Genomic DNA, 44,777 nt, shown 5'->3' on the forward strand with positions numbered 1-44,777 from the left:
TAGGCATCAGTGGCGGTGATCGCCACGCCGCAGCCATAGCTGTGGGTCAGCGCCACCACATCGTCGACATGGGGATACCTGGGCAGCAGTTCGTCCTTGATGCGCTTGACCGCATGATCGAGCACCCCGGCCACACACTGCACGGTGGTGGTGATTCCCAGAATGTTGCGCGTGCCGACCGTGCCGTCGGCATTGCGATAACCCTCGAAGGTAAAGCCTTCCAGCGGCGCCTGGGCCGCCGGCACTTCAGTGGACAGCGGCAGGCTGTCCAGCGGCGGCGCGCTGGGCATGCGCAACTGCTCTTCCCTGACCCAGCTGCCGCGCAGGATCGGCTGCAAGGCATAACCGATGGTCTGGCCGTAGCGGATCACCGGGCCACCTTCGGCGATATCCTCCAGCGCCACCTTGTGGCTCTGGGGGACGAAGTCCAGTGTCACCAGGCCATCGGCGAACGCTGTGCCTGCCGGTACGCCCTGGTCATTGACCACAACCACCACGTTGTCCCGCTCGTGCAAGCGGATGTAGCGCGGCGAATCGGAATGTTCAATCAACTGCATGACGCCGCCCCTTCAGGAATGCGCTTGGGAAAGTTGGGTCAGCTCGGGGCCGTTGCTCGGTGGATCCTTGAGCACCACGCGCTTGATCGGGCCGACGATCACCAGGTAGCTGAACACTGCCAGCAGCGCGTTGCAGCCGACGAACACCAACGCCCATTTGAACGAGCCGGTGGAACTGATGATGTAGCCGATGACGATCGGCGTGGTGATCGACGCCAGGTTGCCGAAGGTGTTGAACAGGCCGCCGCTCAAGCCGGCGATCTGCTTCGGCGAAGTATCGGACACCACCGCCCAGCCGAGCGCGCCCACGCCTTTGCCGAAGAACGCCAGGGCCATGAAACCCACCACCATCCATTCGATGTCCACATAGTTGCAAGCCACGATGCTGCTGGAGACCAGCAGGCCGGCGATGATCGGCGCCTTGCGGGCGAAGGTCAAAGAATGCCCCTTGCGCAGCAGGTAGTCGGAAATCACCCCGCCAAGCACCCCACCGATAAAGCCGCAGATGGCCGGCAAGGAAGCGATGAAGCCAGCCTTGAGAATGGTCATACCACGCTCCTGCACCAGGTACACCGGGAACCAGGTCAGGAAGAAGTAAGTGATGCCGTTGATGCAGTACTGGCCCAGGTACACGCCAAGCATCATGCGATTGGTCAGCAACTGGCGCAGGTAGTCCCATTTCGGGCCGTCGCTGCGTTTGCCTTTGCCGTCCTGGTCCATGTCGACCATGCCGCCATTGTCGGCGATGTGTTTGAACTCGGCCTCGTTGATCAGCGGGTGCTGGCGTGGGCTGTAGATCACCTTGAGCCAGACCAGCGAGAAGACGATGCCGATCGCGCCCATCACGATGAACACGTGCTGCCAGCCGAAGTGATAGACGATCCAGCCCATCAGCGGGGCGAACAGCACCGTGGCGAAATACTGCGCCGAGTTGAAGATCGCCGAAGCCGTACCGCGCTCGGCGGTGGGGAACCAGGCCGCGACAATCCGCGCGTTGCCGGGGAAGGACGGTGCCTCGGCCAGCCCCACCAGGAAGCGCAGCATGAACAGCGCCACCACCGCGGTGGAAACGCCGAACTCACCGACATAACCCTGCAGCACGGTGAACAGCGACCAGGTGAAGATGCTCAGGGCATAGATTTTTTTCGAGCCGAAACGGTCGAGCAGCCAGCCGCCGGGGATCTGCCCCGCTACATAAGCCCAACCGAATGCGGAGAAGATATAACCGAGGGTGACGGCGTCGATGCCGAGGTCTTTTTGCAGGCTGGAGCCCGCGATGGCGATGGTGGCGCGGTCGGCATAGTTGATCGTGGTCACCAGGAACAGCATGAACAGGATCAGGTAGCGGACGCGAGTCGGCTTGGTCGCTTGCATATGGATGTACTCCCACTAGTTATTTTTATGCGGGTAAAACATGCGTTTCATCGACCCCGCCGGGCCTCAGGCAACGGCCGGCGGGGGTACAGCGGGACTTAGGATCCGATGTAGGAAGTCTTCACCACGGTGTAGAACTCCTGCGCGTAGCGACCTTGCTCGCGGGAACCATAGGATGAACCTTTGCGGCCACCAAAAGGTACGTGGTAATCGACGCCGGCCGTCGGCAGGTTGACCATGACCATCCCGGCCTGGGAATGGCGCTTGAAGTGGTTGGCGTATTTCAGCGACGTGGTGGCGATGCCCGCCGACAGGCCGAACTCGGTGTCGTTGGCCATGGCCAGCGCCGCCTCGTAATCAGCCACCCGTACCACGTTGGCCACCGGGCCGAAGATCTCTTCGCGGCTGATGCGCATCGAAGCCTGGCTGTCGGCAAACAGCGTCGGCGCGAGGAAATACCCCTCGGTATCGCAAGTCACCAGGCCGCCGCCGCTGACCAGCCGCGCCCCTTCGGACTGGCCGATATCGATGTATTTCAAGTCCTGTTCGAGCTGCGCCTGGGACACCACCGGACCGATATCGGTGCCGGCCCACAGCGCGTGGCCGACCTTGATCGAACCCATGCGTTCGGCCATCGCCGCGACGAACCGGTCGTGGATGCCCGCGGTGACGATCAGCCGGCTGGAAGCGGTGCAACGTTGCCCGGTGGAATAGAAGGCACTCTGTACCGCCAGCTCCACCGCCTGCTTGAGGTCGGCATCGTCGAGGATGATCTGCGGGTTCTTGCCGCCCATCTCCAGTTGCACCTTGGCCTGGCGCGAGACGCAGCTGACGGCGATCTGCCGGCCCACGCCCACGGAACCGGTGAAGCTGATGCCGTCGACTTTCGGGCTGTTGACCAGGGCATCGCCGACCAGCCGGCCGCTGCCCATCACCAGGTTGAACACCCCAGCCGGGAAGCCCGCGCGGGAGATGATTTCCGCCAGGGCCCAGGCACAGCCCGGCACCAGCTCGGCGGGCTTGAGCACCACGCAGTTGCCGTAGGCCAGGGCCGGGGCGATCTTCCACGCCGGGATGGCGATCGGGAAGTTCCACGGGGTGATCAGGCCGACCACGCCCAGGGCTTCGCGGGTCACTTCGACGTTGACGCCCGGACGCACCGACGGCAGGTAATCCCCTGACAGGCGCAGGCATTCGCCGGCAAAGAACTTGAAGATGTTGCCGGCGCGGGTCACCTCGCCGATGGCCTCGGGCAGGGTCTTGCCCTCCTCCCGGGCCAGCAGGGTGCCGAGCTCTTCGCGACGGGCGAGGATCTCGCTGCCGACCTTGTCCAGGGCATCGCTGCGCGCCTGGATACCGGAAGTCGACCAGGCCGGGAATGCATCGCGCGCCGCATCGATCGCGGCATGCACCTGAGCCAGGTCGGCCTTGGCGTATTCGCCAATGACATCGGACAACTCGGACGGGTTGATATTGGTCGAGTAGTCGGCACCGGCAAGCCATTGGCCACCGATGTAGTTATCGAAGCGTTTTACCTCTGCCACGCGCCCTCTCCTTACACAAAAGCCTTACGCAAAAGGCCGCTGATTGCTCAGCGGCCCCGGGGATGGATTACTGCGCGCCCTGGGCGTCAATCAACGCCGCCAGCGCTGCATATTCTTCCGGCAACAGGTCGGTCAACGGCGCCCGCACCGGGCCTGCGTCATGGCCGACGATGCGGGCTCCGGCCTTGACGATGCTCACCGCATAACCGGCCTTGCGATTACGGATATCCAGGTAAGGCAGGAAGAAGTCGTCGATGATCTTGCCGACGGTGGCGTGATCTTCCCGGGCAATGGCGTGGTAGAAATCCATCGCGGTTTTCGGGATGAAGTTGAACACCGCCGAGGAGTACACCGGCACGCCGAGGGCCTTGTAGGCCGCGGCGTAGACTTCGGCGGTCGGCAGGCCGCCCAGGTAGCTGAAGCGATCGCCGAGGCGGCGACGGATCGACACCATCAGCTCGATATCGCCCAGGCCGTCCTTGTAGCCGATCAGGTTCGGGCAGCGCTCGGCCAGACGCTCCAGCAGCGGCGCGGTCAGGCGGCAGACGTTGCGGTTGTAGACCACCACACCGATCTTCACCGATTTGCACACCGCTTCCACATGAGCGGCGACCCCATCCTGACTGGCTTCGGTCAGGTAGTGCGGCAGCAGCAACAAGCCCTTGGCACCCAGGCGCTCGGCCTCCTGGGCGTATTCGATGGCCTGGCGGGTCGAGCCGCCGACGCCGGCCAGGATCGGCACGCTGCTGGCGCAGGTGTCGACCGCAGTCTTGATGATTTCCGAATATTCGCTGGCCGCCAGGGAGAAAAACTCACCGGTGCCACCTGCCGCGAACAGCGCCGAGGCGCCGTATGGGGCCAGCCATTCCAGGCGCTTGATATAGCCCGCGCGATGGAAATCGCCCTGGGCGTTGAAATCGGTCACCGGGAAAGACAGCAGGCCGGAGGAGAGGATGGACTTCAGTTCTTGTGGATTCATTATTCGAACACCCTGGGACGCACATTGTGATGAAAAACACATCAGCCTTGGCCGAAGTTGTAAGTCATCGTACAACTTAAAAAACAATCGTCAACAGCAATTCGTCAGCCATCGCCAAAATACGCGGCAAAAAATACCTGCTTGACGAGTCAGGGTTTTGCTTTATGCTCGCAAATAACTGTATATGCATACAGTTAATTTCTTGAAATACCTACGACATATCAAGGAGCTAGAAATGTCAGGTCTACACACTCAGCAGCGGGAACAGCTGCAACACAAAAGCCAGGTCGTTGCCGATCTGGACAGCCTTTTCAGCGAACGCGGCATTGCCATTTCCGGTGATGGCGACCACCTGGTGCTGATCGCCGACGGTCATCACACCATCAAGTATCACCACCCCGGGCTCCTCCCCGCGGCACCGGGCAAAAACCTCAAGGCCCTGCCCCAGCTACGTTTCGAGGGGGGCGAGCACACCGCCATCGGCGATGCCACCCTGCTGCGTTTCGTCAAGGACGCCCCTGGCGTTCCAGCCTGGCAGGTCGAATTGCACCTGCCCAATGGCCTGGCCCTGACCTACGGCCAAGTGGTGGCGCTGGGTGGCGATTTCTATGGCATCCCCGACCAGCCGATCTGCGAAGGCGCGACGCCGGTGGATCGTTTGCAGCGTTTTACCGCTGCGTTCAACTCCCTCGCCGTGTTGCCGGCGGCCAAGGACGAGGCGAAACAGATTCTCGCGGTAATGCAGAAGGAAATCGCCGCCGCCAACCAGGCGCTCAAGGACGGCAGGCAACCTCACGAGGCCTATGACGCCCTGGGAGATACGTTGTCCGAAGAGTGGAACAAGATCACCGGCGGCGGCAGCTTCGCCTCGGCGCTGTTCCCCCTGGGCCGCTACCTGAAGCTGGCGGCCAACAATGCCGACCATTTCGGCGAGTGGGCGCTGCTGGCCTATATCGCCGGGCACACCGCGGCCCTGCAGCAGGCGGTGCTGGCGCACAAGAACGCCGACGAGAAGCAGCTGGAACTGGCCTACGCCATGAACGCTTTCGCCGATCACTTCCTCACCGACCTGTTCTCCGCCGGCCATGTGCGGGTACCGCGCAAGCAACTGGCGGCGGTGGTCACGCCGAGCGATCTCGGCTCGCTGATCACCCGCTTCATGCACGACGAGGACAGCAAGTTCGGCCTCAATGTCAGCAACGCCCAGGGCGACCGCTGGCATGCCTATGGCGACAAGCGTTATTTCGACACCCTCGACAGCAACAACCGCAAGCAGGTCAAGTTGGCCGTGCAACGCTCGGCGGACGAAATCTTCGAAAGCTACCTCAGCGGCGCGGCCCCGACGCCCGGCAACTTCACGGCGCTGAAGCTGTTGCCGGACCTGAACGCGGCGAAGAGCGGCAACTTTTCACCGCTGTTCGTGATGCAGGGCGACAAGGTGCTGCGACGCAGCGACGTGAACAACCTCAACGACACCAAGACCATCGACAACTGGTGGGGCTGGAGCACCTACCTGCTGCTCAAGGACTACAAGCCCAACAAGCCGGCGGGCTACCTGGAAGCACCGACGCTTGCCCCGAGCATCCAGGCCGATGGCTGGCAGAGCCAGACACCCAGCGAACCCAACTGGCTGCCCGGCAATGCCGTGCGTTATGCCTTCAGCTACACCAACGGTTTGAACGAGTCGTACATCGGCCCGTGGTCCGCCTACGCCGAACTGAGCGAGCGCTTCCAGCCGACCCTGAATGTGCCGGTGGACACCAGCGGCGGTTCCAGCGGGCGCAACATTTTCCGCCAGTTCCACGGTGGCTCGCCGGAGCTGATCGCCTCGATCGACAAGACCGCCACCACTTACATCGACCGCAATGCCTGATAAGGACATCGACATGGCTATCAATCTGACTCTAGAACTGGCCTCGGGCCAATCCCTGCAGGGCGCGCCCCTGGAACTGCTGGTCAACGGCGCCCCCGTCGCGCGGGCAACCGTCGACCAGCAAGGGCATGTGACCTTCAATGCCAAACCCGGCGCCGGGCAACTGGCCGTGAGGGTGGATCGCTCGATTCTCAAAAACCGCTAAAAGCATCGTGGGCAAGCTTGCTCCTACAGGGTCACCTCCCCTCTGTAGGAGCGAGCTTGCTCGCGATAAGAACCCAAGGGCGACGCAATAACCGCCCCAACCGCATTACCCGCGCTGCGCCTCTGCCTCTTCATGGGCATGGCGCAGCCGTTCGCGGCTGTTGGTCAGGTGCAGACGCATGGCCGCCCGGGCCGCGTCCGAATCCTGGCGGGCAATGGCTTCATAGATTTCTTCATGCTCGCGGCTCAGGCGGCTCATGTAGTGCTGCTGATCGTCGTGAGCCAGGCGTGCCGAATTCAGGCGGGTGCGCGGAATGATGCTGGTTCCCAGGTGGGTCATGATGTCGGTGAAATAGCGGTTGCCTGTAGCCAGGGCAATCTGCAGGTGGAACTGGAAATCCGAGGCCACCGCATCGCTGTCGTGGGCCGCACTTTCATTGAGGGCATCCAGCGCCGCCCGCATCGCCGCCAGTTGCTCGGTACTGCGCCGCTGCGCGGCCAGCCCGGCCGACTCCACTTCCAGGCTGATGCGCAGTTCCAGGATCGCCAGCACATCGCGCAAGGTCACCACGGTCGCCGGATCGATCCTGAAGCCGCTCGGGCTCGGTGTGTCGAGCACAAAGGTGCCGATGCCGTGGCGGGTTTCCACCTGGCCGGCGGCCTGCAAGCGGGAAATGGCTTCGCGTACCACGGTCCGGCTGACGCCATGGGCCTCCATGATCGCCGACTCGGTGGGCAACTTGTCACCGCGCTTGAGCTGACCGTCGCGAATCTGCTCCGACAGCACGGTCACCAGTTCCTGGGCGAGGCTACGGCGCTTGCGTGGAAGGCGGGGCGCCGTGTTCTGGTTGTCCATGGTGAAGTTCTTTCTCCGAAAACTGATGACGCATCATAGCTCAGCCGGGTTGTACGATCACTGTTGACTACACCGTCACTGCCTGGTCGACCAGATGCCCGCGCTCGATGCGGATGTGCCGCGGGTGGAAACGCTTGAGGCTGCTGCGATGCCCGACGCTGACAATGCTCAGCCCCGGTAGCTGGTCGATCAGCGCCTGGTACAGGGTCGCCTCGTCTTCTTCGTCCATGGCCGAGGTGGCCTCATCCATGTACAGCCATTGCGGCGCGTAGAGCAACGCACGGGCAAAGGCCAGGCGCTGCTGCTCGCCCGGGGACAACATGCGCTGCCAGTGATTGCTCTCGTCCAGGCGAGCGACAAGGTGCGGCAGTCGGCAGGTTTCCAGCACCTGCGCATAACGCTCCTGCGGGTAGGTGTCGCCCGACTGTGGATAACTCAAGGCTTCGCGCAGGCTGCCGATCGGCAGGTAAGGCTTTTGCGGCAGGAACAGGTAACGCTCGGCGGGCATGCGAATGCTGCCGTGACCGGCCGGCCAGAGCCGCCCCATCGCCCGCAGCAGGGTACTTTTGCCACTGCCGGAACGGCCGCTGAGCATCAGGCGCTCACCGGGGGTCACGGTCATCTCGGCACCGGCCAGCAGGTGCCGGCCGTCCGCCAGGTCCAGGCCAAGGTTATGCACCTGCAGGGTTTCACCCTGGCTCTGCACATCGATGGCTGGCGCGCGCTCTTCGTTTTCGCTCATGGCCTGGCGGAAGCTCAGCAGCCGGTCGCAGGTGGCACGCCAGGCCGCGAGATCGGAATAGGCGGTGATGAACCAGCTGAAGTTCTCCTGGACGTTGCCGAATGCCGAGTTGATCTGCATCAGCTCGCCCAGCTCGATCTTACCCGTCAGGTAACGCGGGGCCGCGACGATGAAGGGGAAAATGATCGCGATCTGGCCGTAGCCCGAGGTGAAGAAGGTCAGGCGCTTGGACACTTTCATGATGTCCCAGAAGTTGTGCCAGACCATGCCGAAGCGAGCGCTGAGGCGTTTGTTCTCATTCGGCTCGCCGTCGTACAGGGCAATGCTCTCGGCGTTCTCCCGCACCCGCACCATGGAAAAACGCAGGTCTGCCTCGAAACGTTGCTGGTTGTTGTTCAAGCCGATCAGGCGTCGACCGATCAGGTGCGTCAGCCAGCTGCCGACGGCGGCGTACACCAGGGCGCACCAGAACATGTAGCCGGGAATGGTATAGCCGAAGACTTCGATACTGCCCGACACGCCCCACAGGATGATCGAGAACGACACCAGGCTGACCACGGTACGCAGCAGGCCCAGGGCGAGCCCCAGGGTATTGCTGGTGAAGCTGTTGAGGTCTTCGGAAATCCGCTGGTCCGGGTTATCGGTGTAGCCGCCCTGCTCCAGCTGGTAATAGTTCTTGTGGCCCAGCCAGCGGGCGAAGTGTTTTTCCGTGAGCCAGGCCCGCCAGCGGATGGTCAGCATCTGGGTCAGGTAGAGCCGGTAGACCGCGGCCAGGATGGCCACCGCGGCAATTCCGCAGAAATACAGGATCAGTTGCCAGAACGCCGCCTCGTCCTTCTTTTGCAGGGCGTTGTAGAAATCCTTGTACCAGCTGTTGATCCACACCGAGATCGCCACGCTGAACAGGGTCAGGGCGATCACCGCGAACAGCAGCAACCAGGCCTTGCCCTTCTCCTCGCTGCGCCAGTAAGGCGTAGTCATTTCCCAGACACGACGGAAAAACTGCCCGCGCACAGCATCGTTGACCGCGGAATACTCAGCGTTCTGATTCATCATCAAGGCTCGATTGGGATAGGGACAAGCATCGAGCCGATCATAGAGGATCGGCTCGCTTTTTCACTTGTCCTGAGGACATTCGTTCAGTCGCGGTTCAGCGGCGAACCGGGCGCTTCTGCAACTTGCGTTGCAGCGTTCGGCGGTGCATGCCCAGGGCGCGGGCAGTGGCGGAGATGTTGCCTTCGTGTTCGGTCAGCACCCGCTGGATGTGCTCCCATTGCAGGCGGTCCACCGACATCGGGTTTTCCGGCACCAGGGTGTCGAGGTCGGCGTGCTCGGAGAGCAGCGCGGCCAGTACATCGTCGGCATCGGCCGGTTTGCACAGGTAGTTGCAGGCGCCGCGCTTGATCGCTTCGACCGCGGTGGCGATGCTCGAATAACCGGTGAGAATCACCACGCGCATCTCCGGATCGAGCTCGAGCAGCTTGGGCAGCAGCACCAAGCCGGAGTCGCCGTCCATCTTCAGGTCCAGCGCGGCGAAGTCCGGCAGGTCCTGCTGGGCGAGGGCCAGGCCTTCCTCGGCGGAACCCGCAGTGCTGACGCGAAAGCCGCGACGGCTCATGGCGCGCGCCATCACCCGGGTGAAGGTGGCGTCGTCATCCACCAGCAACAGATGCGGCAGTTCTTCGCCTTCGACTTGGATTTCGTCACTCATGTTGGTCTCCTCGGGCGCCGTGGGGCAGGCGCAGCTCGGTGAGCGTGCCGCCTTCCTCATGACTGTAGAGTTTCACTGAGCCGCCGGCGCGTGTCACGCTGGCTTTGCTCAAAAACAGGCCCAGGCCGAAACCTTTGCCCTTGGTGGTAAAAAACGGTTTGCCGATCTGCTCGGCGATGGCCAGCGGCACACCGGCGCCGTGGTCGCGAATGCTGATGGTCAGGTTCTCGGCATCCCAATCCAGCTGGACTTCCAGCCCTTCCGGACAAGCATCGGCTGCATTGTTCAGCAGGTTGAGCAACGCCTGGGTCAGGTCCGGCGGCGGCGCCAGCCGCGGCATCGTGCCCTTGCCCAGCAGCTGGAAGCGGTAGCTGGCTTCGGGGCGCATCAGGTGCCAGCGGTTCAGCGCTTCGTCGAGCCAGACGGTGGCATCCTGCATCTCCACCGCCAGCCGGCGGTTGGCCTCGGCGGCGCGCACCAACTGTTGCAGGGTTTCCTTGCACAGTTTGACCTGGTCCTGGAGCACGCCCAGGTCATCTTGCAGCATTGGGTCGAGGTGGTCCTGGCGCATTTCCTTGAGCAGTACGCTCATGGTCGCCAGGGGCGTTCCCAGCTCGTGGGCGGCGCCAGCGGCCTGGGTCGCGACAGCCAGCAACTGCTGGTCGCGCAGGCCCTCTTCGCGGCGGATCGCCCGTAGCTCCTCCTGCCGCCGCAGCTCCTCGGCCATTCTCGCGGCAAAGAAGGTGATCACCGCCGCGGCCAGGGCGAAGCTCAGCCACATCCCGTAGATCTGCAGGTTCTCTCGGGCGATGGGGAAAGTCTGCAGCGGGTAGAACTGCGCCAGCAGCAAGGTGTACATGGTCAGCGCGATACCGGAAAGAACCACCGAGTAGCGCCATGGCAAGGTTACGGCGGCGATGGTCAGCGGCACCAGGTAATAGGAGACGAAGGGGTTGGTCGAACCGCCGGAGAAGTACAGTAGGGCACTGTGGATAAATAAATCACAAGCCAGTTGCACGGCATATTCCAGCTCGGTGACCGGCCACGAGGTGCGCAGGCGAATGGCGGTGAAGACGCAGAGAATCAGCGACAGGCCCAGGGTGATGGCCAGTTGCAGCCAGGGCAGCGGTAGCAGGTCGAACCAGTAGGCGAGCCCCACCGAACCGGCCTGAGCGGCCAGAACCAGGATGCGGATGAAAGTCAGACGCCAGAGGTTCTGGCGAGTGGCGGAAAGCAGTTGTACGGGGGCGAGCATGAGCTCTCCTGATGAGCGCTCCAGGCGGATCGCGACGAGTATAACCAAGCAGCGGCCCAGACAGGCAAAACTGCGGCAAACCGCCACAGTCTTGGGCAATGGCCAATCGCGGGCAAGCCTTGCCTGCAAAAACACCACCGGCCTGCAGGAGCGAGGCTTGCCCGCGATAGAGCGCAAAGCGCTCGCCATCCCCATCTCAGAGTCCGGCTCGAGAACAGATTACGACTGCTGCGCAGTCGGGCGCAGGCTTCGCCAGCGGCTACCAAAGCCCCCCGCAGTTGGCGTTGGGTAATAGATGTATAGAAGTTGTTAACGGGCCGAACCAGACAATAAAAGCTAGAGTCTGATGGTTTCACGCAGGCTGGGACCCAATACCTGCGGACCGCACTCAAGGAGTTTTCATGCATACATTCAGTCGCAGCGCCGCCCTTCTCGCCCTCAGCGCCGGCACCCTCGCCAGCCTGCCGGCCCTGGCCGCCGATGAGCTTCATTACAACCAGATCTCCCTGCGCGCCGAAGTCAGTCAGGAAGTGGCCCGCGACCTGATGATCGTCACCCTCTACAGCGAATCGCAGAACGCCGACCCGGCCAAGCTCGCCGCGGAAATCACCACCACCATGAACAAGGCCCTGGGCCAGGCACGCCAGGTCAAGGACATCACCTTGCGCCAGGGTAGCCGCAACAGCTACCCGATCTACGACACCAAGGGCCAGAAGATCACTGGCTGGCGCGAACGCGCCGAACTGCGCCTGGAAAGCTCGGACTTCGCCGCGCTGTCCAAGCTCACCGGCGAACTGCTGACCGACCTGAAGATGGGCGGGATGGATTTTGCCATCGCCGACCCGACCCGCAAGGCCAGCGAAGACAAACTGCTCAAGGAAGCCGTCGATGCCTTCAAGGCCCGTGCGCAGCTGACCACCGAAGCGCTGGGCGGCAAGGGCTACAAGATCGTCAACCTGAACCTCAACAGCAACGGTTATCCACAACCGTATCTGCGCGGACCGGTGATGATGAAAGCCGCGGGCATGGATGCGGCGCCGGTCACTCCGGAAGTCGAGGCCGGCACCAGCCAGGTCAGCATGACCGCCGATGGCTCGATCGAAGTCCTGATGCCGTAACGTTTTCCCTGCTCCCCAACGGCGGTAACCTGCAGCACAAATGAGGTTACCGCGTTTTTTTGCTAGCCACTGTTTCAACCCAAGCCTGAGGGACTCGCCTTTTTTTGGGGTGGAGGGGTGAGCTCGGCCACATCGGTGATGTTAAAGTTGCGGCCCCCGGTATTGCGCCTATCAGACGTGATTGACGTCCACCGGGTATACTGCGCCTTTCCTATAAGAGTCTCTCCAATGACCGCAGACCGCATCGGCGAACGCCTGCGTCGCTATCGCCGCGCCGCCAAGAAAACCCTGCGTCAGATCGCCAGCGAATCCGGTCTGACCGCCAGTTTCCTCTCCCAGGCGGAACGCAATCTCACCGGCGTCTCGATCTCCTCCCTGGTCAACATTGCCAAGTCCCTGAACGTTCCGCTGAACGCCCTCTTCGACCAGCCGACCCAGGCACAACCCGACTCCCACGACGGCAAGCGGGTGCGCTACACCATCGAAGGCCAGCCCCTGTCCTACGAGCGGCTGTCCAGCTCCTTTCCCGGCAACCTGATCAACGCGGTGAAGATGAACATACCGGTGGGCTACCAGTCGGAACTGATCTCCCATGATGGCGCCGAGTTCTCCTACGTTCTTTCGGGGCAGATTGTCTACACCATCGAGGGGCAGCAGTACCCCCTCGGCGCCGGCGACTCGGTGCACTTCGACTCGACCAAACCGCACTACCTGGCCAACGCCGGCAACGGCCCGGCAGAAGTGTTGACCGTCACGACCATGGGCCTGTTCGACGACCATTCAGCGGCCTGAACCCGGCCCGTGGCCGCCTGCGCAACCTCACAGACACCCCGTGCGCAAGAGAAATGTTAGTCACGCTTAATTTTCGTTGACCACGATTTCAGCATGACTTAATTTCGGCATCGGCGAATCGTCAATCAACCCACAACAAAGCGATCGTCGGCGCCGCACAGGGTCCATGGGGGTGCATCCACTCCCCATAGAAGGCGAGTTGCCCCGGCCCACAAGGCCACTCCTCAGATACGCCCTAGAAAAAGAAAAAATGAGGTTTGCATGCGTAAGACCTTTCCGCTCCAGGTTTGGCAGACAGCGGAGCTGATCCTCGGCATCCCACTGTCGCACGCCACCCGCAACCTCCACAGTGACAACTTCACTGCGAGCCACAACGTCAACGCCGCCGATGTGCTGTGCACCCGCCATCGCCTGCAAGGTCCCGGGCATCCGTTCTCCACGGCCTCCCTCACCAAGCCGTCCTACTTCAGCCGGTCAACCCAATGCGCCAAACACTTGCGCCAGGCAGGCAAGGCCAGGCGGCTCAACCAGAAGCCGGTCGACACCTGCCCCAGCGACGCACCAAGCGGAGGCACGACTCGCTCTGGATGCCCCGCAAGAAGGCAGCCCATGCACCAGAAAAAACCAGCGCATACGGTCAAATTCGTCAATATTTATACAAATGCGTCATTCCTGTACGTTCGTTCCACTCCTTGATACTTGTGACGGCCCCGCATCTTGCATTGGGTATGGGGCCTGCATAAGTATCGGCGGGTCGACTCATAAGGTCGCCCTCTACACCAAAAATGACAACAAATCATGAGGCAACCATGTTCAAACAAGCAGTCATTCCGCTTTTAGTCAGCGCCGGCTTGCTCGCCAGCGCCCCCTTCGCCCAGGCGGCGACTAACCTGGTGTTCTGCTCCGAAGGGAGCCCGGCCGGTTTCGACCCAGGCCAGTACACCACCGGAACCGACTTCGACGCCTCAGCAGAAACCATCTTCAACCGCCTCAGCCAGTTCGAGCGTGGCGGCACCGCCGTCGTTCCTGGCCTGGCGACCAGTTGGGACATTGCCGACGATGGCCTGACCTACACCTTCCATCTGCGCGATGGGGTGAAGTTCCACACCACGCCGTATTTCAAGCCGACTCGTGATTTCAACGCCGACGACGTGCTCTTCACGTTCAACCGCATGCTCGACAAGGACATGCCGTTCCGCAAGGCGTACCCCACCGAATTCCCTTACTTCACCGACATGGGGATGGACACCAACATCACCAAGGTCGAGAAAGTCGACGACAAGACCGTCAAGTTCACCCTGAAAACCGTAGACGCCGCGTTCATCCAGAACCTGGCGATGAGCTTCGCCTCCATCCAGTCCGCCGAGTACGCCGACCAGCTGCTCAAGGAAGGCAAGCCGGGCGACATCAACCAGAAACCGATCGGCACCGGGCCGTTCGTGTTCAAGAGCTACCAGAAAGACTCCAACATCCGTTACACCGGCAACAAGGAGTACTGGAAGCCTGAAGACGTGAAGATCGACAACCTGATCTTCGCCATCACCACCGACCCGTCGGTACGCATCCAGAAGCTGAAAAAGAACGAATGCCAGGTCACCCTGTTCCCGCGCCCGGCCGACCTCAAGGCCCTGGGCGAGGACAAGACCCTCAAGCTGCCGCAGCAGGCCGGCTTCAACCTCGGCTACATCGCCTACAACGTGATGCCTGTGCTCAAGGGCCGCACCGACGCCAACCCGCTGGCCGACCTCAAGGTCCGCCAGGCGCTGGACATGGCGGTGAACAAGCAGCAGATCATCGACTCGGTCTACCAGGGCGCGGGCCAACTGGCGGTCAACGCCATGCCACCGACCCAGTGGTCCTATGACGACACCATCAAGGATGCCAAGTACGACCCCGAGAAAGCCAAGGCGCTGCTCAAGGAAGCCGGCATCAAGGAAGGCACCCAGATCACCCTGTGGGCCATGCCGGTGCAGCGTCCGTACAACCCGAACGCCAAGCTGATGGCTGAAATGCTGCAGTCCGACTGGGCGAAGATCGGCCTGAAGGTCAACATCGTCAGCTACGAATGGGGCGAGTACATCAAGCGTTCCAAGGGCGGCGAGAACCAGGCGATGATCATCGGCTGGAGCGGCGACAATGGTGACCCGGACAACTGGCTCGGCACCCTGTTCGGCTGCGACGCCATGAACGGCAACAACTTCTCCAAATGGTGCGACAAGCCGTACGACGCACTGATCAAACAGGCCAAAGCCACCCCGGACGTGGCCAAACGCACCGAGCTGTACAAGCAGGCGCAACACCTCCTCAAAGACCAGGTCCCGATGACACCTATCGCCCACTCGACGGTGTTCCAACCCATGCGCGCCAACGTGCAGGACTTCAAGATCAGCCCCTTTGGCCTGAACTCGTTCTACGGCGTCAGCATCAGCAAATAAGGGTCTGCAACGGCGACGTCAGCTGATGTCGCCGTTGCCTTACCTGCCAGGACTGCCGGAACTCGAACGCTCCTCCTCTTGCTGCGCCCCATCGTGGTGAGTACGGGCATTTCGGAAGTTCCTTACATGTCTTTCAGGCTCTTTGGCATTTACTACCCATGCGGCGACCCCTACCGTCAAAGCATGGAGTGGTGCATCCATTGCCCGGCATTTGCTGCAAGCGAGACTTGGGATCAATGACATGACCGCCTCCGGATGGGGCGACTGCTCATCGATCAAAACAATAAAAAGGGAGAGGGGATCGTCATGCGTCATTCTCTGGTTTTATCCGCCCTGCTGGGCACCGGTCTGTTGACCGCAACCTCCGCCAGCCTGGCGGCCGGCAACAGCCTGGTGTTCTGCTCCGAAGGCAGCCCGGCCGGCTTCGACACCGCGCAATACACCACCGCCACCGACAACGACGCGGCAGAGCCGCTGTACAACCGCCTGGCGGAGTTCGAAAAGGGCGCAACCAATGTGGTGCCGGGCCTGGCCACCCGCTGGGATATTTCCGCGGACGGCCTGCAGTACACCTTCCACCTGCGCGAGGGGGTGAAGTTCCATACCACGCCGTACTTCAAGCCGACACGTGATTTCAACGCCGACGACGTGGTCTTCACCTTCACCCGCATGCTCGACCCCGAGCACCCTTTCCGTAAGGCCTACCCGACCGAGTTTCCCTACTTCAACGGGATGAGCCTGAACAAGAACATCGCCAAGGTCGAGAAGACCGGGCCGCTGACCGTGGTGATGACCCTGAACTCGGTGGACGCCGCGTTCATCCAGAACATCGCCATGAGCTTCGCCGCGATTCTCTCGGCCGAATACGCCAACCAGCTGCTCACGGCCGGCAAACCCAGCGAGATCAACCAGAAGCCGGTCGGCACCGGGCCGTTCGTGTTCAAGAGCTACCAGAAAGACTCGAACATCCGCTACACCGCCAACAAGCAGTACTGGGACCCGAGCCGGGTCAAGCTCGACCAGCTGATTTTCGCCATCAACACCGATGCCTCGGTGCGCGTGCAGAAACTCAAGGCCGGCGAATGCCAGGTCACCCTGCACCCGCGGCCGGCCGATGTCGAAGCGCTGAAAAAAGACCCGAAACTGCAACTGATCGAAAAGCCCGGCTTCAACCTCGGCTACATCGCCTACAACGTTCGCCACAAGCCCTTCGACCAGCTCGAAGTGCGCCAGGCGCTGGACATGGCGGTGAACAAGCAGGGCATCCTCAACGCCGTCTACCAGGGCGCCGGCCAGTTGGCGGTCAATGCCATGCCGCCGACCCAGTGGTCCTACGACAGCAGCATCAAGGACGCCGCCTACAACCCGCAAAAGGCCCGTGAGCTGCTCAAGGCCGCCGGGGTCAAGGAAGGCACGGAAATCACCCTCTGGGCCATGCCCGTGCAGCGCCCCTACAACCCCAACGCCAAGCTGATGGCCGAAATGCTCCAGTCCGACTGGGGCAAGATCGGCCTGAAAGTGAAGATCGTCAGCTACGAATGGGGCGAGTACATCAAGCGCACCAAGAACGGCGAGCACGACATCAGCCTGATCGGCTGGACCGGCGACAACGGTGACCCGGACAACTGGCTCGGCACCCTGTACAGCTGCGACGCCATTGGCGGCAACAACTACTCCATGTGGTGCGACCCGCAGTACGACAAGCTGATCAAGCAGGCCAAGATCGTCACCGATCGCGAACAGCGCACGGCGCTCTACCAACAGGCCCAGCAGTTGCTCAAGCAGCAGGTACCGATCACCCCGGTCGCCCACTCGACGGTCAACCAGCCGTTAAGCGCCAAAGTCGAAGGATTCAAGGTCAGCCCCTTCGGCCGCAACGTGTTCTCGGGCGTCAGCATCGACCAATAAATGATTAGCCAGGCCGCTGGGGGCGATATTCGCCCCCACGCAAATCTGTTGCCTGAATTCGGTGATCCCACCTCATGCAAACGTTTGCGATGCCTTGAATGAGTTGTAAAGCAAAAGCCGGTCAACCCAAAAAGACCGGCATAAAAATAAAGAAAGCAAAGGAGCTTCACCCATGAAACCGAGCAACACCGCGTTACTGGCCCTGGCCATCAGCAGCATCACGGCCATGGCCCATGCGGAAAGCGTGAGTCAGGAATTCGTTCCGACCGAACTGAACGGCACCAGCGCCCAGGCGGAGGCCAAAGGCTTCGTCGAAGGCCAGAGCCTGTCGGGTACGACCCGCAACTGGTACGCCAACGAGCTGAAGCGTCGTGACGACCGCTTCTCCTACAACCACAACGGCCAGCCGACTTCGACCCCACGCCGGATCAACTGGGTCCAGGGCACCATCCTCAACTACAGCTCGGGCTTCACCGAAGGTACTGTCGGGGTCAGCACCGAGGTGGCCGCCTACAACGCTATCGCGCTGGATCGTGACCGCAAGGACATCGCCGGCAAGAACAACCGTACCCTGACCCACTCCGACGGCGACGCTGTCGGCCAGTGGAGCAAACTGGGCCTGGCCAACGTCAAGTTCCGCGTCTCCAACACCACCCTGACCGCCGGTCGCCAGAACTTCAGCACACCGATCGTCGACGTTATCGGCAACCGTGCCCTGCCTTCGAGTTTCGAAGGTGTGAGCCTGCACAGCGAAGAGTTCAACAACCTGTCGTTCGATCTGGCCGGTTTCGATCGCGTTTCGCCGCGTACCGAACAGAGCCTGTCGAAATTCCGCACCGAGTATTCCGCCACTGGCGTGGAAACCGACAAGGTCTACACCGCAGGTGTGAACTACCAGCCGTTCAAGAGCCTGAAAACCAGCCTGTATGGCGCCAACGTCAAAGACTTCTGGAACCAGTACTACTTCGGCGCCACCCACGAGCTGGGTGACAGCCAGGTATTGAGCCTGACCACCGGCCTGAACTACTACAAGACCGTCGACGAAGGTAAGAAGTTGATGGGCGAGATCGACAACGACACCTACTCGCTGTCGCTCGGCCTGACTCACCAGGCCCACAGCCTGACCTTCTCCTACCAGCAAGTGAACGGTAACGAGTACTTCGACTACCTGCATGAAACCAACGGTATCTACCTGGCCAACTCCCTGCTCTCGGACTTCAACGGCCCGAACGAGAAGTCCTTCCAGATCGCCTACGGTCTGAACATGGCCGAATACGGCGTGCCAGGCCTGAAGTTCAACCTCTACTCGGCACGCGGCTGGGGCATCGACGGTACCCACTACCGCGGCACCGCCTACACCGACCCAGGCGCCCAGCGCGGCGACCTGAGCCTGATGGATGGCGAAACCCACTACGAATACGGTATTGGCGCGTCTTATGCAGTTCAGAGTGGTCCGCTCAAGGCCACCGCCATTCGTGCGACCTACACCACGCACCGGGCCAGCGAAAACCAGGCCGACGGCAACATCAACGAGTTCCGCCTGGTTACTACCATCCCGTTCAAGATTCTCTAAAAACATATCGGCTGGTTGGCGAATTCATGACGAATTCGCCATTCCAGCTACTCTGGTTCAACCGATTGCAGAGGGTTCTAGATGAAAATGCTTCCCCTGAAAGCGGCCATCGCCGCCGCACTGCTGAGCGTCGCCGCAGGCGTCTCGGCCAAGCCCTTGGTGGTCTGTACCGAAGCCAGCCCGGAAGGCTTCGATATGGTCCAGTACACGACTGCAGTCACTGCCGACGCGGTGGCGGAAACCATCTTCAACCGCCTGGTGGACTTCAAGCCCGGCACCACGGACATCGAGCCGGCCCTGGCCGAGTCCTGGGAGATCAGCCCGGACGGCCTGACCTACACCTTCCACCTGCGCAAAGGCGTCAAGTTCCACAGCACCGATTACTTCAAGCCGACCCGCGAGATGAACGCCGACGACGTGCTCTGGAGCTTCCAGCGTCAGCTGGACCCGAAACACCCGTGGCATGACAAGTCCAGCGTGGGCTTCCCCTATTTCGAGAGCATGGGCTTCAAGGAACTGCTCAAAAGCGTCGAGAAAACCGACGACCACACCGTGGTCTTCACCCTGACCCGGCGCGAAGCACCGTTCCTGGCCGACGTGGCCATGGCCTTCGCCTCGATCTTCCCGGCCGAATACGCCGACCAGCTGCTCAAGGCCGGCAAGCCCGGCGACCTCAACAGCAAGCCGATCGGCACCGGCCCGTTCATCTTCCAGCGCTACGCCAAGGACGCCCAGGTGCGGTTCAAGGCCAACCCGGACTACTTCCGTGGCAAGCCGCCGGCCGACGCACTCATCCTGGCGATCACCACCGACAACAACGTGCGCCTGCAGAAGCTCAAGGCCAATGAGTGCCAGGTCGCCCTGTATCCGAAACCCGACGACATCCCGAGCATCAAGGCCGACGCCAACCTGAAGGTCGACGACCTGGCCGCCATGACCGTGGGCTACGTGGCCCTGAACACCACCAAGAAGTACATGAGCGACCCGCGTGTCCGTCAGGCCATCAACATCGCCTTCGACAAGGAAGCCTACGTCAACAGCCTGTACGGCAAGGGCAACGCGGTGGTCGGCACCGGCCCCTACCCGCCGACCCTGCTGGGCTTCAACACCAGCCTGGGCAACCCGGCCCGCGACCTGGACAAGGCCCGCGCCCTGATCAAGGAAGCCGGCGTGCCGGAAGGCACGGTCTTCACCCTGTTCACCCGCAACGGCGGTGGCCCGACCAACCCCAACCCGCTGCTCGGCGCGCAGATGATGCAGTCCGACCTGGCGAAGATCGGCCTCAAGATCGACATCCGCGTCATGGAATGGGGCGAGATGCTCAAGCGCGCCAAGAACGGCGAGCACGACATGGTTTCCGCCGGCTGGGCGGGGGATAACGGGGACCCGGACAACTTCCTGACCCCCAACCTCAGTTGCGAGGCCGCCAAAAACGGCGAAAACTACGCTCGCTGGTGCAATAAAGCGTTCCAGAGCCTGATCGATCAGGCCCGCGCCGAGTCCGAGCCGGCCAAACGGACCGCACTCTATGAACAGGCCCAGGACATTTTCGACAAGGAACAACCCTGGATCCCCATGGCCTATCCGAAAATGTTCACGGCAATGCGCAAGAACGTCGAGGGCTACCACCAGAGCCCCCTGACCACCAACAACTTCGCTACCACCCAGGTGAAGTAGATAAGAAACGCCCGGCATCCCTGACCCCAGGGATGCCGGACACGCCTAACCGGCTGATGAGGTACACCACAAGATGTTTAGTTTTATTGCCCGCCGTGTGGGGTTGTTGATTCCCACATTCTTCGGCATCACCTTGCTGACGTTCGCATTGATTCGCATGATTCCCGGCGATCCCGTGGAAGTCATGATGGGCGAGCGCCGGGTCGACCCTGAGATGCATGCCCAGGCAATGGAACGCCTTGGTCTGAACAAACCGCTGTACGCCCAGTACCTGGACTACATCGGCAAACTCGCCCAGGGCGACCTGGGTGAATCCCTGCGGACTCGCGAGAGTGTGTGGAGCGAGTTCACCTCCCTATTCCCGGCAACCCTGGAACTGGCCTCGGCCGCGATGCTGTTCGCTGCCGTGATCGGCCTGCTGGCCGGGGTGATCGCCGCGCTGAAACGAGGGTCCCTGTTCGACCACGGGGTGATGGGCATCTCCCTTGCCGGCTATTCGATGCCGATCTTCTGGTGGGGCCTGATCCTGATCATGTTCTTCTCCGTGAGCCTGGGCTGGACCCCGGTTTCCGGGCGGCTCGACCTGCTCTACGACATCGAGCCGAAAACCGGCTTCATGCTTATCGACACCCTGCTGGCCGATGACACCGGCGCCTTCTTCGACGCCCTGCACCACCTGATCCTGCCGGCCATCGTGCTCGGCACCATTCCGCTGGCGGTGATCGCGCGGATGACCCGTTCCTCGATGCTCGAAGTGCTGCGCGAAGACTACATCCGCACCGCCAAGGCCAAGGGCCTGTCGCCCGCCCGCGTGGTGTTCGTGCACGGCCTGCGCAACGCGCTGATCCCGGTGCTGACCGTGGTCGGCCTGCAAGTCGGCACCCTGCTGGCCGGCGCGGTCCTGACCGAAACCATCTTCTCCTGGCCCGGCATCGGCAAATGGCTGATCGAAGCCATCGGCGCCCGGGACTACCCCGTGGTGCAGAACGGCATCCTGTTAATCGCCTGCCTGGTGATCCTGGTCAACTTCGTGGTGGACATCCTCTACGGCTTTGCCAACCCACGCATTCGTCACCAGCGCTGAGGACAATACTCATGAGCACTCCAACCTCCTCAGTAGCCGTATCCGCCGTGGCCGTGGATCAAAGCCTGCTGTACCCGTCGCCGTACAAGGAATTCTGGCAGGCCTTCTCGCGCAACAAGGGCGCGGTGGCCGGCCTGCTGTTCATGCTGCTGGTGATTTTCTGCGCGATCTTCGCGCCCTGGGTCGCCCCGCATAACCCGAGCGAGCAATACCGCGACTTCCTGCTGACCCCGCCGGTCTGGCTCGAAGGCGGCCAATGGCAGTTCATCCTCGGCACCGACGAACTGGGCCGCGACCTGCTGTCGCGCCTGATCACCGGTTCGCGCCTGTCGCTGCTGATCGGCCTGTCGTCGGTGGTCATGTCGCTGATCCCGGGCATCCTCCTGGGCCTGTTCGCCGGCTTCTTCCCGCGCCTGCTCGGCCCGACCATCATGCGTCTGATGGACATCATGCTGGCCCTGCCGTCCCTGCTGCTGGCCGTGGCGATCGTCGCCATCCTCGGCCCAGGCCTGATCAACACCGTGATCGCCATCGCCGTGGTGTCCCTGCCGTCCTACGTGCGCCTGACCCGCGCCGCGGTGATGGGCGAGCTCAACCGCGACTACGTGACCGCCGCGCGCCTGGCCGGTGCCGGCCTGCCGCGCCTGATGTTCATCACCGTGCTGCCCAACTGCATGGCGCCGCTGATCGTCCAGGCGACCCTGAGCTTCTCCTCGGCGATTCTCGATGCCGCGGCCCTGGGCTTCCTCGGCCTTGGCGTCCAGCCGCCCACCCCTGAGTGGGGCACCATGCTGGCCTCGGCCCGCGACTACATCGAACGCGCCTGGTGGGTGGTGAGCCTGCCCGGCCTGACCATTTTGCTCAGCGTGCTGGCAATCAACCTGATGGGCGACGGCCTGCGCGATGCGCTGGACCCGAAACTCAAGAACGCCGCCTGAGGAGATTCCCATGTCACTGCTAGAAATCAAGAATCTCAACGTGCGCTTCGGCGACGCCCAGGCCGTTCCCGTGGTGGATGGCCTGGACCTGAACGTGGACAAGGGCGAAGTCCTGGCCATCGTCGGCGAATCCGGCTCCGGCAAGTCCGTGACCATGATGGCGCTGATGGGGCTGATCGAGCATCCCGGCATCGTCACCGCCGACGCCCTCAGCTTCGACGGCAAGGACATGCTCAAGCTCAGCGCCCGGCAACGCCGGCAGATCGTCGGCAAGGACCTGGCCATGGTGTTCCAGGACCCGATGACCGCGCTGAACCCGAGCTACACCGTGGGCTTCCAGATCGAGGAAGTGCTGCGCCTGCACCTGAAGATGTCCGGCAAGGCGGCCCGCAAGCGCGCCATCGAACTGCTGGAAAAAGTCGAGATCCCGGGCGCCGCCAGCCGCATGGACGCCTACCCGCACCAACTGTCCGGCGGCATGAGCCAGCGCGTGGCGATTGCCATGGCGATTGCCGGCGAGCCGAAACTGCTGATCGCCGACGAACCGACCACCGCCCTGGACGTGACCATCCAGGCGCAGATCATGGAGCTGCTGCTCAACCTGCAACGCGAGCAGAACATGGGCCTGGTGCTGATCACCCACGACCTGGCCGTGGTCGCCGAGACCGCCCAGCGCGTGTGCGTGATGTACGCCGGGCAAGCGGTGGAAGTGGGCCAGGTGCCGGAGTTGTTCGACATCCCCGCCCATCCCTATACCGAAGCGCTGCTGGCAGCGATTCCCGAGCACAGCATGGGCGCCGCGCGCCTGTCGACGTTGCCGGGCATCGTTCCCGGTCGCTACGACCGTCCGCAAGGTTGCCTACTCTCGCCGCGCTGCCCGTACGTGCAGGAAAACTGCCGCCAGCAGCGCCCAGGCCTCGATCCGAAAGCCGCCAGCCTCGCCCGCTGCTTCTACCCGCTGAATCAGGAGGTGGCGTAATGGCCGTCGTTCTTACCGCCCGCAACCTGACCCGCCACTACGAAGTGTCCCGCGGCCTGTTCAAGGGCCATGCGACCGTGCGCGCCCTCAACGGCGTGTCGTTCGAGCTGGAAGCCGGCAAGACCCTCGCCGTGGTCGGCGAGTCCGGCTGCGGCAAATCCACCCTGGCCCGAGCCCTGACCCTGATCGAAGAACCGTCCTCCGGCTCCTTGAAAATCGCCGGCCAGGAAGTCGCCGGCGCCGACAAGGCCCAGCGCAAGCAACTGCGCAAAGACGTGCAGATGGTGTTCCAGAGCCCCTACGCCTCGCTCAACCCACGGCAGAAGATCGGCGATCAACTGGCCGAGCCGCTGCTGATCAACACCCAGCTGTCGGCCAGCGAGCGTCGGGAAAAGGTCCAGGCGATGATGAAGCAGGTGGGCCTGCGCCCCGAGCATTATCAGCGCTACCCGCACATGTTCTCCGGCGGCCAGCGCCAGCGTATCGCCCTGGCGCGGGCGATGATGCTGCAACCGAAAGTGCTGGTGGCGGACGAACCGACCTCGGCCCTCGACGTGTCGATCCAGGCCCAGGTGCTGAACCTGTTCATGGACCTGCAGCAGGAGTTCAACACCGCCTATGTGTTCATCTCCCACAACCTGGCGGTGGTGCGTCACGTCGCCGACCACGTGATGGTGATGTACCTCGGCCGGCCGGTGGAAATGGGCCCGAAAGAGGACATCTACACCCGTCCGCTGCACCCTTACACCCAGGCGTTGTTGTCGGCCACGCCGACCATTCACCCGGACCCGGACAAGCCGAAGATCAAGATCGTCGGCGAATTGCCCAACCCGCTGAACCCGCCATCCGGCTGTGCGTTCCACAAGCGCTGCCCATACGCCACCGAGCGTTGCAGCAGCGAAGAGCCGGCCCTGCGCCTGCTCGACACCCGCCAGGTGGCCTGCCACTACGCCGAACAGTTCCTCGGCTGAGCCGGCAAAAAAAGGCGCCGCGGTGACCCGCGGCGCCTCATCTGTGTTGACCAAACCCCTTCTGCCGGATTGCGCATCAGTCCGGCAGGAGGGGTTTCTTTTTCCACCAGCCTGGCTCAGCCCTGGCTAGCCTCGTCGTCGCTGTCGGGATCCGGCTCGTCGGTGGTCGAATCGTCATCGCCCTCGCTACCACCCTGTCCCTGGTCGCCCGGCTCGGATTCCGACTTGGCGATCATCTGCACCCCGCTCTGCAGATGCCCCGGCCCCCAGAAACCCGGCACCCGCGCGGCCTGGTCGCCGGCCCAGACCGCGGACATGCCCAGCGACAACAGCACCAGCACCTTGAGCAACAGCACACCCCGTTGGAAAACATTCATGTTGATTCCATCCCTTTGTATAGGTGAATCAATGTGCCCACAGGTCCTGACCTGCAAGGCGTGGCTTCGTATGAAACCCAGCCCCTGAAACCTAGCTCCGAAGCCGGTGCTTTTCCAGATAGGAAGCTAGCTATCCGCCCGCTGGATAGACGGCTTTCGACTAGGCCTTAAAACCTGCGGTTATGCCCACTTCTTCTATATAGGAGCTGCCGGTCGACGCACGATTGCTCACGATGGGCTGCGCAGCGGCCCCAAAACCTGTCACCGCCGTTCTGTCGGAAAAATCTCATTACCCGAACCGGCGCTTTCGCGGGCAAGCCTTGCTCCTATGGGATAACGCATAGTCAGGACCTGCGCGCAGAACGCCCTGTACGCCGGCATATCAGATTCATCTTATTCACCGATACGCCCGGGACCGATAGCATTTCCCCTTGGCCGAAACTCATCCATAACAGCATCGAACCTATCGTCGGGCAGAACATGCAGCGCAGTGGATGACGCGAACCTGCTTCTCAACGAGCGGCAGGGAAAGCCCTCCCCCGCTCACTTTCGCTACCAGACAGGTCCCCCCATGCTCTTCAAGAAAATGCTGTCGACATTGATTCTGGTTACCACGCTAGCCGGAACCCATTCGGCTTTTGCCGCATGTAGCTGGTGGCTAGGCATTGTGCCGCCAGCAAAGATCACGATCCCTCCCCTGGCAGGCACCACTAGCTTGTCCCCGGCACCGATAGGCCAGGCCATGGCATCGCAGAAAATCAGTTTTTACTCTGGCAATGCCTCAACCGAAGACTGTACAACTAGCGATAAATGGGGGATGACCCTGAATGTCTCTGGCCTGGAGTCTGCCGGGTTGCCCAATGTGTACAAGACCAATGTTGAAGGCGTCGGAATCAGAATCGGCTTTGAAAGACCACTCAATGGGAACTGGGGAGGCGTCAAATACCCCCCATTTGAGTATCAAGCCTATCCGACTGTGCTAGTGCCCCTTCCTTCCCTCGTGATCATTGACTTTATCCGCACCGGCACCGCGGTGGGCAAGGGGCCGATCTCATTCGACTTCAGCGCCAATTTCCAGGCAACCGGTTTAACCCCGATCAATATTGTCGGTACGAACCTGAAGACCGAAGTGGCCAATAACATCTACTTCAGCGCCTGCGAAGCACAAGTCAAGAGCCTCATCGTCCCCATGGGGAAAGTCGCCTCCGCCAATATCCGCAACGGCAACACCCAGGCACAGAACTTCAATTTGAACGTGTATTGCAAGGGCCTGCGCCCCACCCAGCCGGCACCGGTCAAGATCTATTTCCAAGGCGCCACCACCAGCGATGGCCTGCTCAAGCTCAACGATGCCGGGCAAAGCCATGTCGCCAGCGGCACGGCTATCGAACTCACCAATGGCAAGGGCACCCGGCTTCCCTTCACCTCGAGCAAGGCCCTCAACCTTGACTGGCAGTACAGCCAACCCGACGCCGAGGTCTACCATTTTGCTGGCCAAGCCCGTTACGTCCCGAGCGGTGGCGAGGTGAAAGCCGGTAAAGCCGATGCGGTGGTCAGTTATGTGCTGGTATACAACTGAGCCTGATCCTGCCTTTACGTGCATAAAAAAACCCCGCTGTCTGGCAGCGGGGCTTTTTTATGCACTGGAGCGTCGCTCAGACCTTAGTGATGCTCGCGGGTCGCGCGGAATTTCACGTCCGGCCAGCGCTCTTCCATCAACGCCAGGTTGACCCGGGTCGGGGCCAGGTAGGTCAGGTGACCGCCACCGTCCAATGCCAGGTTTTCCACGGCCTTGTTGGAGAATTCCTCGAGTTTCTTCTTGTCGCTGCAATCGATCCAGCGCGCGGACCACACGGTGATCGGCTCGTAGGAGCACTCGACCTTGTATTCCTCTTTCAGGCGGCTGGCGACCACATCGAACTGCAGCACACCGACGGCGCCGAGGATGATGTCGTTGCTGCGCTCGGGGAAGAACACCTGGGTCGCGCCTTCTTCGGCCAGCTGTTGCAGGCCCTGGCGCAGTTGTTTGGATTTCAGCGGGTCCTTCAGGCGCACGCGGCGGAACAGCTCCGGGGCGAAGTGCGGGATACCGGTGAAGCCCAGAGCCTCGCCTTCGGTGAAGGTGTCGCCGATCTGGATGGTGCCGTGGTTGTGCAAGCCGATGATGTCGCCGGCGTAGGCTTCTTCGAGCTGTTCACGCTCGGAGGAGAAGAAGGTCAGCGCATCGCCGATGCGCACGTCCTTGCCGGTGCGCACGTGGCGCATCTTCATGCCTTTCTCGTACTTGCCCGAGCAGATGCGCATGAAGGCGATCCGGTCGCGGTGTTTCGGGTCCATGTTCGCCTGGATCTTGAACACGAAGCCCGTGAACTTTTCTTCCTGCGGCTCCACGGTGCGCTCGTTGGCCACGCGCGCCAGCGGCAGCGGTGCCCAGTCGACGACGGCGTCGAGCACGTGGTCGACCCCGAAGTTGCCCAGGGCGGTACCGAAAAACACCGGGGTCAGCTGGCCGTCCATGAACGCCTGCTGGTCGAACTCATGGCAGGCGCCCTGCACCAGCTCCAGCTGCTCGATGAAGCGCTCGTACTCGTCGCCCAGGTGGGCGCGGGCTTCATCGGAATCGAGCTTCTCGATGATCTTGGTTTCGGTGCGCTCGTGGCCGTGGCCAGGGGTGTAGACGATGATGTAGTCGCCCGCCAGGTGGTACACACCCTTGAAGTCGCGGTAGCAACCGATCGGCCAGGTGATGGGCGCCGCCTTGATCTTCAGGACCGCTTCGATTTCGTCGAGCAGTTCGATCGGGTCGCGGATGTCACGGTCGAGTTTGTTGATGAAACTGACGATCGGCGTGTCGCGCAGACGGCAGACGTCCATCAGGGCAATGGTCCGTGGCTCTACGCCCTTACCGCCGTCGAGCACCATCAGCGCCGAGTCCACCGCGGTCAGGGTGCGGTAGGTGTCTTCCGAGAAGTCTTCGTGGCCCGGGGTGTCGAGCAGGTTGATCATGTGTTCGCGATAAGGGAACTGCATGACCGACGTGGTAATGGAAATACCGCGCTGCTTCTCCATCTCCATCCAGTCGGAGGTGGCGTGGCGGTCGGACTTGCGGGACTTCACCGTACCGGCAACGGCAATCGCCTTGCCCATCAGCAAGAGCTTCTCGGTGATGGTGGTTTTACCCGCATCCGGGTGGGAAATAATGGCGAAAGTGCGGCGTTTCGCGACTTCGGCGGCCTGTTTGGTCATGGGAAATCGCCTGGCAGGTGATTCAAAAAAAGGGCGGCGAGTATAGCGCAAAGCAAGCTCCACGGACCACCGTTCGGCCCGGGGCCGCTGGAATTCCAGCCTGTAGCCGCTGCCGAGCTGCGCGAGGCTGCGATCGACTGCGCAGCAGTCGCAAAACCAGGCAACGCGGTGTTTCAGTCCCATCCCGTACTCCTTGTTTGCGAGCGCTGCGCGCTCGATCGCAGCCTCGCTGCGCTCGGCAGCGGCTACAGATGCCAGGTATCAGAGATATCGGAGTTATGGGATTGAGGGTGGCCAAACGCTGCCAAATATGGAACCTTTTAAAAGGTGGAGGCGTCCACTCCCCTGTTACGAGCTTTCGTCAGGGGTAGAAAAATCAGCAAGTTAGCCTGACGAGGCTATGCGTATGGCTCGATCCCGCGCTGTTTCCAGCGCAGCGACGAGCTGCTTCTCGCGACCGTTCTTTTGGCAGCCAGGTATGGCCTTGCCACACGAAAGAATGCTCGCCGACATGAAAAAGGAGTCCGCCTGTGGCTATTCGCTATGGCAAAGGGCTGATAGGAGGCGCGGCGGTCATCGCTCTCCTGGCCCTGCTGGTCCACTGGATCGGCATCAGTACGATCGAACATTACCGCGACGATCTGTTGTTTTACCTGCAAGCCCATCTGTACCTGGTACTCGCTTCAATGTTCGCCGCCCTCGTGGTGGGGATACCCGCCGGCATCTTCCTCAGCCGACCGCAAATGGTCGGGCGTGCCGAGCGTTTCATGCAGGTGTTCAACATCGGTAACACCGTCCCTCCCCTGGCCGTCCTGGCCATCGCTCTGGGGATCCTCGGCATCGGCAGCGGGCCGGCCATCTTCGCCTTGTTCCTCGCCTCCTTGCTGCCCATCGTGCGCAACACCTACGAAGGCCTGAAAAACGTCCAGGGTTCCCTCAAGGAAGCCGCCGTCGGCATCGGCATGACGCCGCGCCAGGTGCTGTGGAAAGTCGAGCTGCCCAACGCCGTGCCGATCATCATCGGTGGCGTGCGCGTGGCCCTGGCGATCAACGTCGGTACCGCGCCGCTGGCCTTCCTGATCGGCGCCAACAGCCTTGGCAGCCTGATCTTCCCCGGCATCGCCCTGAACAATCAGCCGCAACTGCTGCTCGGCGCGGCCTGCACCGCCTTGCTGGCGCTGCTGCTCGACGGCCTGGTGACACTGGCCAGCCGCCTCTGGCTGGAACGCGGCCTGCGCCCGTCTTAAGCCTGCGCGAAGGAATTCACATGAAAAAAATAGCTTTGATCATAGGCTGCGTCCTGCTGTGCGCGGGAATTGCCCAGGCCGCGCAAAAGCCGGTGATCCGCATCGGCGCCCGGGTCTTCACCGAGCAGACACTCCTGGCGGAAATCACCTCGCAGTACCTGCGCAGCAAGGGTTACGACACCCGGGTCACCGGTGGCCTGGGCAGCAACCTGGCACGCAGCGCCCACGAAAGCGGGCAACTGGACATGCTCTGGGAATACACCGGGGTGTCCCTGGTGGCCTACAACCACGTGACGGAAAAACTCGACAGCCAACAGTCCTATGAGCGGGTCAAGGAACTCGACGGGAAAAAAGGCCTGGTCTGGCTGACCCCGTCGAAGTTCAGCAATACCTACGCCCTGGCCTTGCCGAAAAACGTCGCGGACGCATACCCGCAGATCAACAGCGTCAGCGACCTGAAACACGTCCTCGACGCCGAACGCCAGGACAACCACCTGATCGCCCTGGACACCGAGTTCGCCAACCGCTCCGACGGCCTGCAAGGCATGGTCAAGCTGTACGGCATGGACCTGACCCGCAAGAACATCCGGCAGATGGACGCCGGGCTGGTCTACACCGCCCTGCGCAACGGCCAGGTGTTCGCCGGCCTGGTCTACACCACCGACGGCCGGCTCAACGCCTTCAACCTGAAATTGCTCAACGACGACCTGCATTACTTCCCGGACTACACCGCGGCCCCCGTGGTGCGCCAGGCCTACCTCGACGCCCACCCAAAACTGGCCGCCGACCTCAAGCCGCTGGCCGAACTGTTCGACGACGAAACCATGCGCCAGCTCAACGCCCGGGTCGACGTCGACCATGAAAGCCCATCCGCCGTTGCCGCAGATTTCCTGCGCCAGCATCCACTGAATTGAGGGAGGAAAGAGCCATGGAATTTCTCAACGCCTTTTCCCATCTCGACTGGCAGCAAGTCATCCAGCTGACCTGGCAGCACATCACCCTGGTGGGCATCGCCGTGACCCTGGCGATCCTCTTCGGCGTGCCCCTGGGCATCCTGATGACCCGCTTCCCGAGCCTGGCCGGCCCGCTGCAAGCCAGCGCCACCGTGCTGCTGACCATTCCGTCGATCGCCCTGTTCGGCCTGCTGCTGCCGTTCTACTCCAAATTCGGTCAGGGCCTGGGGCCGCTGCCGGCGATCACCGCGGTGTTTCTCTACTCCCTGTTGCCGATCATGCGTAACACCTACCTGGCGCTGACCGGCGTCGAGCCGGGGATTCGCGAAGCCGCCCGCGGCATCGGCATGACCTTCGGCCAGCGCCTGCGCATGGTCGAGTTGCCGATCGCCGTGCCGGTGATCCTCGCCGGCGTGCGTACCGCCGTGGTGATGAACATCGGCGTCATGACCATCGCCGCCACCATCGGCGCCGGCGGCCTGGGTGTGCTCATTCTTGCTTCCATCAGCCGCAGCGACATGTCGATGCTGATCGTCGGCGCGGTGCTGGTCAGCCTCCTGGCCATCTTCGCCGACCTGCTTCTGCAATGGCTGCAACGTTCGCTGACTCCAAAAGGACTGCTCAAATGATCGAACTTCAAAACCTGACCAAGACCTTCCAAAGCAACGGCAAGACCATCACCGCCGTTGACTCCGTAAGCCTGACCGTCAATGAAGGCGAAATCTGCGTGTTCCTCGGGCCATCGGGTTGCGGCAAAAGCACCACGCTGAAAATGATCAACCGCCTGATCAAACCGACCTCAGGCAAGATCCTGATCAATGGCGAAGACACCACCGATCTGGACGAAGTGACCCTGCGCCGCAACATCGGCTACGTGATCCAGCAGATCGGCCTGTTCCCCAACATGACCATCGAGGAAAACATTGTAGTGGTGCCCAAGCTGCTGGGTTGGGACAAGCAGAAATGCCATGACCGCGCCCGCGAGCTGATGAGCATGATCAAGCTCGAGCCCAAGCAATATCTGCATCGCTACCCACGGGAACTGTCCGGCGGCCAGCAACAACGGATCGGCGTGATCCGCGCGCTGGCGGCCGATGCGCCGTTGCTGCTGATGGACGAACCTTTCGGCGCGGTCGACCCGATCAACCGCGAGATGATCCAGAACGAGTTCTTCGAAATGCAGCGGACGCTGAACAAGACCGTGATCATGGTCAGCCATGACATAGACGAGGCCATCAAGCTCGGCGACAAGATCGCCATCTTCCGCGCCGGCAAGCTGCTGCAGATCGACCACCCGGACACCCTGCTGGCCCATCCGGCGGACGAGTTCGTCAGCAACTTCGTCGGCCAGGACAGCACCCTCAAGCGCCTGCTGCTGGTGAAGGCCGAGGACGCCGCCGACAACGCGCCGTCGGTGAGCCCGGAAACCCCGGTGGCCGACGCCCTGGAACTGATGGACGAACACGACCGCCGCTACCTGGTGGTGACCTGCGCCGACAACAAGGCCCTGGGGTATGTGCGCCGCCGCGACCTGCACCGCCAGGCCGGCACCTGCGCCCAGTACCTGCGCGAGTTCAACGCCACCGCGGCCTACGACGAACACCTGCGGATCCTGCTGTCGCGGATGTACGAGTTCAACCGTTCTTGGCTGCCGGTGCTGGATGCCGAGCGGGTGTTCCTCGGCGAAGTGACCCAGGAATCGATTGCCGCCTACCTCAGCTCCGGGCGCTCGCGCGGCATGAAAACCAATATCGTCTCGCCAGCCGAGACGGCGCTGGCCTGACCTGCCCGCATCGGTCCGATCTTGTAGCCGCTGCCGAAGAATGAGGCTGCAATCGGCCGCGAAGCGGCCGTGCCCCCCCGCCCTCGGTGTATCTGATATACCGAGGTGCCGGCTCTGCGCCTGCTTCGCAGTCGATCGCAGCCTCGTGCCTCGGCAGCGGCTACAGTGCCTCGCGACACCAGCCCGCACTGGGCCCCTCACGCCACGAATTCCCCACCCAGGGGAACATCAGCCTGTCATCTGGGTCGGTTACATAAATGACTGGCTCGGGCCACGCGACGAACGCGTGCAAAAACGCGACATTTTTTGTTGATCTCAGGCCCCTCACGCCCTAAAGTTCGCGCCGAACGTCCATGCTGGAAACGATCCATCCGGCTCAAGTACTGACGACGAGACAGCAAGGCCAAGGGCAAATACGCCCGTGGCCTTTTTGCTTTCGGCGACATGCCTTGGGAAGTAGGCGAACCAAAGTGGGGATACGGAGGACGTTCATTTGCACCCATTGTTTTTACCCGTTTGCCATTAGGAGCTCCCAGGTATGTCGATTCAGGTCGAAGACTATTTCGCGCGCGAAACCTTTCAGAAAATGAAGGCGTTCGCCGACAAGCAAGAAACCCCGTTCGTGGTCATCGACACCCAGATGATCGCCCAGGCCTACGATGACCTGCGTGCCGGTTTCGAGTTCGCCAAGGTCTACTACGCGGTAAAGGCCAACCCGGCCGTCGAAATCATCGACCTGCTGCGGGAAAAAGGTTCGAACTTCGACATCGCCTCGATCTACGAGCTGGACAAGGTGCTGGGCCGCGGCGTCAGCCCGGACCAGATCAGCTACGGCAACACCATCAAGAAATCCAAGGACATCCGCTACTTCTACGAGAAGGGCGTGCGTCTGTATGCCACCGACTCCGAAGCCGACCTGCGCAACATCGCCAAGGCCGCGCCGGGCTCGAAAGTCTATGTGCGCATCCTCACCGAAGGCTCGACCACCGCTGACTGGCCGCTGTCGCGCAAGTTCGGCTGCCAGACCGACATGGCCATGGACCTGCTGATCCTCGCCCGCGACCTGGGCCTGGTGCCTTACGGCGTGTCGTTCCACGTGGGTTCGCAACAGCGCGATATCAGCGTCTGGGACGCGGCGATCGCCAAGGTCAAGGTGATCTTCGAACGTCTGAAGGAAGAAGACGGCATCCACCTCAAGCTGATCAACATGGGTGGCGGCTTCCCGGCCAACTACATCACCCGCACCAACAGCCTGGAAACCTACGCCGAGGAAATCATCCGCTTCCTCAAGGAAGACTTCGGCGACGAGCTGCCGGAAATCATCCTCGAGCCAGGCCGTTCGCTGATCGCCAACGCCGGCATCCTGGTCAGCGAAGTGGTGCTGGTGGCGCGTAAATCCCGTACCGCCGTGGAACGCTGGATCTACACCGACGTGGGCAAGTTCTCCGGCCTGATCGAAACCATGGACGAAGCCATCAAGTTCCCGATCTGGACCGAGAAGAAAGGCGAGACGGAAGAAGTGGTGATCGCCGGTCCGACCTGCGACAGCGCCGACATCATGTACGAGAACTACAAGTACGGCCTGCCGCTGAACCTGGCCATCGGCGACCGCCTGTACTGGCTGTCCACCGGTGCCTACACCACCAGCTACAGCGCTGTGGAATTCAACGGCTTCCCGCCACTGAAATCCTTCTACCTGTAAGCGCCACGCCGTAACGAAAAAGCCCATGACGCGTCATGGGCTTTTTCATTCAGGGCATCGGGCGACTCGACTCACTAGCGGTCTTCTCGTACATGCCACACCCGCAGGATGTAGAGCGTCGCATCCTGGATCTCGTAACGCATCTCGTAAGGCCCGACCAATAAACGCCGAACATCGCGAGGCTGAAACTCCTCCAACTGTTCGCCGATACGCGGATTGGTCAGCAGGGTATCCGGGGCCTGCGTGAGCGATTGCACAGTTCGAGCTGCCACCGAACGGTTCACCGGAGCAAGAAACTCAAACAGTCGGGCCAGGTCCGACAGTGCCTTGCTCGTCCATTTCAATTCCCTCACTTGGGCACCGGCAAAGGCTTGTCATTCATCAGGCTCTCGGCCCATGCCTGGACAGCCTGGTGATCGATGACCCGCCCAGCATCCACATCGGCCAAAGCCTCATGGGTCAGGCGACTGCGCTCCTCTTCCTGATCGACCCACGCCACCAGAGCCTGCTTGACGATCCAGCCGCGCGAGCGCTCCAGCCGGGAGGCCATCTGGTCGACCTTGTCGGCCAACTCCAACGGCACATGTGCGGTCAGCACTTTAGTTGCGGTCATGATGGTTCTAACTCCGCCGTATCAAATGATGAAGAGTGATTAACTTTCAATCATAGTGATTTACACCTGAGCAGCAAGCAGCGCCAAGTCCCGCTCGTCACCCAGCTCTGCCGCACGCTGGTGATAGGCCAGGGCCAAGCCGCGGATCTGCGGATGGGCCGCCTGCAACAAGGCGCCGCGGGCGACCCGCAGGAAATTCAGGTTGCCGCCTTCCAGGGCCTTGGTCAGCCAAGCCAGCGCCTCGTCGATACGCCCGGCATCGGCGAGCACCGCGGCATGGCTGAACTGCCCACGAAAATCCCCACCCTCGGCGGAACGGCGATACCAGTCGCAGGCCGCCGCGACATCCCTGGGGCAGTGACGCCCCTCCTCCAGATAACGGCCCAACAGGTTCATGGATTTGGCGTGGCCCATCGCCGCCGCCCGCTGGTAGCAGCTCAAGGCCAGGGCCTGGTTTTCAGCGACCCCGCGACCGGTGGCCAGCAGGTTGGCGTAGTTGTACAGCGCCCAGTCCAGCCCGGCTTCGGCGGCCTGGCGATAATGCCCGGCGGCGGCCCGGGCATCGGCCTCGCAGCCCCATCCATGCTCGTGGCAACGCCCCAGCATGTTGCGCGCCATCAGCTGCCCGCCCTTGGCGGCGATCGCGAACCAGCGCAGCGCCAGTGCCTGGTCGCGCTCGATACCCAGGCCGTCGAGCAGGATCTGCCCGAGCAGCGCCTGGGCATCCGGCACGCCCTCCCCGGCTGCCAGCAGAATCGCCTGGGCGGCCCGGGCCGGGCTCTGTTCGAGCATGGCGCGCAGTTGCTCGCCGTCGAGGACTTCCTCGCGGCGTAACTGGAAACTCACGGCTTACACCTCGACCCAGCGCCGCAACAGGTTGTGGTAGGTGCCGGTCAGGCGGATCAGCGACGGATGCTCCGGCATGTCGCGGGTCAGTTGCTGGATCGCCTCGTCCATCTCGAACAGCAGGGCGCGCTGGCTGTCTTCGCGCACCAGGCTCTGGGTCCAGAAGAACGACGCATAACGGGTGCCGCGGGTGACCGCGTTGACCTTGTGCAGGCTGGTGCCCGGGTACAGCACCATGTCGCCGGCCGGCAGCTTCACCCGCTGGGTGCCGAAGGTGTCCTGGATTTCCAGCTCGCCGCCGTCGTAGTCCTCCGGGTCGCTGAAAAACAGGGTCGACGACAGGTCGGTCCGCACCCGCTCGACGCTGCCCTTGGGCTGGCGCACGGCGTTGTCGATATGAAAGTCGAAACTGCCACCGGCGGTGTAGCAGTTGAGCAGCGGCGGGAAAACCTTGTGCGGCAACGCCGCCGACATGAAGCGCGGGTGCTGCCACAGGCGCTCGAGCATCGCCGCGCCGATCTCCTGGGCCAGCGGATGGCCTTCGGGCAGTTGCAGGTTGTGCTTGGCCTTGGCCGACTGGTAACCGGCGGTGATCTTGCCATCGGCCCAGTCCGCCTGCTCCAGGGCCTCACGGATACGCAGCACTTCTTCACGGGAGAACAGGCCGGGAATATGCAGGAGCATGAGGCAATACCTGAAAGCAAAGGGGGCGCAAATGATATTGATTCTTATTGCAAATGTAAAATGCGCAGACGAATGAAAGCGTAAAAACCGTAAAGCGAAATTGTAAAGAATGTAAATTCCACGCGAATAGCAATATTTCGCAATTGATACATAGACTTGTTCGCCTTATATTCCGCCGCCTCAAATCCTTGGGGAGGGGAATTACCATGTCGCGCCAACCACCACAATTACCGCTCGGTTCACCACGCCTGCTGGCGTCTGCGATTGGCGTGGCAATCACCGCCGGCTCCGCAGCCCATATGGCTTATGCCGCGGAAAACACCGAGAAGAAAGCCGCCGGCAATGCCATTTCCCTGGACGCCACCAGCATCACCGGCGAAGCCCAGGACCAGACGTCCTACCAGGTCGAAAAAGCCTCGTCGCAGAAGTACACCGCACCGCTGGTCAACACGCCGCGCTCGGTCACCGTGGTGCCTCAACAAGTGCTCAAGGACACCGCCGCCACCTCGCTGCAGGATGCGCTGCGCACCGTGCCGGGCATTACTTTCGGCGCCGGCGAAGGCGGCAACCCGCAAGGCGACCGTCCGTTCATCCGTGGCTTCGATGCCCAGGGCGACACCTACCTCGACGGCGTGCGCGATACCGGCGGCCAGAGCCGCGAGATCTTCGACATCGAATCGATCGAAGTCAGCAAGGGGCCCAACTCCTCCTTCGGCGGTCGCGGCTCGGCCGGTGGCAGCCTCAACCTGGTGAGCAAGACGCCCAAGCAGCAAGACTTCCTCAACGGCGGCTTCACCTACGGTTCCGACCAGACCCGCCGTTATGTGCTGGACGTCAACCGCCAGTTCCTCGACAGCGCCGCCTTCCGCCTGAACCTGATGAGCCACGAGCAGAACGTGGCCGGTCGCGACGCCGTCAACTACGACCGCTGGGGCGTGGCACCGTCCCTGACCTTCGGCCTGGGCACCCCGACCCGCGTCAACTTCAGCTACTACCACATGGAAAGCGACGACCTGCCGGATTCGGGCATTCCCTACGGCTACAGCTCGGCCAGCGCCACCGCCCACAAGCACGACAAACCCACCGACGGCGGCGACAGCGACAACTTCTATGGCTTGAAGGATCGGGACTTCCGCAAGACCCGCGCGGATATCAGCACCGTCTCCATCGAGCACGACCTGAACGACAACATGACGCTGAAAAACACCCTGCGTCATGGCAACACCGGCCAGGACTACATCCTCACCCAGCCGGACGACAGCAAGTTCAACGTCAACAAGTACGGCACCGTGTGGCGTCGCGCCAACTCGCGGGTGTCCACCACCGAAACCACCACCAACCAGACCGACCTGTTCGGCGAATTCCAGGCCCTGGGCTTCAAGCACACCTACTCCACGGGCCTTGAGTTCACTGGCGAAGAGACACGCGTCAGCAGCTACAACATCGCCGGCAACACCGCGAAAGTCTGTAATCCGGGCAGCATCCCCAGCTGCACCTCGCTGAGTAACCCGAACCCGGACGACGCCTGGACCGGCGACATCAGCCGCAACTACAACGGCACCAACACCAAAGCCACCAGCCGCGCGGCCTATGTATTCGACACCATCGAACTCGATCCGCAATGGCTGCTCAACGTCGGCCTGCGCTACGACACCTTCGACACCGTGGCCAATACCGACACCGCCACCGGACGCACCAAGATCAAGGACGACAGCCAGTTCTGGAACTGGCAGGCCGGCCTGGTGTGGAAACCGACGGACAACGGCAGCGTCTACGCCTCCTACGCCACCTCGGCCTCGCCAGCGGGCGGCCTGGTCGGCGAGGGCGCGGACGGCAACCCATTGTCCGCCGGCGCCAGCGTCAGCGACCTGCAACCGGAAGAAACCGTCAACTACGAGCTGGGCACCAAGTGGGACGTGTTCAACGACCGCCTGTCCCTGACCGCCGCGGTGTTCCGTACCGAGAAGAAAAACACCCGCATCCTGGTGGACGCCCTGACCTACCAGAACGCCGGTGAGTCCCGCGTCGACGGCCTGGAGCTGTCGGCCAGCGGCAAGATCACCGACAAGTGGCAAGTCTTCGCCGGCTACAGCTACCTGAAAAGCGAGCTGGTGGACGCCGGCCTCAACGGGCGTAACGGGGTCGTCAGCGCCGGTTCGAACAAAGGCAATGAAATGCCGAACACGCCGAAAAACAGCTTCAGCCTGTGGACCACTTATGAAGTGCTGCCGAAGCTGACCGTCGGCGGCGGTGCGTTCTATGTCGACGAGGTGTATGGCGATGCCGGCAACACCGTGTATGTGCCGTCCTACACCCGCTACGACGCCATGGCCAGCTACAAGCTGAGCAAGAACGTCGACCTGCAGCTGAACGTGCAGAACCTGACCGACAAGACCTACTACGACAAAGCCTACTCGGCGCACTTCGCCAACCAGGCAGCCGGCCGTACCGCCTTGTTCACCACCAACTTCCACTTCTGACGGGTTTCACCTGTAGCCGCTGCCGCAGGCTGCGATCGACCCCGCAGGGGGCGCAAGATCGTGAAATCGCTGGAGGACCTGCGGTCCTATCGCAGCCTTCGGCAGCGGCTACACCCACGCAAGCCCCATCCACTTCGGTGAGTGGGGCTTTTGTGCGTAAGAAAGAATGTTTCTCGACAACTCACGGCATAATGCGCGCCGTGGTACAGACTTAAGAACCAGCGAGGCGGTCGACGTGTTGAAGAAAACCCTGTTCCAGTTGCACTGGTTTTTCGGCATCAGCGCCGGCCTGGTCCTGGCCTTGATGGGCATTACCGGAGCGACGGTGTCGTTCCAGGATGAAATCCTGCGTGCCCTCAACCCCTCCACACTGCAGGTGGAAAAGCAGCCGGCCGGGGTCCTGCCGCCTGCCGAGCTGGTGGAAAAGATCCAGGCCGCCTCGGGCAAGACCGTGTCGATGTTCACGGTGGAAGCCGACAGCGGCAACGCCGCCCGCGTGTGGTTCACCCCGCCACCGGGCCAGCGCCGTGGCGAGATGCGCTATTTCGACCCCTACACCGGCGAATTCATGGGCACCGCCCTGGGCCAGGACTTCTTCGGCCTGATGCTGCAACTGCACCGTTTCCTGGCCATGGGCGACAGCGGCCGGCAGATCACCGGTGCCTGCACCCTGATCCTGATTTTCTTCTGCCTGTCCGGCCTCTACCTGCGCTGGCCGCGCCAGGTGGCGAGCTGGCGCGCCTGGCTGACCCTGGACTGGGCGAAAAAAGGCCGCGGCTTCAACTGGGACCTGCACGCCGTGGCCGGGACCTGGTGCCTGCTGTTCTATCTATTGGCGGCGCTGACTGGCTTGTCCTGGTCCTACGAGTGGTACAACAAGGGCCTGAACAAACTGCTGGCCGACTCGCCACAAAGCCAACGCATGAAGAACCGCGGCGCGCCGCCCAAGGGCCCGGCGCCGACCGCCGACTACAACGCCATGTGGCTGGGTATCTACAGCACCGCCGGCAAGGACCTGAGTTCCTACAACATCCGCATGCCGGCGGTGGCCGGCCAGCCGGCGACCGTGTTCTACCTGCTGAAGAACTCGCCCCATGACCGGGCGCTGAACCAGATCACTATCGACCCCAACAGCGGCGTGGTCAGCCGCCACGACCGCTACAGCGACAAAAGCCTCAAGGCCCAGCTGCTGACCAGCATCTATGCCCTGCACGTGGGCAGCTACTTCGGCCTAGTCGGGCGCATCCTGGTGACCATTGCTTCGCTGACCATGCCGCTGTTCTTCATCACCGGCTGGCTGCTGTACCTGGATCGCCGGCGCAAGAAACGCCAGATCAAGGACGCGCGCCAGGGCCTGAGCGCCGACACCGGCGATGCCTCGGCCTGGCTGATCGGTTTCGCCAGCCAGAGCGGTTTCGCCGAACAACTGGCCTGGCAGACCGCCGGGCAACTGCAGGCCGCGGGTGTACCGGCCAGGGTCCAGCCGCTGGCCAGCGTCAGCGAGCAGGACCTGCTCAATACCCAGAACGCATTGTTCGTGGTCAGCACCTTCGGCGACGGCGAAGCGCCGGACAGCGCCCGGGGCTTCGAGCGCAAGGTGCTGGGCCGCGCCCTGTCCCTGGACAACCTCAAGTACGCCGTACTGGGCCTGGGCGACCGGCAATACCCGCACTTCTGCGGTTTTGCCAAGCGCCTGCATGGCTGGCTGGCCGAGCATGGCGGCAATACCCTGTTCGCCCCGGTGGAAGTCGACAGCGGCGACAGCTACGCCCTGCGCCACTGGCAGCAGCAACTGGGCCAGTTGATCGGCCAGGCGCCGGTGGACCTGTGGCAGGCGCCCGCCTACGACAACTGGACCCTGAACCAACGCGAGCTGTTGAACCCGGACAGCAGCGGTTCGGGCGTCTACCTGCTGGGCCTCACCCCACCGCAGCCAAACAGCTGGCTGGCCGGCGACCTGGTAGAAGTGCTACCGCGCAATTGCGCATGGGCCATCGAGTTCTTCCTCGACGGCCTCGGCCTGGACGGCAGCGCCACGGTGCAGCTCGACGGCCTGACGGAAACCCTGACCCAGGCCCTGGCCAGCCGCCAGCTCCCGGAAAACCGCGCCCACCTGGTGGGCCTGCATGCCCAAGCGCTGGTGGATGCCCTGGTGCCGCTGGCCATGCGCGAATACTCCATCGCCTCGATTGCCAGCGACGGCCAGCTGGAGTTGCTGGTGCGCCAGGAACGTCACCCCGACGGCAGCCTGGGCATCGGCTCCGGCTGGCTCACCGAGCATGCGCCGGTGGGTTCGGCCATCAGCCTGCGGGTGCGGCGCAACAGCGGCTTCCATCTGCCGGCCGAGCCTTGCCCGCTGATCCTGCTGGGCAACGGCACGGGCCTGGCCGGCTTGCGCAGCCTGCTCAAGGCGCGCATCGCCGACGGCCAGCAAGACAACTGGCTGATCTTCGGCGAGCGCAACGCCGAGCATGACTTCTATTGCAAGGACGAGTTGCAGGAATGGCTGACCGCCGGCGATCTGCGCCGCCTGGACCTGGCGTTCTCCCGCGACCAGATCGAGAAAATCTACGTCCAGGATCGCCTGCGCCAACAGGCCGAACGCCTCAAGCAATGGCTGGCCGATGGCGCCTCGATCTACATCTGCGGCAGCCTACAAGGCATGGCCTCGGGCGTGGATCAGGTGCTCAACGAAGTGCTGGGGGCTGAGGTGGTCGAACAGCTGATCGAACAAGGCCGCTATCGCCGCGACGTCTACTGACCCACTGATGCTTCTGTAGGAGCGAAACTTGCTCGCGACAGGCCGAAGGCCGGTAGCGGCCTTGATACCGCCATCGCGAGCAATCGAGGTCGACCGGCCGCTCCTACAGAAGCGGGCACGTGGCTAAACCGGCTGCAACTTGCGCTCGAACACCGCCACCCCGTCCAGGTCCCGCAGCGTCACCTTCAACTCCCCACTCAGCCCTTCGATCTGCACCTCGCCGAAGAACTGGAACCCGGCGAACGGCGAGGTGTTCTGCGCCGGCGGCGCCTTCTGGAACACCACCTCCGGGCCGAAGGTCTGGTCCAGCGCGTTGGGCCCGAAACTGCCGGCATTCAAAGGCCCGGCGACGAATTCCCAGAACGGTTCGAAGTCCTGGAACGCCGCGCGGTCCGGGTGGTAATGGTGCGCCGCGCAGTAATGCACATCCGCCGTCAGCCACACATGGTTGCGCACCTTGTGCTTGCGCAGGAACGCCAGCAACTCGGCAATCTCCAGCTCGCGGCCCTGGGCCGGGCCCGGGTCGCCATTGGCAATCGCCTCCCAGCGCGGCACGCCGGGGCTGACCTCGCCGTCCGGCACGCCAAGGCCGATGGGCATGTCGGCCGCCACCACCTTCCACTGCGCCTTGGAGTGCTTGAGCCCCTGCTTGAGCCAGTCCAGCTGCTCACGGCCGAGAAACGGCTTGGCCGCGCCAAGGTTGTCGTCATTGCCACCGCGATAGCTGCGCATGTCCAGCACGAACACATCCAGCAGCGGCCCGTAGCTCAGTTTGCGATAGATGCGCCCGCCCTGGTCGGCGCTCTGCAAGCGCATCGGCGCGTATTCCAGCCAGGCCTGCCGCGCGCGGCCCACCAGGGTGTGGATATCTTTGATGGTGTAGCGCTCATCCAGCACCTTGCTCGGCGACCAGTTGTTGACCACCTCATGGTCGTCCCACTGCCAGATCTGCGGCACCTCGGCGTTGAAGCGCCGCACGTTCTCGTCCAGCAGGTTATAGCGGTAGTTGCCGCGGTATTCGTCGAGGGTTTCGGCGACCTTGCTCTTGGCCTCGGTGGTGATATTGCGCCACACCCGGCCGTTCTCGGTGGTCAACTGCGCCGGCACCGGGCCGTCGGCGTAAATGGTGTCGCCGCTGTGGATAAAAAAGTCCGGCAACCGCCGGCGCATGGCCTCGTAGATGCGCATGCCGCCAATGTCCGGGTTGATGCCAAAACCCTGGCCAACGGTGTCGCCGCTCCACACAAAACGGATATCGCGGCGAGTCTGCGGCACGCTGCGCAAATGGCCGAACCAGGGCTTGCTGCGCACGCCGGTCTGCGCGTCCTCGAAATACACCCGATAAAAAATCGCCTGATCGGTGGGCAGCCCGCCCAACTCGACCCGCGCGGTGAAGTCGGTGCGGGCATCGACCAGGGGTGAGACAAACTTGCGCGGGTTGCTGAACCGGCTGCGGGTATCCCACTCCACCACCATCCGCGCCGGTCGGTCGGTACGGCTCCAGACCATCGCCCGGTCGCCGAGCAAATCCCCGGACTGCACGCCATCGACCATCTTCGGCCGGTCCTTGGGCGAAGCGATCACCGCCGGCGCCAGCCCCGGCAGCAACAACCCCGCCCCCGCCACCTGAATCAAACGCCGCCGACCGAGGGTGAAATCGCTCATGGTTGCTCCCTGACCACCTGTCAAAAGGCAACCTTAGTAGGCGGCGATGAAGGGGATATGACAAGGGACGGGGCTGGCAAATGACATGGCTGCAAAAACGGGACGCGGTGTTATTCCCGGCACTGGCGGATGCTGGGGGATAAGCGTTGGGGCTGCCTGTACGGCAGTGAACGCCGAAGCGGCGAACAACCTCAAAAACTGGATTTTCTGAGCTGCCTATACGGCAGTGAACGCCTGTTCCGCGAGTGCAGACATTCGTTCAGGCTCGATCATCTGTGGCGAGCTGCTCGTAATCGAATGCTACCTGCCCGCCGCAGCTGTCAGCGTGTGCTCATTCAGGCTGATTCAAGGACGGAAAGGATCAGGTCCGCCATTTACTGTGGAGCAGGACAGCTCTTGGCGGCGGCCTGGAGTGCCTTTGCGTAGTCCACGTAGGTTTCTAGATCGTAAGGTTCGGCGGTTATTTCAAAGCTCGACTCTCCGTCGGAGCCGATCTCCTGCCAGACTTCCAGAGCCCATTTCCGACCATTCTGCGACGCTACCAAGTCAAAAGTATGGCTATTCAGATCACTGCTTTCACCTAGAAAGGAGTAGCGATAATGCAGACTCTTGTACCAGTTAGGTATCGCCGTAATTGCTCTAATGGCGTTTTTTGCGAGTCCCTTATCGATCTCATTCAACTCATACATTTTGCCAATGATGAGTTTTCCAGTTCGTTCTAGCTCTGCTATCGGTACAGGCAGCGGTTCTCGACTGATCAACCGAGAATACTGGCAGTCAAACACCCAGCGACCAGTCTTCACATAGTCGTCGGCGTAGATCACCACGCCGTTGCCCAAGTCCGTCTTGTATACGCTCGTCATTACTTTGAATCCGTAGTTGGCCGCAATCAGCAACAAAGGAGAAAAAATGCTAAAGGCTATCCAGAAGCCTTTACTTCGGTAAAAACTCAAAGTGGCCTCCCGGTACGCCAAGGGGTGTATCACCAGAAATCACGGGATTGATAGCGCCCATGGTCTGGTAAGTGAATTCGAGTAAACGATGGCTATTCTTTCGCTCCTTTTCCAGTGTTTCCCACTTCCTGCACCATTCTTTCCCAGGTGCTGTGTTGCCACTGATTCCGCAAAGATCGCCCATGCGGCGCTCCTCGAACGAACCCCAGGTGTTCTTGTAGTCCGAGCGTCGAATAAAGGCGTGCACCTTGATCTGCAGGTGATTGGCCATCAACTGCGCCAGGCTCTCATTCGTCTGCGGAAAGAACTGGATACCATCTTCGACGGGGAAGTCCGAGCGATTGCCCATGCCGGTCCTACAGGCGTAGCTGTCGATCTGCGCCGAACTGGCAAACGCCGAAGGTGAAATCTTCTCGTAGCTCAGTACGTCCAGGGACATTTGGAAGTCCCCGGCAAGCTGATAGCCGAAGGCGATCCGATGCGGCACGCCGTGGCTGAACAGCGATAGGTGCTCGATGGGTGATTGCTTGCGATCCTTGCCCTGGTTCATGTAGTCGATCAGTTCCTGAACGTTGGTTACGCCAATAAAGCCAGCATCATAGGCATCAGCGGATTCACGTGCCGCACTGAGCATTGCTTCGCTGTACGACGGGGTGAACACTACCAGCGTCCGCGCCAGGGCGGGCTTGCTGCGCTTGAATTCGGCCAGTTCGCGCACAGCTTGGCCGATGAACATCATTTGGTTGCCCGAGCTTGTGTCGTGCTGGCTGCCGGCGACTGCGATTAGCTCGGGAGTCAACGGCTCCTTCGGGGTTGTTAAGGACGAACTGCCAGGTTGCACCAGAGCGCCCGAGAGCAAGGCGCGCTGCTCCAGTTGTGGATCGGCCAACAGCTCAG

Annotated in this window: 38 protein-coding genes (1 of these 38 only partly in view); 21 read left to right on the plus strand and 17 right to left on the minus strand. The window is 62.1% G+C overall.

Annotated features, from left to right (window positions below; all coding sequences use genetic code 11):
- The 4 genes from garD to kdgD all read right to left on the minus strand — a co-directional run.
- Nucleotides 1–557 carry the beginning of a galactarate dehydratase gene (gene garD / locus BM019_RS07940; protein WP_092417989.1) on the minus strand. 997 nt of this gene lie to the left of the window's left edge, so only the first 557 of its 1,554 coding nucleotides appear in the window; the start codon lies at nucleotides 555–557; the stop codon falls past the left edge of the window.
- Nucleotides 558–569: 12 nt separating this feature from the next.
- Nucleotides 570–1,931, minus strand: a complete 1,362-nt coding sequence (locus BM019_RS07945) for an MFS transporter (RefSeq protein ID WP_092417990.1) — start codon at nucleotides 1,929–1,931, stop codon at nucleotides 570–572.
- Nucleotides 1,932–2,029: 98 nt separating this feature from the next.
- On the minus strand, nucleotides 2,030–3,475 hold the full coding sequence (locus BM019_RS07950; RefSeq protein ID WP_092417991.1) for an aldehyde dehydrogenase family protein: 1,446 nt from the start codon (nucleotides 3,473–3,475) through the stop codon (nucleotides 2,030–2,032).
- Between the two features lie 67 nt (nucleotides 3,476–3,542).
- Nucleotides 3,543–4,454 (minus strand): 5-dehydro-4-deoxyglucarate dehydratase, encoded by a 912-nt coding sequence (gene kdgD, locus BM019_RS07955; RefSeq protein WP_009042171.1) that lies wholly within the window; start codon nucleotides 4,452–4,454, stop codon nucleotides 3,543–3,545.
- A gap of 235 nt (nucleotides 4,455–4,689) precedes the next feature.
- On the opposite strand from kdgD, the gene BM019_RS07960 reads away from it, so the two are divergent.
- Nucleotides 4,690–6,327 (plus strand): phospholipase, encoded by a 1,638-nt coding sequence (locus BM019_RS07960; RefSeq protein WP_092417992.1) that lies wholly within the window; start codon nucleotides 4,690–4,692, stop codon nucleotides 6,325–6,327.
- Between the two features lie 13 nt (nucleotides 6,328–6,340).
- On the plus strand, nucleotides 6,341–6,532 hold the full coding sequence (locus tag BM019_RS07965; RefSeq protein WP_009042169.1) for a hypothetical protein: 192 nt from the start codon (nucleotides 6,341–6,343) through the stop codon (nucleotides 6,530–6,532).
- 105 nt (nucleotides 6,533–6,637) lie between these two features.
- Here BM019_RS07965 and BM019_RS07970 read toward each other — a convergent pair whose 3' ends face one another.
- From BM019_RS07970 to BM019_RS07985, 4 genes are all read right to left on the minus strand, one after another.
- On the minus strand, nucleotides 6,638–7,387 hold the full coding sequence (locus tag BM019_RS07970; RefSeq protein WP_009042168.1) for a FadR/GntR family transcriptional regulator: 750 nt from the start codon (nucleotides 7,385–7,387) through the stop codon (nucleotides 6,638–6,640).
- 67 nt (nucleotides 7,388–7,454) lie between these two features.
- Nucleotides 7,455–9,182, minus strand: a complete 1,728-nt coding sequence (locus tag BM019_RS07975; RefSeq protein WP_092418013.1) for an ABC transporter ATP-binding protein/permease — start codon at nucleotides 9,180–9,182, stop codon at nucleotides 7,455–7,457.
- Nucleotides 9,183–9,279: 97 nt separating this feature from the next.
- Nucleotides 9,280–9,840, minus strand: a complete 561-nt coding sequence (locus BM019_RS07980; protein ID WP_009046975.1) for a response regulator transcription factor — start codon at nucleotides 9,838–9,840, stop codon at nucleotides 9,280–9,282.
- A complete protein-coding gene (locus tag BM019_RS07985) occupies nucleotides 9,833–11,095 on the minus strand; it encodes an ATP-binding protein (protein WP_062823674.1) in 1,263 nt (420 codons plus the stop codon). The genes BM019_RS07980 and BM019_RS07985 overlap by 8 nt, the downstream gene beginning before the upstream one ends.
- Nucleotides 11,096–11,496: 401 nt before the next feature.
- Here BM019_RS07985 and BM019_RS07990 point away from each other — a divergent pair, with 401 nt between their 5' ends.
- The 11 genes from BM019_RS07990 to BM019_RS08040 all read left to right on the plus strand — a co-directional run bounded on the left by BM019_RS07990 (nucleotide 11,497) and on the right by BM019_RS08040 (nucleotide 24,570).
- Nucleotides 11,497–12,213, plus strand: coding sequence for an SIMPL domain-containing protein (locus BM019_RS07990; RefSeq protein WP_007927039.1), 717 nt, complete (start codon nucleotides 11,497–11,499; stop codon nucleotides 12,211–12,213).
- 228 nt (nucleotides 12,214–12,441) lie between these two features.
- Nucleotides 12,442–13,005 (plus strand): cupin domain-containing protein, encoded by a 564-nt coding sequence (locus tag BM019_RS07995; protein ID WP_009042163.1) that lies wholly within the window; start codon nucleotides 12,442–12,444, stop codon nucleotides 13,003–13,005.
- A 261-nt stretch (nucleotides 13,006–13,266) separates the two neighbouring features.
- Nucleotides 13,267–13,701: a hypothetical protein gene (locus tag BM019_RS08000; RefSeq protein WP_092417993.1), complete on the plus strand. Its 435-nt coding sequence runs from the start codon at nucleotides 13,267–13,269 to the stop codon at nucleotides 13,699–13,701.
- A gap of 113 nt (nucleotides 13,702–13,814) precedes the next feature.
- Nucleotides 13,815–15,440 (plus strand): ABC transporter substrate-binding protein, encoded by a 1,626-nt coding sequence (locus tag BM019_RS08005; protein ID WP_092417994.1) that lies wholly within the window; start codon nucleotides 13,815–13,817, stop codon nucleotides 15,438–15,440.
- A gap of 306 nt (nucleotides 15,441–15,746) precedes the next feature.
- Nucleotides 15,747–17,348, plus strand: coding sequence for an ABC transporter substrate-binding protein (locus BM019_RS08010; protein ID WP_009042161.1), 1,602 nt, complete (start codon nucleotides 15,747–15,749; stop codon nucleotides 17,346–17,348).
- Between the two features lie 172 nt (nucleotides 17,349–17,520).
- Complete coding sequence (locus BM019_RS08015) at nucleotides 17,521–18,921, plus strand: OprD family porin (protein ID WP_092417995.1); 1,401 nt, start codon at nucleotides 17,521–17,523, stop codon at nucleotides 18,919–18,921.
- 81 nt (nucleotides 18,922–19,002) lie between these two features.
- Complete coding sequence (locus BM019_RS08020) at nucleotides 19,003–20,598, plus strand: ABC transporter substrate-binding protein (RefSeq protein ID WP_009042159.1); 1,596 nt, start codon at nucleotides 19,003–19,005, stop codon at nucleotides 20,596–20,598.
- Nucleotides 20,599–20,671: 73 nt separating this feature from the next.
- A complete protein-coding gene (locus BM019_RS08025; protein ID WP_007927028.1) occupies nucleotides 20,672–21,682 on the plus strand; it encodes an ABC transporter permease subunit in 1,011 nt (336 codons plus the stop codon).
- Nucleotides 21,683–21,693: 11 nt separating this feature from the next.
- Nucleotides 21,694–22,620 (plus strand): ABC transporter permease subunit, encoded by a 927-nt coding sequence (locus BM019_RS08030; protein WP_007927027.1) that lies wholly within the window; start codon nucleotides 21,694–21,696, stop codon nucleotides 22,618–22,620.
- Between the two features lie 10 nt (nucleotides 22,621–22,630).
- Nucleotides 22,631–23,599 (plus strand): ABC transporter ATP-binding protein, encoded by a 969-nt coding sequence (locus BM019_RS08035; RefSeq protein ID WP_009042158.1) that lies wholly within the window; start codon nucleotides 22,631–22,633, stop codon nucleotides 23,597–23,599.
- The gene (locus BM019_RS08040) at nucleotides 23,599–24,570 is read left to right on the plus strand and encodes a peptide ABC transporter ATP-binding protein (RefSeq protein WP_009042157.1); all 972 of its coding nucleotides are present in this window, start codon (nucleotides 23,599–23,601) and stop codon (nucleotides 24,568–24,570) included. Before BM019_RS08035 ends, BM019_RS08040 begins: the two co-directional genes overlap by 1 nt.
- Before the next feature lie 116 nt (nucleotides 24,571–24,686).
- Here the strand turns inward: BM019_RS08040 and BM019_RS08045 are convergent, their stop codons facing one another.
- Nucleotides 24,687–24,947 (minus strand): hypothetical protein, encoded by a 261-nt coding sequence (locus BM019_RS08045; protein ID WP_092417996.1) that lies wholly within the window; start codon nucleotides 24,945–24,947, stop codon nucleotides 24,687–24,689.
- A gap of 571 nt (nucleotides 24,948–25,518) precedes the next feature.
- Between BM019_RS08045 and BM019_RS30435 the strand changes: the two genes are divergently transcribed.
- Nucleotides 25,519–26,526, plus strand: coding sequence for a fimbrial protein (locus tag BM019_RS30435; protein ID WP_139217363.1), 1,008 nt, complete (start codon nucleotides 25,519–25,521; stop codon nucleotides 26,524–26,526).
- Nucleotides 26,527–26,609: 83 nt separating this feature from the next.
- Here BM019_RS30435 and BM019_RS08055 read toward each other — a convergent pair whose 3' ends face one another.
- Nucleotides 26,610–28,193: a peptide chain release factor 3 gene (locus tag BM019_RS08055; RefSeq protein WP_007923830.1), complete on the minus strand. Its 1,584-nt coding sequence runs from the start codon at nucleotides 28,191–28,193 to the stop codon at nucleotides 26,610–26,612.
- A 530-nt stretch (nucleotides 28,194–28,723) separates the two neighbouring features.
- On the opposite strand from BM019_RS08055, the gene BM019_RS08060 reads away from it, so the two are divergent.
- The 5 genes from BM019_RS08060 (at nucleotide 28,724) to BM019_RS08080 (ending at nucleotide 33,878) form a co-directional block, all read left to right on the plus strand.
- Nucleotides 28,724–29,440 carry an ABC transporter permease gene (locus BM019_RS08060; protein WP_009042154.1) on the plus strand — a complete coding sequence of 239 codons (717 nt, stop codon included), beginning with the start codon at nucleotides 28,724–28,726 and terminating at the stop codon, nucleotides 29,438–29,440.
- A 20-nt stretch (nucleotides 29,441–29,460) separates the two neighbouring features.
- A complete protein-coding gene (locus BM019_RS08065; RefSeq protein ID WP_092417998.1) occupies nucleotides 29,461–30,354 on the plus strand; it encodes a glycine betaine ABC transporter substrate-binding protein in 894 nt (297 codons plus the stop codon).
- A 14-nt stretch (nucleotides 30,355–30,368) separates the two neighbouring features.
- A complete protein-coding gene (locus BM019_RS08070; protein ID WP_007923833.1) occupies nucleotides 30,369–31,022 on the plus strand; it encodes an ABC transporter permease in 654 nt (217 codons plus the stop codon).
- On the plus strand, nucleotides 31,019–32,176 hold the full coding sequence (locus BM019_RS08075; protein WP_092417999.1) for an osmoprotectant ABC transporter ATP-binding protein OsmV: 1,158 nt from the start codon (nucleotides 31,019–31,021) through the stop codon (nucleotides 32,174–32,176). Before BM019_RS08070 ends, BM019_RS08075 begins: the two co-directional genes overlap by 4 nt.
- Before the next feature lie 538 nt (nucleotides 32,177–32,714).
- Entirely contained in the window at nucleotides 32,715–33,878 is a 1,164-nt protein-coding gene (locus tag BM019_RS08080; RefSeq protein ID WP_009042150.1) for a type III PLP-dependent enzyme, read from the plus strand.
- Nucleotides 33,879–33,952: 74 nt separating this feature from the next.
- Here BM019_RS08080 and BM019_RS08085 read toward each other — a convergent pair whose 3' ends face one another.
- Genes BM019_RS08085 through BM019_RS08100 form a run of 4 tightly spaced genes read right to left on the minus strand, consistent with a single transcriptional unit; the run spans nucleotide 33,953 to nucleotide 36,021 of the window.
- Entirely contained in the window at nucleotides 33,953–34,231 is a 279-nt protein-coding gene (locus BM019_RS08085) for a type II toxin-antitoxin system RelE/ParE family toxin (RefSeq protein ID WP_009042149.1), read from the minus strand.
- A complete protein-coding gene (locus tag BM019_RS08090; protein WP_009042148.1) occupies nucleotides 34,228–34,491 on the minus strand; it encodes a CopG family ribbon-helix-helix protein in 264 nt (87 codons plus the stop codon). The genes BM019_RS08085 and BM019_RS08090 overlap by 4 nt, the downstream gene beginning before the upstream one ends.
- 60 nt (nucleotides 34,492–34,551) lie before the next feature.
- Entirely contained in the window at nucleotides 34,552–35,337 is a 786-nt protein-coding gene (locus tag BM019_RS08095; RefSeq protein ID WP_092418000.1) for a tetratricopeptide repeat protein, read from the minus strand.
- Nucleotides 35,338–35,340: 3 nt separating this feature from the next.
- The gene (locus tag BM019_RS08100; RefSeq protein WP_009042146.1) at nucleotides 35,341–36,021 is read right to left on the minus strand and encodes a Fe2+-dependent dioxygenase; all 681 of its coding nucleotides are present in this window, start codon (nucleotides 36,019–36,021) and stop codon (nucleotides 35,341–35,343) included.
- Nucleotides 36,022–36,227: 206 nt separating this feature from the next.
- Between BM019_RS08100 and BM019_RS08105 the strand changes: the two genes are divergently transcribed.
- Nucleotides 36,228–38,501 carry a TonB-dependent receptor gene (locus BM019_RS08105; RefSeq protein WP_092418001.1) on the plus strand — a complete coding sequence of 758 codons (2,274 nt, stop codon included), beginning with the start codon at nucleotides 36,228–36,230 and terminating at the stop codon, nucleotides 38,499–38,501.
- A gap of 235 nt (nucleotides 38,502–38,736) precedes the next feature.
- On the plus strand, nucleotides 38,737–41,262 hold the full coding sequence (locus BM019_RS08110; protein WP_092418002.1) for a PepSY domain-containing protein: 2,526 nt from the start codon (nucleotides 38,737–38,739) through the stop codon (nucleotides 41,260–41,262).
- Nucleotides 41,263–41,385: 123 nt separating this feature from the next.
- Here the strand turns inward: BM019_RS08110 and BM019_RS08115 are convergent, their stop codons facing one another.
- The 3 genes from BM019_RS08115 to BM019_RS08125 form a co-directional block, all read right to left on the minus strand.
- A complete protein-coding gene (locus BM019_RS08115; protein ID WP_092418003.1) occupies nucleotides 41,386–42,927 on the minus strand; it encodes an alkaline phosphatase D family protein in 1,542 nt (513 codons plus the stop codon).
- A gap of 374 nt (nucleotides 42,928–43,301) precedes the next feature.
- Nucleotides 43,302–43,880, minus strand: coding sequence for a hypothetical protein (locus BM019_RS08120; RefSeq protein ID WP_139217364.1), 579 nt, complete (start codon nucleotides 43,878–43,880; stop codon nucleotides 43,302–43,304).
- A partial coding sequence (locus BM019_RS08125; RefSeq protein ID WP_092418014.1) for a hypothetical protein occupies nucleotides 43,861–44,777 on the minus strand: 917 nt, incomplete at its 5' end. The genes BM019_RS08120 and BM019_RS08125, both read right to left, overlap by 20 nt.

Origin of the sequence: Pseudomonas sp. NFPP07 (assembly GCF_900115645.1) — a bacterium.
Classification (GTDB): domain Bacteria; phylum Pseudomonadota; class Gammaproteobacteria; order Pseudomonadales; family Pseudomonadaceae; genus Aquipseudomonas; species Aquipseudomonas chlororaphis.

What these genes read in the sequence shown, in the direction of transcription:
- BM019_RS07945 (WP_092417990.1), bottom strand. Translation starts at nt 1,931, where the DNA reads ATGCAAGCGACCAAGCCGACTCGCGTCCGCTACCTGATCCTGTTCATG.
- kdgD (WP_009042171.1), bottom strand. Translation starts at nt 4,454, where the DNA reads ATGAATCCACAAGAACTGAAGTCCATCCTCTCCTCCGGCCTGCTGTCT.
- BM019_RS07960 (WP_092417992.1), top strand. Translation starts at nt 4,690, where the DNA reads ATGTCAGGTCTACACACTCAGCAGCGGGAACAGCTGCAACACAAAAGC.
- BM019_RS07965 (WP_009042169.1), top strand. Translation starts at nt 6,341, where the DNA reads ATGGCTATCAATCTGACTCTAGAACTGGCCTCGGGCCAATCCCTGCAG.
- BM019_RS07970 (WP_009042168.1), bottom strand. Translation starts at nt 7,387, where the DNA reads ATGGACAACCAGAACACGGCGCCCCGCCTTCCACGCAAGCGCCGTAGC.
- BM019_RS07975 (WP_092418013.1), bottom strand. Translation starts at nt 9,182, where the DNA reads ATGAATCAGAACGCTGAGTATTCCGCGGTCAACGATGCTGTGCGCGGG.
- BM019_RS07980 (WP_009046975.1), bottom strand. Translation starts at nt 9,840, where the DNA reads ATGAGTGACGAAATCCAAGTCGAAGGCGAAGAACTGCCGCATCTGTTG.
- BM019_RS07985 (WP_062823674.1), bottom strand. Translation starts at nt 11,095, where the DNA reads ATGCTCGCCCCCGTACAACTGCTTTCCGCCACTCGCCAGAACCTCTGG.
- BM019_RS07990 (WP_007927039.1), top strand. Translation starts at nt 11,497, where the DNA reads ATGCATACATTCAGTCGCAGCGCCGCCCTTCTCGCCCTCAGCGCCGGC.
- BM019_RS07995 (WP_009042163.1), top strand. Translation starts at nt 12,442, where the DNA reads ATGACCGCAGACCGCATCGGCGAACGCCTGCGTCGCTATCGCCGCGCC.
- BM019_RS08000 (WP_092417993.1), top strand. Translation starts at nt 13,267, where the DNA reads ATGCGTAAGACCTTTCCGCTCCAGGTTTGGCAGACAGCGGAGCTGATC.
- BM019_RS08005 (WP_092417994.1), top strand. Translation starts at nt 13,815, where the DNA reads ATGTTCAAACAAGCAGTCATTCCGCTTTTAGTCAGCGCCGGCTTGCTC.
- BM019_RS08010 (WP_009042161.1), top strand. Translation starts at nt 15,747, where the DNA reads ATGCGTCATTCTCTGGTTTTATCCGCCCTGCTGGGCACCGGTCTGTTG.
- BM019_RS08015 (WP_092417995.1), top strand. Translation starts at nt 17,521, where the DNA reads ATGAAACCGAGCAACACCGCGTTACTGGCCCTGGCCATCAGCAGCATC.
- BM019_RS08020 (WP_009042159.1), top strand. Translation starts at nt 19,003, where the DNA reads ATGAAAATGCTTCCCCTGAAAGCGGCCATCGCCGCCGCACTGCTGAGC.
- BM019_RS08025 (WP_007927028.1), top strand. Translation starts at nt 20,672, where the DNA reads ATGTTTAGTTTTATTGCCCGCCGTGTGGGGTTGTTGATTCCCACATTC.
- BM019_RS08030 (WP_007927027.1), top strand. Translation starts at nt 21,694, where the DNA reads ATGAGCACTCCAACCTCCTCAGTAGCCGTATCCGCCGTGGCCGTGGAT.
- BM019_RS08035 (WP_009042158.1), top strand. Translation starts at nt 22,631, where the DNA reads ATGTCACTGCTAGAAATCAAGAATCTCAACGTGCGCTTCGGCGACGCC.
- BM019_RS08040 (WP_009042157.1), top strand. Translation starts at nt 23,599, where the DNA reads ATGGCCGTCGTTCTTACCGCCCGCAACCTGACCCGCCACTACGAAGTG.
- BM019_RS08045 (WP_092417996.1), bottom strand. Translation starts at nt 24,947, where the DNA reads ATGAATGTTTTCCAACGGGGTGTGCTGTTGCTCAAGGTGCTGGTGCTG.
- BM019_RS30435 (WP_139217363.1), top strand. Translation starts at nt 25,519, where the DNA reads ATGCTCTTCAAGAAAATGCTGTCGACATTGATTCTGGTTACCACGCTA.
- BM019_RS08055 (WP_007923830.1), bottom strand. Translation starts at nt 28,193, where the DNA reads ATGACCAAACAGGCCGCCGAAGTCGCGAAACGCCGCACTTTCGCCATT.
- BM019_RS08065 (WP_092417998.1), top strand. Translation starts at nt 29,461, where the DNA reads ATGAAAAAAATAGCTTTGATCATAGGCTGCGTCCTGCTGTGCGCGGGA.
- BM019_RS08070 (WP_007923833.1), top strand. Translation starts at nt 30,369, where the DNA reads ATGGAATTTCTCAACGCCTTTTCCCATCTCGACTGGCAGCAAGTCATC.
- BM019_RS08075 (WP_092417999.1), top strand. Translation starts at nt 31,019, where the DNA reads ATGATCGAACTTCAAAACCTGACCAAGACCTTCCAAAGCAACGGCAAG.
- BM019_RS08080 (WP_009042150.1), top strand. Translation starts at nt 32,715, where the DNA reads ATGTCGATTCAGGTCGAAGACTATTTCGCGCGCGAAACCTTTCAGAAA.
- BM019_RS08090 (WP_009042148.1), bottom strand. Translation starts at nt 34,491, where the DNA reads ATGACCGCAACTAAAGTGCTGACCGCACATGTGCCGTTGGAGTTGGCC.
- BM019_RS08100 (WP_009042146.1), bottom strand. Translation starts at nt 36,021, where the DNA reads ATGCTCCTGCATATTCCCGGCCTGTTCTCCCGTGAAGAAGTGCTGCGT.
- BM019_RS08105 (WP_092418001.1), top strand. Translation starts at nt 36,228, where the DNA reads ATGTCGCGCCAACCACCACAATTACCGCTCGGTTCACCACGCCTGCTG.
- BM019_RS08115 (WP_092418003.1), bottom strand. Translation starts at nt 42,927, where the DNA reads ATGAGCGATTTCACCCTCGGTCGGCGGCGTTTGATTCAGGTGGCGGGG.